Consider the following 54364-nt stretch of genomic DNA (forward strand, 5'->3'; position numbering starts at 1 on the left):
CAGGACATGACGCGCTACGACGCCGTCAACTACATCAGCCACGGCATCGCGAAGCGACCGGGCGTCTCCGAGGCACGCCCCGTGCGCGGCGTCGACGAAGAGACCGAGACCAAGGGCAGCGACGACGCCAAGAAGAAGGGCGAGGCGCTCGAGACCTATTGCGTCAACCTCAACAAGAAGGCGCGCGACGGCAAGATCGATCCGGTGATCGGACGCAATTCCGAGATCAACCGCGCGATCCAGGTGCTGTGCCGCCGGCAGAAGAACAATCCGCTGTTCGTGGGCGAGGCCGGCGTCGGCAAGACCGCGATCGCGGAGGGCCTGGCCAAGCGCATCGTCGACAGTGAAGTGCCGGAGGTGCTGGCGGCTGCGACCGTGTTCTCGCTCGACATGGGCACGCTGCTCGCCGGTACGCGCTATCGCGGCGACTTCGAGGAACGCCTGAAGCAGGTGCTGAAGGAACTCGAGGCGCATCCCAACGCCATCCTGTTCATCGATGAGATCCACACCGTGATCGGTGCGGGCGCGACGTCGGGCGGGGCGATGGATGCCTCGAACCTGCTCAAGCCCGCGCTCGCTTCCGGCACCATCCGCTGCATGGGCTCGACCACTTACAAGGAATACCGCCAGCACTTCGAGAAGGACCGCGCGCTGGTGCGGCGCTTCCAGAAGATCGACGTCAACGAGCCGACGGTCGAGGACGCGATCGCAATCCTCAAGGGACTCAAGCCGTACTTCGAAGACTACCACCGGCTGAAATACACCAATGAGGCGATCGAGGCTGCGGTGCAGCTCTCTTCGCGCTACATCCACGACCGCAAGCTGCCGGACAAGGCGATCGACGTGATCGACGAATCCGGCGCGGCGCAGATGCTGGTCGCCGAGAACAAGCGCAAGAAGACCATCGGCATCAAGGAGATCGAGACCACGATCGCTTCGATGGCGCGGATCCCGCCGAAGAGCGTGTCGAAGGACGATGCCGAGGTGCTCAAGCATCTCGAGCAGACCCTGAAGCGCACCGTGTTCGGTCAGGACAAGGCGATCGAATCGCTCGCCGCTTCGATCAAGCTGGCGCGAGCCGGCCTGCGCGAGCCGGAGAAGCCGATCGGCTGCTATCTGTTCTCGGGTCCGACCGGCGTCGGCAAGACCGAGGTCGCAAAGCAACTCGCGGCGTCGCTCGGCGTCGAGCTGTTGCGCTTCGACATGTCCGAATACATGGAGCGGCACACCGTGTCGCGCCTGATCGGCGCGCCTCCCGGCTATGTCGGCTTCGATCAGGGCGGCCTGCTCACCGACGGCGTCGACCAGCATCCGCATTGCGTGGTGCTGCTCGACGAGATCGAGAAGGCGCATCCCGATCTCTATAACGTGCTGCTCCAGATCATGGATCACGGCCGGCTCACCGACCACAACGGCAAGCAGGTCAACTTCCGCAACGTGATCCTGATCATGACCACGAATGCGGGCGCGTCCGATCTCGCCAAGCAGGCGTTCGGCTTCACGCGTTCGAAGCGGGAAGGCGACGACCACGAGGCGATCAACCGGCAGTTTGCTCCGGAATTCCGCAACCGTCTTGATGCCGTCGTGTCGTTCGGCCATCTCAGCGTCGAGGTGATCGGTACGGTGGTCGAGAAGTTCGTGCTTCAGCTCGAAGCGCAACTCGGCGATCGCGACGTCACCATCGAGCTGTCCGAGCCCGCCAAGACCTGGCTGGTGAAGCATGGTTACGACGAGCAGATGGGCGCACGTCCCATGGCTCGCGTGATCCAGGAGCACATCAAGAAGCCGCTGGCCGACGAGGTGCTGTTCGGCAAGCTCAAGGGTGGCGGCCATGTCCGCGTCGTTCTGATCAAGGACGAGGCCGACGAGAGCAAGGACAAGATCGGCTTCGAGTTCGTCGAGGGTCCGGTCACGCCGAAGCAGGAGAAGCTCCCGGGTGCCCGCAAGCGCCCGCCGGGCAAGTCCAAGCCCGGTGGCCCCGGCGGCTCGAAGGGGCCGACCAAGAGCCCGCTGGTCAAGGTTTGATCTGCCACGCGATGAATTGAAAAGGCCGGCTGCAGAGCCGGCCTTTTTGTTTGGCGCTGGATGTTGCCTCGTGGCGGGGCCGGGCAGGAACTAGGCTCAGGTAGCCGATCCCGTCGTGCCGACCTTACGTCCCAGCCTCCGGCGCGCGGGGCGGCCGAGGCTTTTTCGGAGCGCGCGGCGCTGCGTGCGGGACAGAGGGCTGCATGGTTACGATAACCGGATTCGGCTTGTGATCGGTTGCCGCCCCGGTCGCTGCATCGACGCCCATGCCGACGACGCCGCCGAGCAAGAGATTGCCCGCAAAGCCGGCGGCTCCGCCGGTCTGTATGTCTCGGCTGAGCGGAACGACCTGCGGTTCATAGCCTTCCTTCTGGAAGGCAATCGAGATGTCGGCGCTGCGTTTGACGACCACTGAGCAGGGCGTGGTGCAGGTGGTTGGAACTTCCATTCCGCTGACAATTGCTTCCACGCCTGACGGTGTTGATGAGATGCTGATATTTTCGGTCGTGCCGCGCGTGACAGACGCGCAGCCGCCCAGCATGACGCTGAGCGCCACAATTCCAAATGATCGCATGAAGTGCCCCTTATTCCCCGACGCCATTGAAGCGCAACCACAGCGGGAGGGCAATACGTCATTGGTTCAGATAGTTAAGCTACGCACCGGTTGTGTATAGGAAGGGTGGTAGCGTGCGCGTGGGCTCGGCTAGTCACCGCGCAGGCGCTGGTCGTCCTGCACACGAACATGCTCGGCGCCGCGCGCGCCCGCGGGCGACAGCCGCAACATGCTCAGCGCCGCGCCGCAGAGCGCGAAGCCGACGCCGGTCAGCAACGCGATCCTGGTTCCCTCGATCGGATAGCGGCCGAGGAACAGCGCGACCAGCGCTGCGCCGGTGGTCTGCCCAAGCAGCCGCGCCGTCCCCAGCATGCCGCTGGCGCCGCCGGCACGCTCGCGCGGGGCGGCTGCGATCATGGTGCGGTTGTTGGGGGTCTGGAACAGGCCGAAGCCGGCGCCGGCCAGCGCCATCCGCCAGATCACGTCGAGCGGCGTGGGCGCCGCCGGCAGCAAGGCGAGCGCAGCGAGGCCGCAGGCGAACAGCGTGAGGCCGATGCCGCCGAGCAGGCCTGCCGGATAATGCTCGACCAGGCGACCGGCGAGGGGTGCTGCGAACGCGACCGCGATCGGCCAAGGCGTGATCAGGAGCCCCATATGCACCGCCGAATAGCCGAAGCGGCTTTGGAGGTAGAAGGGGATCGCGACGAAGGCCAGCATTTGCCCGCAGAACGAGGCGATCGAGGTTGCAATCGACAGCGCGAACACCGGGATGCGCAACAGGTCGATCGGCAGCAGCGGCGAGGCCATGTGGGTCTCGCGGTAGATCAGCAGTGCGCCGGCGACGAGCGCGATGGCGAACTGCACGAGGCAGGTGATCGCCGCTTCGCCATGACCGACGCTATCGACGGCCGCGATGCCGACGCCGAAAGTGATCGCGGACAACCCCGCGCTCTGCCAGTCGAAGGAATGGCTCGCAGGCCTGGTGTGCGGCAGGCTGCGCAGGCCAAGCACCAATGTCACCACGCCGAGCGGGACGTTGATGGCGAACAGCCAGGGCCAGCTGCCGAACGCGAGGATGCCGGCGGCGAGCGTCGGGCCGACCGCGGCCGAGAAGGCGACGACGAGGGCGTTGAGCCCGATGCCGCGGCCGAGTTGGCTGCGGGGGTAAGTGAAGCGCACCAGCGCCGCGTTGACGCTCATGATGCCGGCCGCGCCGAACCCCTGCACGATGCGTGCAATCGTGAGGAGCGGCAGCGTGTGCGCCAGCGCGCAGAATGCGGAGGCAAGCGTGAACAGCACCAGCCCGACCAGATAGACGCGGCGATAGCCGACGATCTCGCCGAGCGAAGCCAGCGGCAGCAGCGAGATCGTGATCGCGAGCTGGTAGCCGTTGACGATCCAGATCGAGAACGCCGGGCTTGCATCGAGGTCGGCCGCGATCGTCGGCAGCGCGACGTTGGCGATGGCGCTGTCGACCACTGCCATGATGATGCCGAGCGCAATCGTCAGGACCGCCTGGCCACGCTGCGGCTGCGGCAGGCCGTCGGCGTGCTCCATGGGGGCTGGCGACATGATGGCGGCGGGCTTGATTCGAGCCGTGGTTCGTCTCCGGATTAGGAAATTGCGAGATGCATCGCAACCCGGCAGGATAAGGGCGGTTCCTGCGCCGGGCGCGGGTCTCCCGGCACCGCGGGCATGGGTCCGCACAGCCCTCGCGGCTCACCAGCGCGAGATCGACTTCCCGAAAACATAGAGCGCGACGAGCCCAACCGTCACCGCGGTCGAGACGATCCGGATGGTGCGGTCCCAATCGATCCCGCTCCGCTCGGCGCGGTTGAGATTGAGAGCGGTGAACAGAGCCTTCATCGCAAATCGGCGCATCGGGAGCGAACGATGCCACTGTCGGCGCAGTCCGGCTTGATGCAGCTCAAGCCGGACTGCGCCGCGCGCGGTCGCTACACCGGCGGCGGGTTGCGGTCGGTGAAGGCCGTGCGCTGGTGCCAGTAAGGATAGGGCAGCGTCACCTTGCTCGCCGTATCGAGCTTGGCGATCTGGTCCTTGGTCAACGACCAGCCGACCGCGCCGAGATTTTCGCGCAGCTGCGTCTCGTTGCGCGCGCCGATAATCAGCGTCGAGACGGTCGGACGCTGTAGCAGCCAGTTCAGCGCGATCTGCGAGACGCTCTTGCCCGTTTCCTTGGCGACCTCGTCGATCGCATCGACGACGCGGTAGACGTGCTCGTCCGGCACGGGTGGGCCGAACGCGGCCGTTTTGGGCAAGCGGCTTACGTCAGGCTTTGGCTGCCCGCGGCGGATCTTTCCGGTGAGGCGTCCCCATCCGAGCGGCGACCAGACCACCGCGCCGAGGCCCTGGTCGAGGCCGAGCGGCATCAGCTCCCATTCGTAGTCGCGCCCGATCAGTGAATAATAGGTCTGGTTGGCGACGTAGCGCGGGAAGCCATGTTTGTCGGCAACGCCAAGCGATTTCATCAGGTGCCAGCCCGAAAAGTTCGACACGCCGACGTAGCGGATCTTGCCGGCGCGCACGAGCACGTCGAGCGTGCTAAGCACCTCCTCAGGAGGGGTTAAGGCGTCGAAGCCGTGAAGCTGGAACAGGTCGATGTAATCGGTGCCGAGCCGGCTCAGCGAAGCATCGATGGCTGTGAGCAGATGCTGCCGCGACGACCCGATGTCGTTGGGGCCGTCGCCGAAGCGGAACGTCGCCTTGGTCGAGACCAAAACCTTGTCGCGGCGGCCCTTGATGGCTTCGCCGAGAACGCGCTCGGATTCGCCGAGCGAATAGACGTTCGCGGTGTCGAACATCGACACGCCGGCATCGAGACAGATATCCAGAAGGCGCCGCGCTTCGGTCGCGTCAGTCGTGCCCCATGCAGCGAGGCGGCCAACGCCGCCGAAGGTACCGGTCCCAAGACTCAAGGCGGGTACCATCAGGCCCGAGCGGCCCAAGCGTCGGTATTCCATCGATTTGCTCCTCGGCTGGCCGCTGATTGATCCCCGCGGCCTGGTGCCGATGGTAGAGCAAGCACGCGCAGTGTCCTATTGCGTGCTCACATAGCGGCTCTGCTGGGGCCGCACGCGTTACGCCACGATTGTCCCCTTCAAATTCGCAGCCGTGATCTTCGCGCGCAGCCAGGCTTCGAACGCGTCGACATGGCTGCGGCCTTTGGCCTCGGAGGACCGCACCAGATAATAAGACACGGTCTCGACCTCGAATTGGGGCTGATGGAACGGCGCGACTAGGGTGCCCTTTTCCAGCTCGTCGGCGGCGAGAATCTCGCTCTCCAGGACGACGCCGAGACCTTCGACAGCGGCGTCGATGGCCATGGTGGATCGATCGAACCACAATTCGTGGCGTGCCTTGATCGTCGTGCCGACGACCTTTCGCAGATAGTCGGTCCAGGTCAGCGCGTTCGACGAATGAATCAAGGTGGCCCGGGCAAGATCGCCGGGCTCGTGAAGTCCGAGTTGCTCGATCAGAAGCGGGCTACAGAGCGGACGCAGACGCTCAGCCAGGAGCGGCTCGATCTGCCGGTCGTTGAGGACGGGCGGGCGTCCATAGGCGATGGCGAGATCGAAGCGAATGGTATCGAGCTCGCGCAAGTCGGCGATAGTTGACAGCCTGATCCCGATCTCCGGATGCTCGCCGATGAAATTCCCGATCCGCGGCTGAAGCCATTTGGCGGCAAAGCTCGGGCCGCTCGCGATGAACAGATGATTGCGCTGCGACTGCGGCGCGACCAGCCGCGTCGCGCCCATGATCATTCCAAATGCGCGCTCAATCTCGGCGGCATAGACGCGACCGGCATTGGTGAGCACCGCGCGGCCGGCGTGCCGCGAAAAAACACGAACGCCGAGGAAGTCCTCGAGCTTCTGGATGTGGTGGCTGATCGCGGAGGGCGTAACCCCGAGCTCCTCTGCGGCGCGGCTGAAGCTGCCGTGGCGCGAAGCGGCTTCGAATGCCGACAGTGCCTTGAGCGGCGGCATTCTCGACCGCGGTGTTGACTCCGCCTCAACGGCTGCTGAGTTTTTTGAACTGGCGCCCATCATGTCTGCCCCGTACGAATTTATCTGTTGCTCAGGCAATTCTTGTACCGCAAACGCCCTGAAGCAACAGCTTCGTGCCCCAAAAGACCGACCCGACAACGGCGAGTGCATCGCCACACCGCACGGCTGTGCGGCGGATGCCGCTTGCCCGAGGAGAACCCATGACTTCAGCGCTGAAACAGGCCGCCGACGAATTCCTCGTCCGCTATGGCGGAGACGCATTTCCGAACCTCTTCACTTCGGCGAAGGGGACGATCGTGACCGACAGCGACGGGCGCGACTATCTCGATTTCACCTCGGGCCAGATGTGCGCCACCATCGGCCACAACCATCCAGCCATCGTCGCGGCGGTGGAGAAGGCGGGAAAGAAGGCCTTCCATCTCTTCAGCGGGATGATCCCCGAAGTGGTCGCCGAGCTCGCCCAGGTGCTGGCGAGGGATTGGCTGCCCGGCGATCTCAAACGCTCGATCTTCATCAATACCGGTTCGGAAGCAACCGAAGTCGCGCTCCGGATGGCCAAGATGTACACGGGCGGCTACGAGGTGCTCGTTCTCGGCGGCTCGTGGCACGGCATCACCGGCGGAGCGGCCTCGGTCTCGATGGCGAGCGACCGCAAGGGATATGGCGTGCCGCCGCCCGGCGTGTTCGTCATCCCGGAGCCGAACGCCTACCGGCCCTACATCTCGAAGGGCAGCGATGACGAGTCTGCGCTCGCCAATCTCGAACTCGCCCTGAAAATGTTCGACATGCAGTCGAGCGGGAGGGGTGCTGCGATCATCGCGGAGCCCGTGATCAGCGCCGGCGGCGTGCTGGTGCCGCCGAAGGCGTTCATGGAGGCCCTGCGAAAGGCGGCTGATGAGCGCGGCATGCTGCTGATCTTCGACGAGGCCCAGACTGCTTTCGGGCGTATCGGAAAGAAGACCGGATCCGAATATTTCGGGGTCGTTCCGGACATCATGACTATGTCGAAGACGCTCGGCGGTGGGCTTCCGCTTGCGGCGGTGTCGACCACCGAGGCGATCGAGAGCAAGCTCCACGAGGATCACTTTACCTATTACACCAGCCACGTGTCCGATCCCTTGCTTGCCGAGGTCGGGCTCGCGGTGCTGCGCGTGATCACTGAGGAGAAACTTGTCGCACGCGCCAACGAGATGGGAGCCTACCTGCGAGGCCGGTTCGAAGGGCTCCAGCAGAAATACGAGCAGATCGGCGACATCAGAGGCATGGGCCTTCTGCTTGGCGTCGAGCTGGTCAGCGATCGCAACAGCCGACGCCCAGCCCACCAGCTTGGCGGCCTCACCACGAAGAAGTGCTTCGAGTACGGGCTGAGCATGAACATCCGCCGCCGCCCCGAGCGCGGATCGGTGTGGCGTATCGCGCCGCCGTTGACCGTCTCGACCGAGGAGATCGACCGCGCTGTTGAGATCCTTGATCGGGCTTTGAGAGAAAGTCTCGACGAGCTGTCGCGAAATCCCACTGCTTAGCAACTGGTTGGAGGCTGACATGATCCGCGTACACGCGCCGAAGCTCGCCATTGCCGCCGCATCACTGGCGCTGCTCGAGATGGGGGCCGCGCAAGCGGCGAGTCAGACTTTGGAAAAGATCAGGGAGGTCGGCAAGATCAGCTTCGGCTACCGCGAGGCGTCGATTCCGTTCGCCTATCTCGGAGCAGATCAGAAACCGACCGGGCTCTCGCTCGACCTCTGTGCCGCAGTGGCCGACAAGGTCAAGGTCATGTTGCAGCGGCTTGAGCTGGAGGTCGAATACGTTCCGGTGAATGCGTCCAATCGCATCCCGCTGCTCCAGAACAGTACCATCGACGTCGAGTGCGGCAGCACGACCAATACGGCCGAACGGCAAAAGCAGGTGGCGTTCTCCGTTGCGACCTATGTGGCATCGCCGCGCTGGCTGGTGTCGGCCTCGTCGCAGCTGATGGAGCCGAAAGGACTTGACGGGCAGACGGTCGTCATCACGCAGGGCTCGCTGAATTTCGGCGTCGCCAAGAAGCTCCTCGATGACCAGAAGCTGAATGTGACGATCGTGCAGGCCAAGGACCACGCCGAGTCGCTCCTCATGCTGGGAACGGGTCGCGCCACGGCGTGGTTCGAGGACGATATCCTGGTTGCCGGTCTCGTCGCGAACGCCTTGGATCCCAGGGCTTTCCGGATGTTGGCGGCCACCTATGCGCCTTCTTACTATGGGCTAGTGACCCGCAGGGAAGATCCCGAGTTCAAGGCCGTCGTCGATGCCGCGATCAAGGAGAAGATGGCGTCCGGTGAATTCGGGAGGCTCTACGCGAAGTGGTTCGAGTCGCCGATTCCGCCGAAAGGGGAGAACCTCCAGCTTCCCATGAGCGAAGCGATGAAGGCCCGCGTCGCATCTCCCAGCGATGCGCTTGTGCCGTAGGCGACGCTCTCGGCAGACCTTGCGTCAATGCCGCGACTGGCTCTGCCGGTAGTCGCGCGGTGACATCCCGAAATGCTCGCGGAAGACGCGGCCGAAATGCGAGAGGTCGTTGAAGCCCCAGGCGAAGGCGATCTCGCTGATGTGGCGGTGAGCGAGCACGGGGGAGACGAGATCGCGTCTGCATTGAGCGAGGCGCTCACCGAGGACGTAGCGCTGGAACGAGGTTTCCTCGTCGGCGAGGAGATCGTTGACATAGCGGGACGAAATGCCGAGCGCCGCTGCGGTCTCGGACAGCGAGAGGTCGGGATCGGCAAGATGAGCCCGGATATTTGCCTTCAATCGGTAGAGCAGGGCGGAGCGATGGGTCGAGGACGGCAGCGGCGTCTTGCCTAGCCGCTCGCCCAGCGCCATCGCCAGGACATCGACGGCCTGTTCCGACAGCGCGGCGGCGTGGTGCGGATCGATCTGATCCGCGCTCTGGCAAAGCCGGTAGATGAAATCGTAGGCGATCCTCTGCAGTGCCGAGTCTGGTCCGAAAGCGCTGGCGGTTAGGGTTTCGGTCGCGCCGAGCCGGCGCTGCAGCATCTCGCGCGGCACCTTGAAGATGGTCTGCGTGAAGATGCCGTCGAATTTCAGCTCGTAGGGCCGGGTGGTGTCATAGAGCGCAAACTCTCCCGGGTGCACCACGGCCTCGCGGCCGTCCTGCACCACGCCGCCGGCGCCGCGATTGCCGAGCGCGATCAGGATGAAATCCTGATCCGAGCGAGCGATGCGCGAGGGCGTGCGCAAGACGTGCTGACGGTCGGAGCAGACCTCGGAGCATTCCACCTTGCCCAGTGGCGCCCGGGTGACGGAGCCGCGAAAGGCGCTGCCAAGATCGGACCTGCAGTCGAGCCCGACGAAGACGTCGCAGACGATATCCTGCCAGAGCGCAAGCCGACGGTGGCCGGGGCTGTCGTCCGTGGTGAACTGGATTGGCATCTGCAGAGCCTCCCTTTCACATCCCGCAACATCGCGCGTTGGCGCAGGTCCCGCCTGGCCGGAGGCAAATCCCGTACCGGGTCGGCGAATCCCGTCCGGTCGAGTTTTTGTTCCGCCGCGGTCGAGCGCCCGCCGCCCCGGCTTGGTCAAATAGACTGCATCGGACCTGGCTTCCGATCAACCGGCAAGGGAGGTGGGAATGGGCATCGAACATCCGAAATACAAGGTCGCGGTGGTGCAGGCGGCGCCTGCCTGGCTCGATCTCGACGCCTCGATCGACAAGTCGATCGCCCTGATCAGGGACGCCGCCGAGAAGGGCGCAAAGCTGATCGCCTTTCCGGAAGCCTTCATCCCCGGCTACCCCTGGCACATCTGGATGGATTCCCCGGCCTGGGCGATCGGCCGCGGCTTCGTGCAGCGCTATTTCGACAATTCGTTGTCTTATGACAGTCCGCAGGCCGAGCGGCTGCGCGACGCCGTGCACAAGGCCAAGCTCACTGCCGTGCTCGGCCTGTCCGAGCGCGACGGCGGCAGTCTTTATCTGGCGCAATGGCTGATCGGGCCGGATGGCGCGACCATCGCAAAGCGCCGCAAGCTGCGGCCGACCCATGCCGAGCGCACGGTCTATGGCGAGGGCGACGGCAGCGATCTCGCCGTGCACGCGCGGCCCGACATCGGCCGCATCGGCGCCCTGTGCTGCTGGGAGCATCTCCAGCCGCTGTCGAAATACGCGATGTATGCCCAGAACGAGCAGGTCCATGTCGCGGCCTGGCCGAGCTTTTCGCTCTACGATCCGTTCGCGCCGGCGCTCGGCGCCGAGGTGAATAACGCCGCCTCGCGCGTCTATGCCGTGGAGGGCTCCTGCTTCGTGCTTGCCCCTTGCGCGACGGTCTCGCAAGCGATGATCGACGAACTCTGTGATCGGCCGGACAAGCACGCGCTGTTGCATGCCGGTGGTGGCTTCGCTGCGATCTACGGTCCGGACGGCAGCCAGATCGGCGATAAGCTCGCGCCGGACCAGGAGGGCCTCTTGATCGCCGAGATCGATCTTGGCGCCATCGGTGTCGCCAAGAACGCCGCTGATCCAGCCGGGCATTATTCGCGCCCCGACGTGACGCGGCTCCTGCTCAACAAGAAGCGCTACCAGCGCGTCGAGCAGTTTGCGCTGCCGGTCGACACCGTCGAGCCCACGGACATCGCCGCGGCGGCGAGCTGATCGCCGGAATCGAGGGAGGCACGCTCATGGAATCCGCAATTCCTCTGCATCTCGAGACCCCGCGCACGCGCCACAAGCGCGTGCCGGACGATTACCAGCCGCCATACCCGTCCTTCGTGGCGCGCTATAAGCCTGCGGTGAACCGGGTCGTGATGGCCTATTTCGGCCTTCAATATCGCGGCACGGCGCCGGCGGCTGCGACCGACGCGCTCGCCGACATCGCGGAACGGTTTGCCGCGGAAGGCAGGCCCTCGCATTGGGACCGCGCGCAATACGTTGATCAGGCCGGTTACGAGAACGTCGTCTCGGTGGCCTATTGGGACGACATTGCGCGGTTCGACAAATGGTTTGCACCGGCGCGCGAGGCCTGGACCGGAACGCAGCGCGAGGGCATCGGCACTTTCATCGAGGTGCTGCGCCCCACGGTGGCGCGGCACGAGACGCTGTTTTCCTCGCTCGGCCGGCCGGAGGGCGTCGCCGCTATCGCCGGCGGCATGAGCGGCGAGGTGCAGGAGCACGCCTATTGGGGCGGCATGCGTGATCGCATCCCGCTGTCGCAGACTGATCCAATGTCGCCGGGCGGCAATCCCGAATTGATCCGCGACGGCGCGCGGCTGCGCGTGCAGGCGCACGACAATCTCTGCCTGATCCGATCAGGCCAGGATTGGAGCGATACCGAGACCTCGGAGCGAAAGCTCTATCTCGACGACGTCGAACCGGTGTTGCGCGAGGGCATGGATTTCCTGCGCGATGAGGGCCTCGGCATCGGCTGCTACGCCAACCGTTACATGGGCGTGCTGGCAGCCGACGGGAGCGCGAGTGAAAAGTCCTATGGTCAAAGCTGGTGGAAGAGCCTGGCGGCGCTGGAGCAGTGGGCGGAATCGCATCCGACCCACGTCAGGATATTCGGCGCCGCGATGAAGTACCTGTCGACGCTCGGCCCTTCAGCAAAACTGCGGCTCTATCACGAGGTCACTGTGGCGGCTGCAGACGAGCAGTTCTTCGAGTATCTGAACTGTCACACCAGGACCGGCATGCTGGCGGCGGTAGAGACCGTCAGCCCTTGATGGACCTAGACCACGCAGTGACCGAGCAGCTCCGAATGCGCGGCGCAGATGTGATGCGCGCCGGCGTCCCGCAGCTCGGCCTCGCTGCCGTAGCCATAGAGCACGCCGATCGCGGTCATGCCGTTGGTGCGGGCGCCGACCACGTCATGGCTGCGGTCGCCGATCATGATCGCGCTGGCGGGATCGACCCTGGCTTCGTCGAGCGCGTAGCGCAGCAGGTCGCGCTTGTCGACGCGCGTGCCGTCGAGCTCGGAACCGAACACGCGCTCGAAATACGGTTTCAGGCCAAAATGCTCGACGATACGGGTGGCGTAGACCGCGGGCTTGCTGGTCGCCACGAACATGCGCGGTGTTGTCGCGGCAAGCGTTGTCAGCGTGTCCACGATGCCGGCATAGGCTTCGTTCTCGAACAGGCCGACATCGCTGAAGCGCTCGCGATAGAGCAGCAGCGCCCGGTCGGCGAGTTCCGCGCTGCCCGTGAGCTTTTGCAGGCTGGCATGCAGCGGCGGGCCGATGCACCAGGTCAGCTCGTCCGCGCTCGGCACCGCGACGTTGAGCCGCTCCAGGGCGTACTGGATCGAGCGCGTGATCCCGGGCTTCGGGTCGGTCAGCGTGCCGTCGAGATCGAAATAGATTGTCACCATGTCGCCACGCCTGTGTTGATACCGCCGCCTATTGCTTGACCTAAACGAGGCCACGGACCAAGGCAAACGCGCAACCATTGTCAGGCCGAAAATCGCCTTCTTGATACCGCGTATCCCTTAAAGCTCGCTATTCGCGGGAGGGAAGCGTAAAGTCACGCCATCACCGCCTTCCATTGGCATCGACCGGTGACTGAGGGTCACCAGCGCTCCCGCCGACTAAGCAGGAGCGTGTATGACTCGATTTCGTCTGGTCGACTGGATCCGCCGGAGAGCGCTTCTCGTCGCATTGATGCTTGCCATATTGATACTTGGCACACTTTCGCAAGGCGCTGTCGCGGCAGGGCCGGACTGCCGGGCGATCGAAAGCACGAGCGGACGTCTCGCCTGCTACGATGCTGCGTTTCCTCCAAAGGAAAGAAAGCCCGCTGCTGCGGAGAACGATGGGTCCCGTGGTGCCTACAAGGACCCGTTCGTGGCGGAAGAGGCCAGAACCGCAGCGAAGCTGAAGAACATCTGCCGCGGCTGTTGAGGGTTGCTCGTTCGCCGCGTCTTGTTAATGGCGAATCCGGACGAGAGATCGGGACGATTTTTTTCAGGAGAGGCCGGATGAGCGAGCGACTTGAAACTCTGAAGAAGGCCCGTGATCGCATGATCGAGGACAGGGATGCGCATGCGAAAGTGCTGGCCGCTCCGTTTGTGCGCGACACGGCCGAGCGAGCGCGCAACAAGTTCATCGAGATCCAGGCGCTGATCGATGCCCTCGACCGCGCCATCCGGGGCGAAATCCCGGGTCCGGTCAAGAACTAGGGCGGTAGGCAGCGACACCGGCAGGACGTCGATCGTAGATGCCGCTAACGCTCCCTCATTGCTGTCTCGCCCATTCGACGATGGCGGTTGCCTCCGCGCCTGCGCGGGTTTCCCAGGCGGCGATCGCGTTCGTTGCTGCCTTCCGCAGCTCCGTGACAAGGGACGCAGGCGCCGGCTCGGCGATATGGACGCCATTGTCGCGCATCCGCGCATAGTTCTCGATGGTGCGGTGGGTCAGTAGCGCGAGCTGGCTCTGTTCTGTCTCGGCCGCCGCGGCCAGCACCTCGCGCTGCATCGGTTCGGACAGTTCGGCAAAGGCGTCGCTGCGGACGAAGGCGATCGAGATCGGCATCGCGTAGTTGATGGCCGTGAAATGCGGCAGAAAGTCCCACAATTTGCGCCCCGCACCGCCGTCGCCGGAGGTGAGGAAGGCATTCAGCCGGTGTTCCCTCAGTCCGGCGAGCGCCGCGTCCATCGGCAGGAATTGCGCGTTCGCGCCGGCCGCGCGCATGACCTCGGTGGAATTGGCATCATAGGTTCGCAAGTTCAGTTTCGGCAGGTCGTCGGCACCTTCGAGCGACCGCTCCGACCACAGGCCCGTGGCCGGCCAGATCGTCACATAGAGCAGCTTGAGGCCGCGCGCAGCGAGTGCTTTTTCGTAGAGCGGGCGCGCCCGCAGATTGGTGGCGCGGGCGATGTCGACCGATTGCACGAGAAAGGGCAGGGTGGACAATCCGAACACAGGGTCGAGGCCCGAGAGCGCGCCCGCGAAGGCATCGCCGCCCGCGATCCGGCCGTCCAGCGCCGCGCGCGGCATCTCGCCCGAGTTGATCTTGAGCTGGTTATCGAAGGCGTTCGTCACGGTCACGAAACCGTGGGTACGGTCGGAGACGCGGCTTGCGAAGGTCGCGAGTCCAATCCCGGAGATGTTATTCTCAGGGTATTCCGTGGTCATCCGCCAATTGACTTGAGAGGTGACTTGGGACGTCACCTGCGCGGCGGCTGGCGCGACGCCCAGGATGAATGCGGCGAGGACAAGAATCGCGCGGATCCGTTTGGCGGGGTAACGCATTGGGAGAAGCAGGTCAGGCAGCATATATTGGCAACTCGTCGAACCATGGCACGATGCCACAACATGGCAGATCAAACTGTCGCATGCCGCGCCGAGGCGCGCCACCGTCATGCCTGCACGCGATGGGTGCAGATTGCGATGTGCATCATCCCCGCGCTGCTTGTCTCGGCGACACAGGTTGTTGCGTGGGACAGTTCGCCCGCCGAAACCGACGTCGCCGTCCCCAGCGTCGAAGAACTCGCCGTGCAGCCGGCGAAGCCCGCGGATGCGCGCGAGAGCGACACGCGGGAATCGATCTGCCTGATCGTCGAGGCCGCAGCGCGCGATGCCAATCTGCCGCTGGAGTTCTTCGCCCGCGTGATCTGGCAGGAGAGCCGCTTCCAGGCCGATGCGGTGGGGCCCATGACGCGCAGCGGCGAACACGCGCAGGGGATCGCGCAATTCATGCCGGGCACCGCGAGCGAGCGCGGGCTGCTCAATCCCTTCAATCCCGTGCAGGCGCTGCCGAAGTCGGCGGAATTTCTGAACGAGCTGCGCAACCAGTTCGGCAATCTCGGCCTGGCGGCGGCCGCCTACAATGCCGGGCCGCGCCGGGTGCAGGAATGGCTCGCCGGCACCGGCAGCATGCCGGAGCAGACCCGCAATTACGTTCTTGCCATCACTGGCACCAGCATCGATGCCTGGGCCAAGGCAGGCGCAACGGGCAAGGGTCCGCCGAGCGCGCCACCGACGAGCTGCCGCGATCTGATGGCGCTTTTGAAGCGCGCGCCAAATGCTTTCGTCGCCGAGCTCGAACAGCATGTGGAGCTGGCGGCCGCAAAAATCTGGGGCGTGCAGCTCGCCGCGGGCTTTGACCGCAACCGGGCACTGGCTATGTATTCCCGCGCGGTCACGCGGCTGGGCGCCGTGATCGGCGAACGTGATCCGAGCCTGCTGAGCTCAGTGATGCGCAGCCGAGGCACGCGCGCCTTCTACCAAGTGCGCATCGGCGCCGATACGCGGAGCGAGGCGGATGAACTCTGCGGTCGCATCCGCAAGGCGGGCGGGGCATGCTTCGTGCTGAAGAACCGCGGTGTGAGCGGGTAGGGGACGCGCCCCGAATGGCAACCACGCGTGCATGCCAGCCCCGCCGCGCGCTTTCTTGACGCCCGCCGCCGTATTGCCCGTTATGCAGGCACGATTCCTCACCCGGCCAAGACTCCCGTGGCGCTTCCTCCGCTCGATTCACCTCAATGGCAAAGTCCCTGGCGCGCCTTTGCGTGGGGACTGCGCTCGATCACGCAGACGATCCTCACCCTCGTCCTGTTCGCGACCTATCTCGGCATTGGCGCGCTCGCCCACGACACCCATTTCAGCCTGCTCTGGGCGCTCTGCTCGACGCTGTTCGTCTGGGCAGGTCCGGCGCAGATCATCCTGATCACCACGCTCGGCTCCGGCGCGACGGTCATCCAGTCGGCGATCGCGGTCACCGTCAGCGCCATTCGCCTGTTTCCGATGGTGGTCTCGGTGCTGCCGCTGATGCGCACGCCGACGACGAAACGGCGCGAGCTGTTTTTCGCGGCGCATCTCACTGCAGTGACACTGTGGGTCGAATGCCATCGCTTCCTGCCGCAGGTGCCGCGTGAACGCCGGATCGCCTTCGTCAACGGACTTGGCTTCGGTCTTGTCTCGGTGTGTCTCACCGCCAACACGGTCGGCTATTTCCTTGCCGCGAATCTGACCCAGACGCTTGGGGCGGCGATCCTGTTGCTGACGCCGCTGTCCTTCCTGTTCTCGACCGCACGCAACAGCCGCGAGGTCGCCGATGTCGTCGCACTTGCGCTAGGGGTTCTGCTGTATCCGCTGGCCGCGAAAATGAACTCCGGACTCGACATCCTCGTCAGCGGCCTCGTGGCCGGCACCATCGCCTATGGCGTGCATTGGTGGCGGGAGGTGCGTGCATGAGCTTTGCGCAACTCATTGGCGACTGGCAAGCGCTGGCAGTGCTGTTCGTCGCCGGCGTTGTTCCCAACCAGATATGGCGCATGCTGGGCCTGTGGTTCGGCGGCGGCATCGACGAAGGCTCCGAGCTTCTGGTCTGGGTACGGGCGGTCGCCACCGCGATCCTGGCCGGCGTCATCGCCCAGATCGTGGTCGAGCCGCCCGGTGCGCTTGCGAGCGTGCCGGACGCCTTGCGCTACGGTGCGGTCGGCGCCGGCCTCGTCGTCTTCCTGCTGACCCGCCGCTCGATCTTCGCGGGCGTGGTCGCGGGCGAAGTCTTCATGCTGGCCGGCAAGTGGTGGTTGGGCTAAAACTGCCGGCGAACAGCAGGGAATTGGAAATATGGTTCGCGAAAACGAGCTCCGCGAGGGTGAAGTCTCCATCGAGCTGCCGCCGACGCAGGACGCCGGCCTCGTCTTTATCGGCCGCATCCGCACGCCCTGGAGCTCGCGGCTGGAGACCCCGCGGCAGGGCCGGCATGACGGCCCGATATGCCGGCTCGAGATCTTCGAGCCGTTCGTGCCGGCGATCAAGGGCGTCGATTTCTATAGCAATCTCGAAGTGCTCTACTGGCTCGACAAGTCGCGCCGCGACATCGTCCTGCAAAGCCCGAAGAACAACGAGAAGACCCGCGGCACGTTTTCGCTGCGCTCGCCGGTGCGCCCCAATCCGATCGGCACGTCGATCGTGAAGCTGGTCGGCATCGAGGGCAACGCGATTCTGGTGCGCGGGCTCGATTGCCTCGACAACACGCCGCTGATCGACATCAAGCCGGATCGTTGCGAGTTCACGCCGCTGGCCGCCCCGCAGCCGGGGGATTTCCAGACAGAGTAAGGGGCGGCGATCGTAGCCCGCATGGAGCGAAGCGGAATGCGGGAACGGTCCCGGATTGCGCTTCGCTCCATCCGGGCTACGGGAGCTGAGACTCAAACCGCCTTCAACGCCGCGATCAGCTTGGTCGCGTTCTCTTCCAGCACCTTGACGTCTTCCTTGCGGCTGGCGGGCGGAAGCATCGCCACGCCGTCGTGGCGCGGCATCACGTGCATGTGGAGATGAAACACCACCTGTCCGCCGGCCGCCTCGTTGAACTGCTGCACGGTGATGCCGTCGGCCTTGAACGCCGTCATCGCTGCGGCAGCGATCTTGTGCGCGCCGCGGGCGACATGGGCGTAGTCGTCCGGCTTGATGTCGAGGATGTTGCGGGCAGGTGCTTTTGGAATCACCAGCGTGTGGCCAGGTACCCGCGGCATGATGTCGAGGAACGCGAGCACGTGCTCATCCTCGTAAACCTTGTGGCAGGAGAATTCACCGCGCAGGATCTTTGCGAAAATGTTGTTGGGGTCGTAGGCGGTCATGGCGGCGGCTCCCTGGAATTTTGCGCTTACTGTCACCAGCCGCAACGAACCGTCAAGGCGCCTCGTCGGCGCCTTTGCGGAACGGGCCGAGCTCGGCTAGCTCACGTCCGGCTTCCGCGACATAGGCGCGCTCGCGCTTGAGGTAATCGTCGATGGCGCGGCGCAAGCCGGGATCGGCGATGAAGTGCGCGGAGTGGGTGGTCCGCGGCAGGTAGCCGCGTGCGATCTTGTGCTCGCCCTGCGCGCCGGCCTCGACATTCCCCAGGCCGCGTTTGATGGCGAAGTCGATCGCCTGATAATAGCAGACCTCGAAATGCAGGAAGGGATGATGCTCGACCGCACCCCAGTTGCGGCCGAACAGCGTGTCCGAACCGATGAAGTTGATCGCACCCGCGATCCAGCGATCGTTGCGACGGGCCATGACCAGCAGCACGTCATCGCTCATGGTCTCGCCGATCAGCGAGAAGAATTCCCGTGTCAGATAAGGCCGGCCCCATTTGCGCGAGCCAGTCTCCATGTAGAACATGAAAAACGCATCCCATGCGTCTTCCGTAATGTCTTTGCCCGTAAGGCAGTGGATGGTGATTCCGGCGGCGAGCGCATCGCGCCGCTCGCGCTTGATCGATTTGCGGTGGCGTGAGTTCAGCGTCGCCAGGAAATCGTCGAAACTCGCAAAACCCTCGTTGTGCCAATGGAACTGTTGGTCGGTGCGCTGGAGGAAGCCGTGCTTGGCGAGCAGCTTCCACTCCGCTTCGCGGGCGAAAGTGACGTGCACCGAGGAAGCCTTGCTGACGCCGCACAGCGCCACCAGCCCGCTCGCCAGTGCCTCCGTGATGCGCTCGTGGTCGACGCCTTCGCGAACCAGCAGCCGCGGTCCCGTGGCCGGCGTGAAGGGAACCGAAACCTGCAGCTTCGGATAGTACCGCCCGCCGGCGCGCTCATAGGCATCGGCCCAGCCGCGGTCGAAGACATATTCGCCTTGCGAGTGCGATTTCAGGTAGCAGGGCACGACGCCGGCGACGCGACCGTCGATCTTGGCCACGAGATGCCGCGGCCCCCAGCCGGTGCGGATCGTGGCCGAACCCGATTTCTCAACGGCCGATAAAAACGCGTGGGAGACGAAGGGGTTATAGGCAGGCTTTGAGAGGCCGAGAGAATCGCCTGGAAGCCCGGATGAGGTTCCCTTGCCATGCCCATTACAAGACTTGCCGGGACTAGCGCAGGCGTCCCAGTCGTCTGGCGATACTTCGCCAATGGAAGGTACGGCCTCAAGGGTGATTTCGGATGGTGCCATCATGCCCAAGATCGTGCATTGCAGCAGCGACTTCAAGAGTGGGAAACATCAAGCCTACGGTACGAAGCCCTCGAAGATCATCTGATCCGCATGTTGTGCGACCCGCGTCCGCTGCTCGGTCGTACGCACGGTCCAGCCGAGCAGGGCGCAGCCGAACACATTGCGGGCGATCCAGGGGGCGGGGGCGGGCAGGTCGTCGACCCTGAAGGCGACGAAATGCGGCTGGGTCTGGAAGCCGTGGCGCAGGTACAGCATGCTGTCGCGCTGCTCCCGGGTCAGGTAAGCCCAGTATTCGTCCTGATAGCTCCGCTGCGCGACGATGCCGCGGGGGCGGGAGGGCAACAGCTCGCGCAGCGCCAGCACCTGGTCCGGGTCGAAGGACATGCCGACGGCGGGGCCGTCATAGGATGCCAGCACCTCGGCCATCCGCTTCACCAGCTTGCGGTCGCCGTCAAAATGGCTCTTGACCTCGATCACCAGCGGCACGCGGCCGGCGACCAGGCCGCAGAGGTCGCTGAGCGACATCATCCGCTCGGCCGTGTCCTTGAACGTGAGCGCCTTCAGTTCAGTGGCGGTTTTCTCGACCAGCGGGCCGGTGGCCTCGGTAAGGCGGCCGAGCGCATGGTCGTGATGCACCATGGCCTCGCCGTCGGCGGAGAGCTGGATGTCGACCTCGATCGAGAAATTGCCCGCAATCGCAGCCTGCACCGCGCCCGGCATGTTCTCGACGATGCGGCGGGAAATGTCGTGCAGGCCGCGATGGGCGACCGGGCGGGCTGTCAACCAATCAGGAGCGCGCATTCGCCTCAGGCGACCTCGAACACGCCTTCGACCTCGACCGCCGCATCCGCGGGCAGGGAGGCGACGCCGACGGTGGTGCGGGCATGACGGCCCTTGTCACCGAAGGCGGCGACCATCAGATCGGAGGCGCCGTTGAGGACCTTCGGCCCGTCCAGGAAGTCCGGCGCCGAGTTGATGAAGCCGCCGAGGCGCACCACGCGAACGACCTTGTCGAGGTCGCCGAGCGCCGCCTTGACCTGGGCCAGCAGGTTGACGGCGCAGCCGCGGGCGGCCGCCGCGCCCTCTTCGATGGTCACGCCGGCGCCGAGCTTGCCCTTGGCGATCAGCTTGCCGGCGGGATCGAAGCAAACCTGGCCCGAGACGAACAGCAGATTACCGGTGCGCACGAACGGCACGTAATTGGCCACGGGGGTGGGAGCCTCGTGCAGCTTGATACCCTGTTCCGCCAGCTTCTGCTCGACCGTGCCCGCCATGTCCGACCTCGTTGTCCAAAAATCCATCCGCCGGGCAGATCCGTCGCAGCCCGGCGGGCCCTGTTTCGCCCATCGTGCCGCCACATGCAAGCAACCCTCGGGGGTGGCATTTTGTTGAGGCAGGGCAGGAGGTTCAACGCAAAGGCCGCAACTTTACGTGAAACGGCCTCAGTTGCGACGCAATGGAACGTTCATTAAAATGTCGAATCTGCGCTTTCCCCAAGGACCAGACATGCTGCACCTTTTCCGGACTTCGCTCGGTGTGACTGCGCTCGCGGCGGCCGCTCTCGGCTCCGGAGGCGGGGCGCTGGCCGCGAACGGTCCGTTCCTCGCGCATCAGGCGCTCTATGATTTGAGCCTGGTGAAATCGCGCTCCAATTCGATCAACAGCGCGCGCGGCCGCATCCTCTACAATTTCACCGGAAGTTCGTGCGAGGGCTACACCTCCGAATTCCGCCAGGTCTCCGAGCTCGACAGTGGCGAGGGCAAGGTCACGCTCAGCGACCTCCGCTCCAATTCCTGGGAGGACGCCGGCGGCAAAAGCTACCGCTTTAAGATCGAGACGCGGATGAACGAGGCGGATGCCGGCCGGGTCGACGGCTCGGCGGAGCGCGACGGCGACCACATCAACGTCAAGCTGAAGCTGCCGGCGCCGAAGAACTTTACGCTCGACGGCAAGATCGTGTTTCCGACCGAACAGATCCAGCGCATCATTGCCGCCGCAAAGGAGGGCAAGTCGCTGCTCGAGCTCTCCGTCTATGACGGCTCCGACGATGGCCAGAAGGTCTACAACACGCTGACCGTGATCGGCCAGCCGATCCCGGCCGAGCGCGAAGGTTCGCCCGATCCGTCGACGTCAGATGAGCACATGAAGTCGCTCAAGCGCTGGCCCGTCACCGTCAGCTATTTCGACCGCGAGGCCCAGCAGAAGGAAGGCGAGCAGACGCCGGTCTATGCGATGGCGTTCGAGCTCTACGAGAACGGCGTCTCGCGCCAGCTCGTGCTCGATTACAACGATTTTGTGATTTCGGGCGCGATGGGCAAGTTCGACGCGAAGGACAGCAAGCCCTGCAATTGAGGGCTGGCCTGCAACGCAGTCTCTGGCTAGGCTCCCTCCCAACCACAAACATCCGGGAGGCATCATGCCCAAGCTCGATCATCTCCGCCCCAGCGGCCTGCATCACAATCCCGCTTATTCGCATGTCGTCACTGCCACGGGGGCGCGGACGATCTACATCTCCGGCCAGGTATCGGTGGACGAGGAAGGGCGGATCGTCGGCGAGGGCGATCTCGCCGCGCAGACCACGCAGGTGATGCAGAATCTCGGACACGCGCTGAAAGCAGCCGGCGCGAGCTACGCCAACATCGTGAAGATCACGACCTTCGTCGTGAACTACAAGCCGGAGCTGCGCCCGATCATCGGCAAGGCTCGCTCGGCCTTCTTCGAAGGCATGGAGCCGCCGGCGAGCACGCTGGTCGGCGTCTCGGCGCTCGCCGCGCCGGAATGGATGATCGAGATCGAGGCGGTGGCGGTCGCGGATTGAGATCTTTCCCGTAGCCCGGATTGCGCTGCGCTTGATCCGGGCTACGAGTGCGTAGCCTTGGACATCTCTTGCAGAAGAACCATCGCGTCGTCCGCCCTGTCAGCCGGCACAAATAGATGATCGTGGTGAAACGCCGAAACGGCGTTCACGCTGATGCCGGCTGCGGCGAGGCGTGCCGTGATTGCCGCCAGGAAGCCCACCACATCGAGTGCGGAGTGAACCGTCAGGGTGATCAGGCACGATGCGAATGCGTACCGCAGTCCCGCCGCTTCGGCCTGTTCGCGTGGGATCACGAGCGTCGTTCCTTCCTGCTCGCGGAACGTCAGCAAAGGGCTGAGCGCTGCGGGAATCGACTGGCCTGTCGGGATCGTGCAGAACACGAAAATGCCTGGCCGCATCTCCGGCTTCACGTGTCTCAGCAGCGCGTCGAGGTCGCGTTCGCCTGTCATCACTCCTGCGCCTTTTCCGGCCCCTCATACGCGATGCCGCGGATCACTGCGGCGCTGCCGAATTTCTTGCGCAAGCTGTCCACCGCGCGCTCGGCGTGGGCGGCGCGGCGGTCGAGCATGTCGGTGTCGTCGGCGACTGAACCCTCGCGCAACGCGCTGACGCCGGCGCCCATCAGACGGAAGGCGGTGCCGTCGATCTCTTTCGCCAGCATCTCGCGGCAGATCGAAAAGATCTTCGCGGCAAGCTGCGTCGGGGCCGTGATCGACTGCGAGCGGGTCCGCTGGCGGAAATCCGCGGTCTTCAGCTTCAGCGTGACGGTCAGGCCGGCGAGCTCGCTGCTCTTGAGGCGAGACGACGTCTTCTCGCAGAGGCGCCACAGGATCTTCTCCAGCGTCGCGAAATCGCGGATGTCGGTCTCGAACGTCGTCTCGCTCGAAATCGTCTTGGCGCCCCGATCGGGCTCGACGCGGCGGTCGTCGATGCCGCGCGCGAGCCGCCACAGCCTGCGGCCGTCGCTCGGAAACTGCCGCATCATCTCGATCTCGTCGGCCTTCTGCAGGTCGGCGATGATGCGGAAGCCGCGTTGCACCAGACGCTCCTGCGTCGCGGGTCCAACGCCGAAGATGAAACCGACGGGCTTCTCCGCAAGCATCAAGCGCGCTTCCTCCTGGTCGAGCGCGGCAAACCCGCGCGGCTTGTCGAGGTCGGAGGCGATCTTGGCCAGGAACTTGTTGCAGGAGAGGCCGACCGAGACGCTGATGCCGATGTCGCGCTCGATGTTGCGTGCGAACCGCGCCAGCACCTTGGCGGGGATCATGCCGTGCACCCGCTCGGTGCCGGAGAGATCGAGGAACGCCTCGTCGATCGAGAGCGGCTCGACCAGCGGCGTCAGGGCCTGCATGGCCTGGCGCACCTCGCGCCCGACCCGGACATATTTCGCCATGTCCGGCGGGATCACGGCGGCATGCGGGCAGGCTTCCAACGCCTTGTACATCGGCATGGCCGAGCGCACGCCGTAGGTGCGCGCGATATAGCAGGCGGCCGACACCACGCCGCGCTTGCCCCCGCCGATGATGACGGGTCTGTCGGCGATGTCGGGGTTGTCGCGCTTCTCGACGGTCGCGTAGAAGGCGTCGCAGTCGATATGGGCGATGGTCAGGCTTGCGAGTGCGCGGTGGCGGGCGAGGCGGGGGGAACCGCAGGCGGAACAACGCCGAACGCCGATATCCAGATCGGCCGAACAATCCCGGCAGAAGCAGCGGGGCCCGGCCGTCTCCAGGGAGGTCACGGCACGTCGCGCTCCCAATTGCGGTCGCCGAGCGCGTCGCCGAGAACCTGCCGCGCTGCGGCAACGTTGGTCGGATGCAGTTCCGCAGCGCTGGCAAAGGCCTTCACGGTGGCGTCATCCCGCATCACGAAATCGAGCACGCTGAGCAGGAAATTGGGGTCCGAGGCGGCATTGCGCAGCGTCTCCGGGCCGACCCCTGTCTCGGCCAGGAACAGGCCCAGCCGCTCGGGTTCGCCCGCGACGAAAGACAGCGCCTGAAGCGCAACGATTTCAGCGACTTCGCGCGGGTTGTGAACAGGCTTTTTCACGTGGCCGGTTTGCCTTTCCGTTAACTTTCGGTGTCTACTTTGGGGTCACCATGCCCGAGTCTCGTTCCTGAGTCTTGTGACCCCCGACAAGCAACTGAAAACCACATCGCAGAAAGTCGGCCCTCGGGTTTAACTAAACTCAAGCGAATTCGAGGCTAGTTTGAATCCAGTTTTCGAAGCGCCGGCGACCGGCGCCTGAGGCGTCACATGCATCGGTCTGCGGACCAATCAGGAGGGCGGGATGGCTAAGACCGTCCTGATCGTGGAAGACAACGAGCTCAACATGAAGCTCTTCCGCGACCTGTTGGAGGCGCACGGCTACCAGACCACCGGTACCAGCAACGGCTACGAGGCGCTCGACCTCGTTCGCAAGATGCGGCCCGACCTCGTGCTGATGGATATCCAATTGCCGCAGGTCTCGGGCCTGGAGGTGACGCGCTGGATCAAGGACGATCCGGAGCTGCGCAGCATTCCCGTCGTCGCCGTCACGGCGTTCGCGATGAAGGGCGACGAAGAGCGCATCCGCGAGGGCGGCTGCGAAGCCTATTTGTCCAAGCCGATCTCGGTCGGCAAATTCATTGAGACGGTCCGACGTTTCATCGGATAGGAAGTGAGTTCACAGTGTCCGCGCGTATTCTCGTCGTCGATGACGTCCCTGCCAACGTCAAGCTGCTCGAAGCTCGCCTATCCGCCGAATATTTCGACGTCATGACCGCCGCGAACGGCACCGAGGCGCTGGCGATCTGCGCCCGCGCCGAATGCGACATCATCCTGCTCGACGTCATGATGCCGGACATGGACGGTTTCGAGGTCTGCCGCCGCCTCAAGACCGATCCGGCCACGCACCACATTCCCGTCGTGATGGTCACCGCGCTCGACAGCCCGGCCGACCGCAACCGCGGGCTGGAAGCCGGCGCCGACGATTTCCTGACAAAACCCGTCTCCGATGTCGTGCTGATCGCGCGCGTCCGTTCGCTGACCCGGCTGAAGATGATGACCGACGAGCTGCGCATGCGCGCCATCACTTCGCTCGAGATCGGCATGCAGGCGCCCGAGCGCAGTGCAATCTCCGACACCGGCAAGGGCGGCCGCATCCTGCTGGTCGACGATCGCCAGTCCTCCTATGAGCGGCTGGCGACGATCCTCGCCGCCGAGCACACCATCGACGTCGAGCCGAACCCGACGGAAGCGCTGTTCCACGCCGCCGAGGGCAATTACGATCTGCTGATCGTCTCGCTCGACCTCAACAATTTCGACGGCCTTCGGCTGTGCAGCCAGGCGCGCTCGCTGGAGCGCACGCGGCATGTGCCGATCCTGGCGATCGCCGACCCCGAGAACGCCACGCGGCTGCTGCGTGGGCTCGAGATCGGGGTCAACGACTATCTGCTGCGTCCGATCGACAAGATCGAGCTGCTGGCGCGTGCCCGCACCCAGATCCGCCGCCGCCGTTACACCGACCATCTGCGCGACAACGTGCAGAACTCGATCGAGATGGCGATCACCGATGCGCTCACCGGGCTGCACAATCGCCGCTACATGGAGAGCCATCTCGCGACGCTGGCCGAACAGGCCGCGACCCGCGGCAAGCCGCTGGCGCTGATGATCCTGGACATCGACTACTTCAAGTCGATCAACGACAATTACGGCCACGATGCAGGCGACGACGTGCTGCGCGAATTCGCCGTGCGGGTGCGCAAGTCGATCCGCGGCATCGACCTTGCCTGTCGCTACGGCGGCGAGGAATTCGTCATCGTGATGCCGGAGACCGATCTCCACGTCGCCGGCATGGTCGCCGAGCGCCTGCGCCGCTCGATCGCCGGCGAGCCCTTTGCGATCCACAAGGGCACCAAGCGCATCGAGGTCACGATCTCGATCGGCCTGACCACGCTGGAGCAGAAGGGCGAGGCGGTTGGCGACGTCCTCAAGCGCGCCGACACTGCGCTGTACCGCGCCAAGCACGACGGCCGCAATCGCGTGGTGTCGCACGCGGCGTGAGGCCGCTCGCACAGGCCGGCGCAAAAAAAAACGCGAAAACAACCCCATGCACAGTAGCCGACGCTAGTCGGATCAATGGCTTACGTCGGCCGCAAAACGGCTGATGCTGGACCGCAATGCCGTTTGACTCGTCGGGCAAAACAGGAGCATGCTGCTAGCATTCCGAAAATCCCACGAACTCTGCTGTCGTTCCCCGCGCAGGCGGGGAATCCAGTACGCCGCGGCGTCTCGGCTCAAGCGATGGAATCCATGTGGACCGAAAGTCCGGGTTACTTCTGATCGACGTTGCTGGTCCCCGAACCTGGCGTACCGATCGGCAAGCCGTTCGCCGCATGACCGACGCCAACGCCCGGCGCACTGACGGCTCCTGGAGTTTGATCTTGCGGAAGCGTCTTGATCCCCGTCCTTGCTTGCTCAGCGGGGCTCATCTGGTCCCTGTTATCGCTGTTGGCACCATTGGTCGCCGTGATGCCGGACCCGTCGCTCCCGTTTGGCGTGCCGGTCTGTGTCGATCCGGTCGCGGTGCTGCCCGCGCCCGAGCTGCCCGGTGCGGCCGGTGTGCTCGCGGTGTTGCCGTTCGGCGTCGGGGGCTGAACGTTCGGGTTGGTTGGAGAGTTATTGGTGTGAGCGCCGGTTGAGGTTGCGTTTGTGCCCATGCCGGATGGGGCCGAGGGACCTCCATTGGCGGCGCCAGACGTGCCAGTGCCTGCACCTGAGCTCGCGGATGATCCGGACGCGCCGCCGCTCGCGGCCGCGCCACCCGCGCCACCACCACCTCCGCCGCCTTGTGCGAGGACCGGTGCGGCAACAGCGAAGGACAGTGCGGCTGTAAGAAGAAGCGATTTTCGATTCATGACCTTCTCCGGTGTAAAGAAGGTCAACTACGCCGAAATGGCGATTGTTCCTTTCAGTTCGGTCATTCAGGTGACCGCTCCCGGATTTCCGAGAGAGGCTGTTTCATATGGCGCGTCAGGCAGCCTTTTCCTTGAGTTCGAAGTCCATGGTCCAAGTCGATTTTCCCGGCCGCGTGCGGAATATCCATATCGTCACGCTCGAACCGGGCGGGATGACGATGCTGTCCCCTTAGTGCATCGTGAACTGCCGGATGTTGCTTTCGGTCGGCCCAGATCGAATGAGAATAAACATCCTTGTCGCTGGTCTTTGTGCAGCTCAGAACTCCTCCGTTCATAACGGCGCGGGTGGCGGTCTGGCTGACGGACGAGTCCATGTGGATGGTAGTCATCGTGGCAATCTCCAAAAGAATGAAAAAAAAGCCAGATGCTCCCTTGGGTTGTCGTGACGTGTCAAGCATGCCGCAAAACGCTCGCACCACTCCTCTTGTGCTGCATCCACTCCCTTCAGGGCAGCTAGTTAGAGCAGCCCGTGCCGTTCTCTTGAACCGGCGGACAGGGAACGGTGCCGAAGGAACAGAACACGCAGCAGTCGCCGGGGAGCGGCTTCAGACGCTCGCCGCAGCGTTTGCAGTCATAAAAGAACTGGCAAGCGTCGGTCGGCATGACCTCGGCAGCAGCGTGACCGCACTTGGGACACGTGATCGTGGAGTTCAGGATCATTTACCAGGCGCGTGGCAGACACCGAGCAAGGATTGCCGGCGAGCCTTCTTCTGATCGGTCACCAGTTTTATCTTCTCTCTCAAAACGAGGATTTCGGAATATTCCTTTTGGATCTCTCGGGGGCTGCGAAGTGCTTCAAGCTGCTGGGCGGTCAGTTTTAATATCGCGGCAATATGCGTACTCTGGATGTGGTGCATAGGATCAAATCCCTTCGTCGGGTCAGCGCTTGGAGAGGCTTTAGGGGGAAGCCCACCATCCGTCGGGGAATGGCTCCAGCAAAGTCTGATCGACTTGGTTGTCGTTGTCAGGGTGGCTGATAGCTCCTGCATTCCAGCTTGGTGGCGCGAGGCGACGGCGGCGGACAGACAGGGCGCCTGGTTTACGACTTCGAAGGCGGCGCGAAGCAGGATGTGTCAAGCGTAATGGAGGCACAGCGTGGGCGCTTCGCTCTGCTTCTTCGACCAGACCTCGAAGATATTCCAATTCTGAGAGCTGAGAAGTGAGTTCGCTAAGTTGTTGGGCATAAAGGATTGCGCGAGAGCTTCGCATGGATGTTCTCCCCAGCACAAAAAGAATTATCGGGAAAAAATGGCAATCTACCATAGGTAAACATCGGATTTCAATACGTCAGGCTCACTGCTTCAGGATCGCGGCTTCGGCCAGCGCGTCCATGACGCGATGAAGAAGATGCGGCCAGGCGGGAGGCAATTGAGACAGCAAAAGGAACCCCAGCTTCAGGGCGGTGAAGCTGGGGCTGTTGAGCTGCCTTGGCGAAGCAGCTGCCCCCTTGGGGAGGGCCACGGGAAAACTTGGCAATCGGTAAGTCGTTCCTAGCCGAACAAAAATGAACCCCAGCTCCGGGGGCAATGGGAAGAGCTGGGGCCCGACTGGACTGCATTACCGATATAGGAATGGGCGTCGGAAAAATTGGTGACCGGCGAGCCGTTTCAACTGCGGTGCTGCCGAAAAATGTTTAGCGGCCTCTGTCGTCCTTGCCGTTGGGGCTGCCATCGCCGCCGCCGTTACCCCAGCCATTGTTGCCGTGGTGGTGATGGACCGCGCTCGCACCCGATTTAGCAATTGCATCGGACGTGAGGGAGGTGGAGAGCAGCAGCGTTATAGTTGGAGGTGTCACGGCTGCGAACTTTCCGCAGGTCTTTAGAAATTCGCGGCGGTCGTCCTGGTCAGGCATGGGTTCTCTCCGGGGCTGGCGGAAAGATTAAATACGTTAAATCAAATTAAATCAATTTAACTATGTTAATAGGCTCGGTCACGAAGTGCGGCCATAAGTTGCGGCACCAGCTGTTCGCTCTTCGCTACTCCCTCAGGGATACCGGCGCGCTCCCTTCAAGAGATCGAAATGAAGCTTGGCCAACGGGTTGGCCGCTGGAGTGCGTGCTGGCCTGCCCGGCCTTCTTGCGGCGGGCGGATCGGGTTCTGATCTCGTAGCTACTTCAGGGATGCCGGGCCGGCCGTTTGCCTCGCTTCACCGCAGTCTCATCTCCCACATCCACCCCCGCATTTCGCAATAACACCGTCGCCGCCTCCTTCGCGGCACGCGCCATTGCGGGGTCGTCGCGGACGAGGTCCTGCGCGATGGAGCCGTCGACCAGCAGCACGAGCTGCGTTGCAAGCGCCTCCGCGTTCGTCACGCCGAGCTCGTTGAGGCGGTCGCGAAACCAGACGCGGCGGCTTTCCTTGAAGGCGATTGCGATCTTCTTCACGGTGCGGTCCGCCGGGCCAAGCTCGGCGACCGCATTCACGAACGGGCAGCCGCGAAAGTCCTTTGCGGCGAAACGGCGCTCCAGCGAATCGAAGGTGGCGAGGATCTGCTCGGCCGGGGGCTTGTCCGAGGGGCGGGGCTGCACGAAGCGGCGCTCCAGATAGGCCGCGATCAGCGCGTCCTTGGAGGGGAAGTGGTTGTAGAGCGTGCGCTTGGAGATGCCGATCTCGGCCGCGATGGTGTCGACGCCGATGGCGCGAATGCCTTGCAGATAGAACAGCTTGTCGGCGGTCTCGAGGATCCGCTCTTTCATCGTCTGTGGGGCGGGCGGGGGAGCCATGCGGCGGTGAATGTCCTGTTCGCTTGACAGCGCACGCTATCCATAGCCTAAGTACACAGGTCTGTGTAACCAAAATCAACTGATATTGCAGACGACGGCGCTCGCGCCGCGCCGATGAGGGAGACGAAAATGCCCCTGTTGCAGGTCCTGCGCCCGACATTGCCCATCCTGATCGGCGCCTCGATCATGCTGACGCTGAGCATGGGGCTGCGGCAGAGCCTCGGCATCTTCATGCAGCCGCTGACCCACGACATCCATCTGTCGATCTCCGACTTCACGCTGGCGCTGGCGGTGCAGAACCTCGCCTGGGGCTTTCTCCAGCCGCTCGCCGGCGCGATGACCACGCGCTACGGCTTCCGTCCCATCATGATCGCAGGCTCGTTCATGTACATCGCGGGCCTGGTGCTGATGGCAACCGCGAACGGTCTCGTCGCCATCATGATCGGCGCCGGCGTGCTGATCGGCACCTCGCTCGCCTGCACCGCGGCGGCGATCGCGATGTCGGTGGCGGCTCGCGCGGTGCCCGCGACGGTGCGTTCCACCGTGCTCGGCATCGTCTCCGGCGCGGGCTCGCTCGGCGCGCTGCTGTCGGCGCCAATCGGGCAGATGCTCAACGAGGGATTCGGGTGGCGCGTCGGGCTCGCCGGCTTCGTGGTGATGTCGGTGCTGATGATCCCCGCGGCCTGGTATGCCGGGCGTGTCGACGCGGTCCCGCTGCCCAAGCCCGCGACTGACGAGATCGTCGATGCCACGGCCATGATCGCGGCGAAGACCGCTTTCGGCAACGCGTCCTTCGTGGTGATGACCTGCGCCTATCTCGTCTGCGGCATGCAGCTCGTGTTCCTCACCACGCACCTGCCGTCCTATCTCGCGATCTGCGGCCTCGATCCGATGCTGAGCGCGCAGACGCTGGGCATGATCGGCGGCTTCAACGTGCTTGGCTCGCTGTTCTTCGGCTGGGCCGGCCAGCGCTGGAACAAGCTCGCACTGCTCGGCGGCATCTACGTCTTCCGCTCGCTCGCGCTCGCCTGGTACTTTACGCTGCCGGCGACGCCTGCCTCGACCTTGCTGTTCGGCGCGATCATGGGCTTCCTGTGGATGGGTGTCGGCCCGCTGGTGGCGGGCGCGGTCGCCGAGATGTTCGGCTTGCGCTGGCAGGCGATGATCCAGGGCCTCGCCTTCATGAGCCACCAGATCGGCAGCTTTCTCGGCGCGTATGGGGGAGGGGTGATCTACGATGCGCTCGGCTCGTATACGATGGCCTGGCGCATCGGCGTCGCGCTGGGGCTGGCCGGCGGCATCATCCAGGTGGCGTTCGCGCTGATCCGGCCGTCACAGCCGCCGGCGCCGGTGTTGCGGACGGCGTAGGGGGGCGTGTCCTCGTGAGCGTCCGCTTGGGAGTTTCTAGCGGACGCCGCGCGTCTTGGTCGTGATCGGCCGCTTGTGACCCTGAGCGGACAGTGGGTATCGCCTACGTGCCGCTCCCGAAATGGGCTGCTGCAGCACCGACGCAGAGAGCAAAGATGGTCCACAAAATGATTGCAGCCATTCCGTAGTTAATCTGGGTTCTCGCGCGAGTGACCGTCGTCTTCAGGTCATAAGGAAGCCCATTAGCAATATCGTCCTGTCCCCAAAATTGCTTCGCGTACCAAGGGCTTTGCAACACGGTGTAGAACCATGGAAAGTTCGCGCCGTCGAAGCGGGCTCCGATCAACTTGTATGTCGAATAGGCCGTTCGCATGCTCAGCAGCCCGGATAGAGTTCCGACTATCGGAATAGAAATGAACGACGCTTTTGAGATTTCTGCCCACACGCCTTGCCTCACGATCATCAAACGATGAACTATGTCGCCCTCAATTGTCATCGTAGCAGGCAACACTCAATACGTCAGCTTCTGGCCCTCAGCGGACCAATCGGCAGCGTTGGCGCCAAGGCTGCTTTTGACCCAAAGCGGGCGACCAACATTACCGCTCGCGGCTCGCACGCCAGCTGGCCGCTCTTGCTTTTAGTCGCAGTGATCTGCGAACAGGCTCTGAACGCGGCTCTACTTCGGGATCGTGCCCATCTACGGTCTCTCGCTCATTGTGCGGTCGGTTTGACGCGATGATCATCCCGACGATTGCACCAATTCCGAAACCGCCGAGACCGACAAATACACTTAGTGCCAAAGCAATGAAGACGTACAAGTCGCCGTGCTTTTCAAGTAGATAGGCAAGGAACATTAGACCCGGGATGTTAGCCAAGGCAGCCAATCCCCAGCCCCACGCGATACGACGCGGGGAGAAGTACGCAAAACACAAAACAGCGACAACAAAGCCTGCGGCATTACAGAGTAGAATTGTAGCAATCATTGCGACTCTCTACCGGATCAGATCCTTCGCGTGTCTAAACGGATCGAGATAGCACGCTTTAGTAGAAACAGACGGAAGTCTTAACCTGACGTAAATTCGCGTGTCGACAGCTTCGACAGTCGGCTTGTGGCCCATCGTTGACCTAGAGCGATACGGCTTCAACATCGTCTTCTGAGCGCATAGCGGACGCGACAGCTTCAGGGGCCGCCGAGCCCACCCCTCGCGCCCCGGACGCAGCGCAGCGCTTCTTCAGCGGTGCGCTGCGTCCGGGGCCCACGTCTCTGCAGCGTGTTGTGTTGCTTTCCGGGTCCCCGCTCTGCGCAGCGGCGTTTCACGCTGCAGCGCGTCCGGGAGACGACAGGGAACGTGCGGGGCGCAGTCGCAGCCCCCGGGCCAATGCCGGGCGCCTCGACGCCGGCTGCCTTTCCGGAAGCTTTCCGCAATGCGAAAGAGTCTGCATCAGCGCGCCTCTGACGATCGGTTCGATCTTCGCGCAAATGAACCAGCAGACCAGAACAAGCATGCCCAGCGCGATCCAGACGGCCGAGGTGGCATCGAGGCCTGCATCGACCAGGGCACGGATGAGCGCCGTGCCAATGACGTTGTGCGTGAGATAGAGCGGATAGGTGATCAGTCCGAGCGTTCTCAAATAGGCCGGTGCCTTGGGGGACGCGATGCCCGCAGAGCGCCTGTGCCGGTTCGCGGCGATTGCAATGAGAAGCACCGCGGCTGCCCAAACCATAATCGGCACGAGAGCCGATTGATCCGAGATGGCGGGGATGGACGTCAAGAAGAACGAGGCAAAAAAGTAGATCTCCGCGGCGCCCGAAAGACACGCGACGGCAATTGCGACCTGTTCGAGCGCAGTCAATTCTCTGTTCGCGGAAATGAACAGCCAGATCCCCAGCGCAAAGAAGCATCCATGCGTCAGCAGGAATGCCGCGCACGGCACGCGAAACATCAAAATGACGAGATAGGGCAAGTCGGACGGCGTCGTGCATGACAGCACGAGCAGCGCGACGGCATTGAATATTGCGCTGTAGATGGTGAGACCCCAGGCCAGGTGCCGCAGGGTGATCTTCTTCGTGAGCATCGCGCAGAACACGAGGCCATAAAATGCCGTCTCGGCTGCCAGCGTCCAATAGACCTCGTCAAGCCACTGACCTGTGACTCCCTTGGGAACCATCAGCATGGCGTGGATGTAGGGCAGAATGAATTCGGAGGCCGGTCCGCTCCCGAAGAGAAGCAGAACGAGGAAGGTCGCGGTGGCGCAAACCCAGACCGCCGGATAGATCCTGAGGGCGCGACCAAGAAGAAACTCGCCCGGCGACGATGTGCTCGCGGAATTCGCGATGACGAAACCGGAAATGACAAAGAAGATTTCAACGCCGACCCAGCCGAACCATGTGAAGGGCGCGGCGGACGGGTAGAGGACATCCGCTGCGACGCTGCGCTCGAAACCCGGGACGCCAATCGACACCCAGGCCCAGGACCAGAACATCTGGTGAAACATGGCGACGCCAAGGGCAGCGGCGAAGCGCAACGGATCCAGCAACGGCAAATGGCTCTTCACGGGAATGGACCAAGGTCATGCAACGATCCCGCTGGAGATATTGAAACTGGTCACGGCGCTCTGCGAGGTGGGTCACACTTGCTTTGCTCCGGGCCAATGCATCAATTCCGCTCATTGATCGAAATCGGTCAGTCTTGCTCGATCTCGCAATACGATTTGTCGCTGCGACTGCCCGATGAAGCTGAGAATGTCACGGTCCCTGAGTTGCGACAGGGCACGCGAGACCGTCTCCAGCGTCAGGCCCAGATAGTCGGCGATATCGCGACGGTTCATGGGAAGGCTCATGACTCCGGCCGCAGTCAAGCGGACGTCCATTTCGATCAAGAAAGCGGCGACTTTCTCGATTGCCGTTTTCCTCCCGAGCAACAGCATGTGAGTTTCGGCATGTTGAAGGCTGCCCGTGACGAGTCTGAGCACATTGTTCGTCGCGGTCGCGCCGCCGCACTCTTGCTCGACGACGTTCTGGCGATCGGTCAGACGGACAATCGTTTCGACAATCGCCTCGGCGGTAAATCTATGAACTGCACCGTTCTCGACGCCGAAGATGTCACCCGGCAGATGAAAGGCCATGATCTGCCTGCGACCGTCAGCCAATAATTTATAGCTTCGAACCGCTCCGCTCTTGACCTGGTAAAGATATTGGATCGGCTCCGCCTCTCCGAAGATCTCGGTGCCACGCCGATACTTGAATTCACTGCAAAACACGGCGTGACCGGCGAGCGCATTCAATTCGCTCGAGCTTGGCCGTTGAGGCGGAATTTGTTGCTTCCTTACGAGCATTCGTGGCCCCCCGCGTTGCCTGGAACCCGACCGAGGCTATGGGAAAAACCGGCAAGCAAAGTTGAGGGGGATCAATTTTGATGTGATGAGCGCAGCGTTACGGGCGCGAGGCGAAAGGAAAAGCCGCCGGCGCTTGGCGGCACTGGCGGCTCATTGGGGAAGTAGCAGTGTTCGCTACCCAGGCGGTATGGACTAACGCGTGCGTCCTGATCGCTTGAGATCGGCGACCTTAAACCTGTTGCCGGCGGCCAGGCTGCTGCACAACCAGTGTGCCTTGTTTCGGTTGTCGCCCAGGAACGTCCTGGTTTCGACGCAATCCAGGTAGGATTTGTGGGTGATGGTGTCTCGGCAGGTTGGCGAGAAAGGTCCGTAGTCGATGTTGCCGCCCGACAGGCTGCATCCCACCCAGGGATCCTTGCCGCTTGGGAAGCTTGATGCACAGCCTCCGTTGCAGCTGCTGGCGACTTTCTCCAGGCTGGCAATCCTCCCCATCACAGAACCTGGCGCGTACGAAGGCGTTCGCGCGGTTGACGTTGGAGCTGTTGACGCAGTCCGACGCGGCGCAATTGTGTTTGCTCCCCGCTCCGACACGTGCGGCCTTGCCACCTGTTTCGCCGCGTCGACCGTGACGGGAGGGAGTGTGGCGGCGGAGCCGGTTGGGATTTGCGACGCTGCCGGCGCGCACAGCAAGGCAGTTGACAAGACGGCGACGGCTGAAGGCACGACAAGGCTTGATGACAATCTCATGACCATCTCCTTCCAAATCCGGACGGAAATGCCGTTCCGGTAAGTGCACGGTAACATGCATTGGGGGGCGGGCAACCGGGGGTTGTTAAAATATCTGCTGATGACTCACCGCGCCGAGTTCAGCTCTCGTGCCCGGACGCAGCGCAGCGCTTCTTCAGCGGTGCGCTGCAGAGCCGGGGCCCATGTCTCCGCGGCGTGCCGTGTTGCATTCTGGGTCCCGTCTCTGCGCAGCAGCGTTGCACGCTGCAGCGCGTCCGGGACACGAGAGAGGAGGGTACAAAATGAAACGGGGCCCGAAAGGGCCCCGCAAAAGTCTTCAGCGTTCCGCGATCTTGCTTGATGATCTTACTTGATCTTGGCTTCGCGGAATTCGACGTGCTTGCGCGCGACGGGATCGTACTTCTTCTTGACCAGCTTGTCGGTCATGGTGCGCGAATTCTTCTTGGCGACGTAGTAGAAGCCGGTGTCGGCCGAGGACACGAGCTTGACCTTGATGGTGACCGCTTTGGCCATGTTCAGAACCTCAGGAATGAAGGGAATCTGGAGCCGGCCAAATGGCCCGCGTTGGCCGGCAACCTAGCCAGAAACGGCTTGATGTCAAGATTTTAGGGCTCGAAAAGCACTCAAATCGGGCCAATCAGGCCTCGAAGAACCGGTTTTTAGGCCGCGGCAGGCCCAGATTCTCCCTCAAAGTGGGCCCTTCATACTCTTTGCGGAAAATCCCGCGCCGCTGCAGCTCCGGCACGACCTTGTCGACGAAATCGTCGAGGCCGGCGGGCAGGAACGGGAACATGATGTTGAAGCCGTCGGAGCCGCGTCCGACCAGCCATTCCTCCATCTGGTCGGCGATGGTTTTGGCGGTGCCGACGAAGGATAGCCCGCCATAGCCGCCGACGCGTTGGGCGAGCTGGCGCACGGTGAGCTTGTCGCGGGCGGCGAGATCGACCATGCGCTGGCGGCCGCTCTTGCTGGCATTGGTCTCGGGGATTTCGGGAAGCGGTCCATCGGGATCGAAGCCGGAGGCATCGGTGCCGAGGATGACCGAGAGCGAGGCGATGGCGCTGTCGTAATGCACGCGGCTGTCGAGCAGCGCGCGCTTCTCCTTGGCCTCGTCGACGCTGTCGCCGACCACGACGAAGGCGCCGGGCAGGATCTTGAGGTGTTCGGGATCGCGGCCGACCTTCTCCATGCGGCCCTTGATGTCGGCATAGAGTTTCTGGCTGTCGGCAAGACTGCCGCCGCCGGTGAAGACGGCTTCCGCGGTCTCGGCGGCGAGCTGCCTGCCGTCGTCGGAGGCGCCGGCCTGCACGATTACCGGCCAGCCCTGGACGGGGCGGGCGATGTTGAGGGGACCGCGCACTTTCAGATATTTGCCGTGATGGTCGAGCACATGCATCTTGGCGGGATCGACGAACACGCCGCTTTCGACATCGCGCACGAAGGCGTCATCGGCAAAGGAATCCCACAGGCCGGTGACGACGTCGTAGAACTCGCGGGCACGCTTGTAGCGCTCGGCGTGCTCCATGTGGTCGTCGAGGCCGAAATTCAGCGCCGCGTCCGGGTTCGAGGTGGTGACGATGTTCCAGCCCGCACGGCCGCCGCTGAGATGGTCGAGCGAGGCGAAGCGCCGTGCGACGTGATAGGGCTCGTCGAACGTGGTCGAGCCCGTCGCAATCAGGCCGATCCGTTCGGTGACGGCCGAGAGCGCCGACAACAGCGTGAATGGTTCGAACGAGGTGACCGTGTGGCTGCGCTTCAGCGCATTGACCGGCATGTTCAAGACGGCGAGGTGATCGGCCATGAAGAAGGCGTCGAACTTGCCGGCCTCGAGCTTCTGGATCAGCGTCTTGATGTGGCCGAAGTTGAAATTGGCGTCCGGCCAGGCCCCGGGATAGCGCCAGGCGCCGGTGTGGATGCTGATCGGGCGCATGAACGCGCCAAGCTTGAGTTGCCGTTGTGCCATCGCCCGGTGTCCGTTCTTGGTGTCGTTCCGGAAGACATAGGCATGCCCAGGAACTCCGCCATCGGGGGAGGCGGGAAGATTATTTTGTTTTTCGATGCGCGCTCAGCACATTCGCGTCATTCCGGGGCGCCGCGTAGCGGCGAACCCGGAATCCATCGAGCAGCAAGGACGGTGATGAATGGATTCCGGGTTCGCGCTTCGCGCGTCCCGGAATGACGGAGGAGAGACGTGGGCCCGCGCGGCCAGTCAGCTCAAAATATCCTTCTGCATCTTGCCGCCATAGAAATGGAAGAACGGCACCGGCGCGTCATGGCGGAGCGGGCCGGCGGCAAGGCGCGCGTCGAGCTCGTTGAGCACGTTGCGCGTCATGGGATGCAGATCGGCGAGCGGCTTCGAGCCGAGCTCGACCCAGACCAATTCGACAAGCTCGGCATCGGCATGGATCACGCCGTCGACGCGATGGGCGATCGCGGAGGCGTCCGCCGTGAAGAAGCGCGTGTCGAACCGCTTGACGCGGCCGGGCGGGGTGATCGCGCGCGCGATCAGGAACAGGCTGGAGGGATCGGGCAGCAGGCCCGCATCCGCGAACGGCTTCCAGGGGCCTTCCAGTTTCGCTTTGCCTTCGGCCTTGCGCCCGAGGCAGAGGCCGGTCTCCTCGCAGGCCTCGCGGATCGCGGCAATCGCCAGCGACTTCGCGCGCGAGGCCGGAGTCTTCGGACTGCCCTTGGCGAGATTGGCTTCCAGCTCGGCGGTTACAGGCGCCGCGCACGGCACGCGAAAATCGTCCTTGTCGACGCGGCCGCCGGGGAAGACGAATTTTCCGGGCATGAACACCACCTTGTCGTGGCGCTTGCCGACAAGGACTTTTGGAATGGCTCCGCTGCGGTCGACCAGGATCAGTGTCGCGGCATCCTTCGGGCGGAAATAGGGATAATGGTCGGCTTCCTTGCCCTCGTGGATCTTCGCCTTTTCTGCCTGCGCAATATCCGTCATGTCCTCACCCAAACCACTTTTGCTTATTTTGCTTACACCGGCGGAATACCATCCGTCGGGTTCTCGTCAAACCCATGCATGCGCAGAGCCCATTGCAATCCGACCACGGCTCCCTTCACCGGCTGCAGCAGTGCGAGCGAGGCGACAAAGGTGAAGGGCAGATAGGCCGCGAAGCTGATCCAGACCGGTGTGGTGTAATTGGTCTCGATCCAGAGGATGCTGGGCACCACGATGTGACCAACGATGACGATGACGAGATAGGCGGGCAGATCGTCGGCCCGATGCGGCGTGAAATCGAGGCCGCAGACCGCGCAATTATCCGCCGTCTTCAGGAAGGCGCGGAACAGCTTTCCCTCACCGCAGCGCGGGCAGCGGCCGCGAAAGCCGCGCCTTATCGCAGCAAAGACGTCGCGCTTCTCGACGAGGCCGGTCTCGCGGGTCCAGATCTTCGGGGCTGTGCTCACCATGCCTTACCCTTCTGACCCTTGCCCTTGCTTTGTCCTTTGGCTTTTTTCCCCTTGCCGGGCTTCTTCGGCTTGTCCGGCTTGCGCTTCTTGTCGGGACTGCGCCCCGGATGCGCCTTGAACGAGGGGCGGCGTTGCGGACCGGAGGACCTGCGGTGCCGCGGCGCGGTCTCACCCGTCGATGACAGCAGCTCGAAGCGCAGGGCGCCTGCGATGGGAGCTGCTTCGATCAGGCGGACGTCGACGACGTCACCGAGCTGATGCATGGTGCCGCTGCGGGTGCCGACGAGGGCGTGGCGGCCCTCGTCATAGTTGAAATATTCCGTGCCGAGGGATCGGATCGGGATCAGGCCGTCGGCGCCGGTCTCGGCGAGCTTGACGAACAGGCCGGCGCGCGTGACGCCGGAGACGCGGCCCTGGAAGCTCGAACCGATGCGGTCGGCGAGGTGATGGGCGATCAGGCGGTCGACGGTCTCGCGCTCCGCCTTCATCGCCCGCCGCTCGGTCACCGAGATGTGGGCTGCGACCTCGCCGAGAGTTTCCGGCGTCTCGGTGTCGGGCAGTGCGCCTTCGCCGAGACCGAGCGCGCGAACCAGCGCACGGTGCACGACGAGGTCGGCATAGCGGCGGATCGGCGAGGTGAAATGCGCATAGCGGCGCAAATTCAGGCCGAAATGACCGTAATTCTCCGAGGAGTATTCGGCCTGTGCCTGGGCGCGCAGCACGACCTCGCTGACCAGCGGAAAGTGGTCGTGGCCTTCGAGCTGCGCCAGCACGCGGTTGAACAGAGCGGGGCGCAACGCGCCTGATTTCGCGAAGGGAACGTCCAGCGTCTCCAGGAATTCCGCGAGCGCGTGGACCTTTTCCAGGGTCGGCTCGTCATGCACGCGGTAGATCAGCGGCAGCGACTTCTTCTCCAGCATTTCGGCTGCCGCGACATTGGCGAGGATCATGAACTCCTCGATCAATTTGTGCGCGTCGAGCCTGTCGGGCACGACGACGCGGTCGACCGTGCCGTCGCTCTTCAACAGGATCTTGCGCTCGGGCAGATCGAGATTGAGCGGATCGCGCTCGTCTCGCGCGCGCTTGACGCAGGCATAGGCGGCATAAAGCGGCCGCAGGATCGGATCGAGCAGGGGGCCGGTGGTGTCGTCCGGCCGGCCGTCGATCGCGGCCTGCGCCTGGGCGTAGCTCAGCTTGGCTGCGGAGTGCATCAGGATACGATGGAAGCTGTGCGAGCGCTTGCGCCCGTCGGGGGCGATGATCATCCGCACCGCGAGCGCGCCGCGCGGCTCGCCCGGCACCAGCGAGCACAGATTGTTGGAGATGCGCTCGGGCAGCATCGGCACGACGCGGTCGGGGAAATAGACCGAGTTGCCGCGGTCGAGCGCGTCGCGGTCGAGCGCGGTGCCCGGCCGTACGTAGAAGCTCACGTCGGCGATGGCGACATCGACGATGAAGCCGCCTCTGTTGTTGGGATCGGGATCCGGCTGCGCGTGCACCGCGTCGTCGTGATCCTTGGCATCCGGCGGATCGATGGTGACCAGCGGGACGTCGCGCCAGTCCTCGCGCCCCTTCAGATTGGCCGGCTCCGCCGCTTCGGCCTCGCGCTCCGCCGCGGGGCGGAATTGCAGCGGGATGTCGTGCGCGTAGATCGCGATCAGGCTGATCGCCTTCTCCGACTTAACCGAGCCGAGCTTCTCCTTGACGCGGCCCGACGCCAGCCCAAAGCCGCGCGAGCGGATGATGTCGACGCTGACGAGATCGCCGTCCTGCGCACCGTGCATCTCGGTCGCGGCGATGTTCAGTTCGCGGTCGGCGGACTTCTTGTCGACGGGGATGATTCGCCCGCCGCCTTCGGGCAGGCTGCGGAAGACGCCGAGGATGCGGCTCTTGGTCTTGTCGAAGACCTTGATGATGTGGCCGCGATAGGCCGGGCCATCGGTCTCATCCGAGCGCTCGACCCGCAGCAGCGCGCGATCGCCGACGCCGGCCGCGGTGCCGGGCTTGGGCCGGCGCGGCATCGTGATGAGGATCTTTGGCGGTTCGCCGCTTTCGACTTCGTCCCATTCAGTGGGGGAGGCGACCAGCTCGCCGTCGGCGTCTCGGCCGGTGATGTCGGCGACCAGCGTCGGCGGCAGGCTGTCCGGCTCTGAAATCGTATGGCGCTTTTTCTTGACGAGCCCGTCGTCGGCGAGCTCGCGCAGCATGCGCTTGAGCTCGATGCGGTCGGCGTTCTTCAGGCCGAACTCGCGCGCAATTTCGCGGGTTCCGACCTTTCCGGGATTTGCCTTGATGAAGGCGACGATGGCTGCCCTGTCGGGAAAGCCACGGTCATTCTTGCGTTTCACTTAACCTCTATTTGGTGCCGGCACTTTTCTTGGCCGGAGCTTTGGCGCCAGCTGCCTTGGTCGGCGACGTTTTGGCCGTCGACGACACGGCGGCGCGCGCCTTGCTGGTGGATTCGGATTTGGGTTTGGCCGCCTTCTTCGCGGCCGGCTTTTTGGTTGGCGCGGCGTCATCGCCGTCGGCGGCCTTCGCCGCAGCCTTCTTGGCCTTGGCGGGCTTGGCCGCCTTCTTCGGCTTCTTGCCGCCGCCCTTGGCCGCGCGCTCGTCGATCAGCGCGATCGCCTGCGGCAGCGTGATGGCATCTTTCTCGATGTCGCTCGGGATCGTGGCATTGACGCCGCCCGCCGTGACATAGGCGCCGTAGCGGCCGCCCTTCACCGTGACGGTGCCGAGGGTGGGATGATCGCCGATCGCCTTGCCGGGATCGGCGCCGAAGCGGCGGCTCGGGCCCTTGGCGATCTTCTCCGCGATCAGCGTCACCGCCCGGTTGATGCCGATGTCGAACACTTCGTCGCCGGCCTCGAGGCTGGCATAGGTCTTCTCGTGCTTCACGAACGGCCCGAAGCGGCCGAGGCCCGCGGTGATCGGTTCGCCGGTTTCCGGGTGCTTGCCGATCTCGCGTGGCAGCGACAGCAGCTTGAGCGCAAGGTCGAGCTCGACATCTCCAGGGGAAGTCCCCTTCGGAATGCCCGCGCGCTTCGGCTTCTCGCCCTCCGCATAATCCTTCTGCTCGCCGAGCTGAATGTAGGGCCCGAAACGGCCGGCCTTGACCCAGACATCGCGACCCGTATCAGGGTCCTGGCCGAGCGAACGATCGGCGCTGGCCTCGCCATCGGCGGCGAGCTGACGGGTGTAACGGCATTCCGGATAGTTCGAGCAGCCGACGAAGGCGCCGAACTTGCCGGCCTTGAGATTGAGCCGTCCGTTGCCGCAGCTCGGGCATTGCCTGATGTCGCCGCCATCGGTGCGCGCCGGATAGATGTGCTGGCCCAGCATCTCGTCGAGCACGTCGAGCACCTGGGCTACGCGCAGATCCTTGATCTCGTCGACCGCGCCGATGAAGCCGGTCCAGAAATCCTTCAGCACCTGCTGCCAGGAAATCTCGTTGTTGGAGACGCGGTCGAGCTGCTCTTCCAGATTGGCGGTGAAGTCGTATTCGACGTAGCGGGCAAAGAAGCTTTCGAGGAACGCGACCACGACGCGGCCCTTGTCCTCGCCGTGCAGGCGCTTCTTCTCGAGCTTGACGTAGCCGCGGTCCTTGAGCACCTGGAGGATCGAGGCATAGGTGGAGGGCCGGCCGATGCCGAGCTCTTCCATGCGCTTGACCAGCGAGGCCTCGGAGAAGCGCGGCGGCGGCTCGGTGAAGTGCTGGGTGACGGCGAGCGACTGCCGCTTCAGCGCGTCGTTGGGGCTCATCGCGGGCAGGCGGCGGGAGTCCTCGTCCTCCTCGTCGTCGCGGCCTTCCTGATAGAGTGCGAGGAAGCCGTCGAACTTGACGACCTGGCCGGTGGCGCGCAGGTCCAGCGTACGGCCGCCAACCTTCGCCGTGATGTCGACCGTGGTGCGTTCCAGCTCGGCCGATTCCATCTGGCTCGCGATGGTGCGCTTCCAGATCAGTTCATACAGCCTCGCCTGGTCGGACTCGAGCTTGCGGCTCATGCTGTCGGGACGGCGGGACATGTCGGTCGGCCGGATCGCTTCGTGGGCTTCCTGGGCGTTCTTGGCCTTGGCCTGGTACTGGCGCGGCGTGTCCGGCACATAGGCGTTGCCGTAATCCTCACCGATCACCTTGCGTGCCTGGGTGATCGCGGACGGATCGATCTGCACGCCGTCGGTACGCATATAAGTAATGAGTCCGGTGGTCTCGCCGCCGATGTCGATGCCTTCATAGAGCCGCTGCGCGATGCGCATGGTATGCGCCGGCGCAAACCCGTATTTGCGGCTGGCTTCCTGCTGCAGCGTCGAGGTGGTGAAGGGCGCCTGCGGATTGCGCCGCGCCGGCTTGGCATCGACAGAGGTCACGGCGTAGCTGGCGGCTTCCAGCGCCTTCTTGAAGTCTTCGGCTTCCGCGCCGGTGCCGATGTCGAGCCGCTGGATCTTCTTGCCGTCGGCGCCGACGAGACGTGCCTCGAAGGCGTCGCCGCGCGGCGTCAGCAGGGTCGCGATCAGCGACCAGTATTCGCGCGCAACGAACTTTTCGATCTCGAGCTCGCGGTCGCAGACCAGCCGCAGCGCCACCGACTGCACGCGGCCCGCCGAGCGGGCGCCCGGCAGCTTGCGCCACAGAACGGGGGAGAGGGTGAAGCCGACCAGATAGTCCAGCGCGCGGCGCGCCATATAGGCGTCGACCAGCGCACCGTCGATCTGGCGCGGATGCTTCATGGCGTCCGTGACCGCCTGCTTGGTGATGGCGTTGAACACCACGCGCTCGATCTTGTGGTCCTTGAGCGCGCGCTTCTCTTTCAGGACCTCCAGCACGTGCCAGGAGATGGCCTCGCCCTCGCGATCAGGGTCGGTGGCGAGAATCAGGCGATCGGCGTTCTTGAGGGACTTGGCAATGTCGTTGAGCCGGCCGGCCGCCTTGGGATCGATCTCCCAGATCATCTTGAAATTGGCGTCGGGATCGACGGAGCCGTTCTTCGCCGGCAAGTCCCGGACATGGCCGAACGAGGCCAGAACCTCGTAGGACGAGCCCAAATACTTGTTGATCGTCTTGGCTTTCGCCGGCGACTCCACAATGACGATATTCATGTAGTTCCAGTAACTTATGGGGAAAATTGGGGCCGAATTCGATGAGATTCGGGTCGGCCCTTTCGTCCCGAACATGGGTGGTGAGGCCCTCGCTGTCAAATCGAGGGGTGTTGAAAGCCACCCAGATGGGGAAAGTTTCATATCGAGAAAGTTGCAAAATACCACCTTTGAGTTGCGGCCGATGTCGGCGTAATGTTTCTACGGGGCATGGATTCGGGTGGGGGCTGGTGACTAAGCCAGGAAAGAAACGGGCCGGCGCCGCATCGCGCGCGGCGGGAGGCTCGCGTCACGAGGAACCGGGGGAGGGCGGCGTCGAGGAGGCGGTCGCCTTCATCGCCGAGCAGGTCGGGGCGCTGCGCAAGCTGGCCGAGCGGCACAAGCTCGACGTGCTGCATTATCTCCTGGGAATGACCAAGCTGGAGGCCGACGAGCATCTGCGGCTGCGGAGCAAGCGCAAGCTGTCGTGAGGGGGGAGTTGGACCCGTCATCCTGAGGCGCGAGTGGCGCGATGCGAAGCATCGCGCCGGGAGCCCCGAAGGATGAGCGACCCCGCTGAACGCAGGCTGGTCTCTACATCGCGTGCGCCACGCAACCGTCTTACGGAGTGCCCATTGTCCTGCTCGACGAGCCACGTCCGCGCGAGCGGGCGCAACCTATTTCGCGGGCTCGTCCGGCTTGGGCCGGCGAGCCAGGACCAGGGCTGGAAGCGAGAACAGGTAGCGCATCACCATCTCGGTGATGTTGCGCAGGTCGGTCAACTCCTTGCGGGTGGGCGGCTCGTCCTCATGTGCAGCTTCGTTGCCGAGATCGCGGACGTGATCCGCCCATTCGGCGATATCGGCCGTGAGCTTGCCTGCGGCCGCGAGCTTCTTGATGCGCACGGCGAGAACTCCCTTGGTCTCTGAGTCGATCTTCTTCAAGCCGACGTCGAGTGCCTTCCGGTACATCGTGCCGGCGGGTTCCTCGTTTCCCTGGATCGGGAAATTGCGCTCGGCCTGCAGATAGATGCGCTCTATGTCCGTCGGCAGAGCTTCGGGAATGTTTGGGCCTGGCACAGGCGGCCAAAATTGCTCGACTTGCCAGCCATGATTGGTCAGGTCCACCTGATGGCTGTCCCAATGGGATGGTTCGAGTTTGTTGTGGCCGTTTGGCTTCAGAATGACACAGGACGGCTTGTTGCATTTTGGGCAATCGAGATGCGCGCTGAATTTGCCGCTGTGGGGTGGTGTGGCCATTCCAAGACGCGCGCGCAGCGCAATGTGCTCGGTGAGGCAGTGCGGGCACTTATGGGTGAACGTCGCCATGTCAATCGAATCCAAAATGCAGGGAGCCGAGCGCGACATACGGATTGCGCTGCGCTCGAAGGACGCAATGGCGGCGAGGATATCCTTTTACGAGATGCGACCGGAAGCGGAAAAGCTAGACTTCGTGGCCGCCCTGATCAGTCGAGTCGTCGACTCGGATGCGGTCCGGTGCATTATTGTGCTTGCCAGCTGGTCGCATAGGGGTACGGGGTGGTTCCGATACCGCCGGCGTACATCAGGCCCTAAGTCAAGCGGGGCAAGAATGACGCGATCGACGCAGCGGCGATCTGCGAAGCGATGTCGCGACCGAATATGCACTTCGTGCCGATCAAGAGTGCCGACCAGCAAGCCATTCTGATGCTGCACAAGATCCGCGAACTGCTGGTGCAGGCGAAGGCGAATGCTGTCGTGAGGGGGCCCTATCGGTTCCGTCATCCTGAGGTGCGAGTGGCGCGATGCCAAGCGTCGCGCCGGGAACCTCGAAGGATGAGCGGCCCCGGGCTGTCGCCCTTCGAGGGCCGCTGAAGAAGCGTCCACCTCAGGGTGACGGTGAGAGATTGGAGCTCGCTGCACCAAAGTCGTCATTGCGAGCGCAGCGAAGCAATCCAGAATTCTACCGCGGAAAGACTCTGGATTGCTTCCGCCTTCGCTAAAGCTTCGGCGGGCAAGTCGCTACGCTCGCAATGACGGGTGAGGTTAGCCGTTGCGGCTTGCCATTTTGGCCAATCGCTGACCCAGATATTCGGCCGTGCTGAGGTCGGTCTGAGGCAAGGCGCTGTCGACCAGATGTGTCGCAAGGCCAAGCTGGCTGCCCAAACGATTGCGGCCACTCGGATCCTCCCCACCCGGAATATCCAGTCCGCACCAGAGCATGCCGTGCTGCGCGGCCAGAATGGAAAAGTAGGTCAGTGTGTGGAGTTGATCGCCGCCAGCGCATGCGCCCGTCGTGAATCCGGCTGCGAACTTGTTGGCCCATTGTTGCCGGCTCCATCGATCACTTGAAGCATCGGCAAACGCTTTGAATTGAGCGGCTGGTCCGCCCATATAGGTCGGGCTGCCAAATGCAACTGCGTCGGCGCGGTCGATCGTCTCCAGTAAGCTCTCATTCTGGAAGCGGCCTGACACGATGTCGCCGCCGGTGATGCGACAGAGCGTGACCCGCGCCCTGCCATCCGCTCCGCGCGCAACCGCATGCGCCAGCTTCTCGGTGGTGCCGGAGATGGAAAAATAGACAATGGCGAGCAGGGGCATGGTGGTGCCACTTTGGTGGACCTCGCCATCCTTCACGCTGGCGATGTCTTGTACAAGTCCCGCCGCGCCACACTCGCTCTCCCTCCGGAGTCGTCCTGGCGAAGGCCAGGACCCATACCGCGAGGTCTATTGACCTGAGCGCGGTGGGAATTCCGGGTGACACGTCTTCGCCAAACCCTCCTTGGGGTAATGGGTCCTGGCTTTCGCCAGGACGACGTTGGAGAGACAGCGCGCCTCTATCCCGCCGACCGCCGTCGCGGCGCCGGCCGCGGCTTCAGCGTGGTATCGGCTTGCGCAAGCAGTCGCCCGTCCTCTGCGCGCAGTTCGAGCTTCTTCACCGGGCGGCCTTTCTCGCGATCGACCAGGATGGTCGCGATCTCCGACGGGCGATCGTCGAATTCCTCGCTCCATTGGCGCAGCGCTACCAACACCGGGAAGGCGCCGCGGCCCTTCGGCGTCAGCACATATTCCTCGTAAGGGCTGCCGTCGGAGGCGGGGGCGGTCGCCAGAATACCGTGATCGACCAGCGAACGCAGTCGCGCCGAGAGAATGTTCTTGGCCATGCCGAGCTTGCTCTGAAACTCGCCGAAGCGGCGCAGGCCGAACAGCGCCTCGCGGATGATCAGCAGGGACCACCGGTCGCCGATCGCTTCCAGCGAGCGTGCAATCGGGCAGGCGTCGCCCTCGAAGCTCGTTCGTTTCACCATGGTCGGGTCCTTTCGCGATCGCACGGTCCAGTCGCCGTTCACGCGCTCGTGTGGTTGCATATTAAAACCAGATAGCCTAGATGGCAATCATAGTTTTATGATGCAACCACTGGAGGCGAACGTGAGACTGAAGAACAAGACGGCCCTGATCACCGGCGGCAATAGCGGCATTGGACTGGCAACGGCAAAGCTGTTCGTGGCCGAGGGCGCCAAAGTGGTGATCACCGGGCGCAACAAGGAGACGCTCGAGGCGGCCGCGAACGAGCTCGGGCCGAACGCGCTCGCGCTGACCGCCGACGCCACCGACATTGCCGCGACCGAAGCTGCGATCAAGAAGGGCGCCGGAAAGTTCGGCAAGTTCGACGTCGTGTTCGCCAATGCCGGCATCGCCGGCGGTACGCCGCTGGGGTCGGCCACGCTGGAGGTCTTCGAGAAGGTCATCAGCACCAATCTGACCGGCGTGTTCTTCACCGTGCAGTCCGCGCTGCCTTATCTCAACGACAACGCTTCGATCATCCTCAGCGGGTCGGTGATCTCCGTGCTCGGCATTCCCGGCTATTCGGCGTATGGCGCCGCCAAGGCCGGCGTGCGGGCGATGGCGCGGATCATGGCATCTGAACTGTCGCCGCGCGGCATTCGTGTCAACGTGGTCGCGCCGGGTGCGATCCGCACACCGATCTGGGGACCTGCGACCGCAACACCGGAAGCCGAGAAGGCGTTCGAGAAGCGGATCGCGCTGACGACGCCGCTGGGGCGCATTGGTGAAACAGATCACGTCGCGAAGACCGTGCTGTTCCTCGCCTCCGACGATTCCGCCCATGTGCAGGGCGAGGAAATCTTCGTCGACGGCGGCGCGGTTGCCTCGCCGAGCGGCGCGCCGATCTATCGCGGCTGATCAATCTTGGTGCAAATTGAATCGGTCGGCGCAGCGGCGAGTGGTTGCGCCGGCCGGTTCCCACGTCTCGCGAGCTGTATTTTCTGAACCTTGCGTGAGGCGTTGAACCTTCGCTTGCGCTGCCAAGACACTTTTACGGGCAGGGGGTCACGAAGACTCATTTTCAAGGGAGCCCGATATGCCAAAGGCAGCTCGTATTACTTCCCCGATTTCAGCACCGCGTATTTACACCGAAAACTCCACCATTCCCGCCAAGCGTTCCGACACCTCCGAGTTCATCGGGGTCGCTCTTTTCTCAGGCATCGGCCTGTTCGTTTCCCTCGTCGCCGTCATCCTCGGCATTCAGGGCTCCTGGTTTTAGCTTCGCCGATCGCGCACCGGTCGATCAGCCGCCGCAGGCAATGTTGCGGCGGCTGATGATGTGGGCGTTGCCTCAGGCCGCGCGCAGGCTGGTTGCCGCCTCAAGCGCGCTTGCGAGCGACTTCTCGCGATGCTCCGGCCCGACCTGGATGCCGTCGGCGGTGATGAATTCGGGATCATGGATGCCCATGAAACCGAACACGCCGCGCAGATAGCTTTCGAGGTGCTCCAGCGATGCGGCGGGCGTGCCCGCGCCGTAATAGCCCCCGCGCGAGATCGCGAAGATCACGCGCTTGCCGCCGGCAAGGCCCTGTGGGCCATTGGCGCCGTAGCTGAACGTCTTCCCCGCCACCAGGACGCGGTCGATCCAGGCCTTGAGCTGGCTCGGAATGGTGAAATTGTACATGGGCGCGCCGATCACGACGATGTCCGCCGCAAGAAACTCGTCCAGCGCGGCCTTGCTGGCGGCGAGGTCGGGGCCGAGTTCCGCCGGCGCAGGCGCGCCTTGCGCGGCCGCCAGATGCGAGCCGGAGAGATGGGCGAGCGGGCTCTGCGTCAGGTCGCGATACACGAGGTCGAGCGATGGCGTCGCCTTCCGCAGACGGTCGACGATGGCGGCGGAGACCTGCCGGGAAACGGAGTGGGGGCCGAGCACGCTGGAGTCGAGATGGAGGAGTTTCATTCGGGATCACCCTGGTATAAGTTTGTAACCAGAGCTACATGAGTGACTATCGAAATCCCCGCAAGAACGCACCTTTTTGAGCCATGGGCACATCCCTGAAACCTGCGCACATCGATTTGCCTGCCACACCGATGCCGGATCGCGACCACGCCGACTGCCGTGGCGTCGCCTCGATCCTCGCGCGCGTCGGCGACAAATGGAGCGTGTTCGTCATCATGATGCTGAGCGATGGGCCCAAGCGCTTCAACGAGCTCAAGCGCATGATCAACGGCATCTCGCAGCGGATGCTGACCCTGACGCTGCGCGGGCTCGAGCGTGACGGCCTGGTCACGCGCACGATCTTCCCGACCATTCCGCCGCGCGTGGATTACGAGCTGACCGATCTTGGCCGCGGATTGCAACAGCCGGTGAAGGCACTCGGCGAATGGGCGATCACGCATCAGGAGCAGATCGCCTCGGCGCGCACGCGCTTCGACAAGCGGAATACTTCTTAAAGCAGCGAGACCAAGCCACCGCCGTGGCGTTCGAGCCGGCCGGCGAGCTCGAGTTCCAAGAGCACGGTGCGCACGATGGCAGGCGAGGCGCCGGACATCCGCACGAGATCGTCGATCGTGACAGGGGCAGGGCCGAGCAGGCCGGTGATCTGGTCGCGGTCGTGTCCTTGCGGATCGCTTTCGAACGGCTCGCTGTCGGGCTCGCTCGCGCTGCGCATCAGCGGCCGCTCCATGATCGGCGCGACCGCGTTGACGACGTCGGCGGCTTCGGTGACGAGCGTCGCACCCTGCTTGATCAGATCGTTGGTGCCGGCGGCGCGCGGATCGAGCGGCGAGCCCGGCACCGCGAACACTTCGCGCCCTTGTTCGGCCGCCATGCGCGCGGTGATCAGCGAGCCCGAGCGGTGCGCCGCCTCCACCACGACCACACCAAGCGCGGCGCCCGAGATCAGCCGGTTGCGGCGGGGGAAGTCGCGGGCGCGCGGCTCGTGGCCGAGCGGCATCTCGGAGATCGCAGCACCCTTGCGGTCGAGGATCGCTGCGAGCAAATCGCCATGCTCCGGCGGATAGATGCAGTCATGTCCGCCGGCGAGCACGGCGATGGTGCCGCTCTCGACGCTGGCGCGGTGCGCGGCCTGGTCGACGCCGCGGGCGAGGCCGGAGATGACGACAAAGCCGGCCTCGCCGAGCTCGCGGGCGAGCTGACCGGCGAATTTCAAGCCTGCACCAGAGGCGTTGCGCGAGCCGACGATCGCGATCATCGGCCGCATCAGCGTGGCATTGTCGCCGCGCACGGCGAGCAGCGGCGGCGCATCGTCGAGCGTTGCCAGCCGCGCCGGATAGCCGTCCTCGCCGGGCGCGAGCCAGGCAATTCCAAACTTGCGGCTCGCGGCGAGCTCGGCCTTCGCCTCCTCGGCGCTACAGATGCGCGCAGATCGCTGCGCACCGCCGCGGCGTGCGAGATCCGGCAGCCGCTCCAGCGCCGCGCGCGCCGTGCCGAAATGATCGACCAGCGAGCGGAAAGTGCGCGGCCCGACATTGTCGGACCGGATCAGCCGCAGGCGGTCGATCCTGTCGGCCTCGGTCAGCTCTACGCTGGGATTGATGGCGTCCCGGCAGCTCCTTGCAGGCGCAGCATGGAACAACCTGAGGGCGTGGGCAACAGCTGCGCACGCTTGCGCGGCCTTGCCCCGATGCTAAAAGCGATCCCAATAAGAAGGGTATTGCCATGATCTCACTCGCCGACGTCCAGCGCCGCATCGAAGCGGGCGAGCTTTCGCCCGAGGCCGCCATCGCGCAATCGCATGCGGCCATCGAGGCCAGGGAGCAGGAGGTCCACGCGTTCGTCCGTCACGACAAGTTGGCGAAGGCGCAAGGCGCCGGGCCGCTGCGCGGCATCGCGGTCGGGATCAAGGACATCATCGACACCGCCGATTTTCCGACCGAGATGGGATCATCGATGTATCGCGGCTGGCAGCCGCGCGCGGACGCGCCTGTGGTGATGATGCTGAAGCGGGCAGGCGCCACAATCATCGGCAAGACCACGACCACGGCGTTCGCCTCGCGCGATCCGACCCCGACGCTCAATCCGCACAATCTCGGCCATACGCCAGGCGGCTCGTCCTCGGGCTCGGCCGCGGCCGTCGGTGCGGGCATGATCCCGCTGGCACTGGGCACCCAGACCGGCGGCTCGGTGATCCGGCCTGCGGCCTATTGCGGCACCGCCGCGATCAAGCCGTCGTTCCGGATGCTGCCGACGGTCGGCGTCAAATGCTATTCGTGGGCGCTCGACACGGTCGGCCTGTTCGGCGCGCGCGCGGAAGATCTCGCGCGCGGACTGCTGGCGATGACCGGCCGCACCGAATTCGCCGGCATCGTCCCGGCGAAGGCGCCGCGCATCGGCGTTATCAGGCAGGAGTTCGCTGGCGACGTGGAGCCGGCCGCCGAGGAGGGGCTGCAAGCCGCGATCAAGGCGGCGACGCGGGCCGGCGCCAGCGTGCAGACTATCGATCTGCCGGAAGCGGTGCAGGAGGCCTGGCGCATCCATCCGATTATTCAGGACTTCGAGGCGCATCGCGCGCTCGCCTGGGAATTTTCCGAACGGCACGACGAGATCGCGCCGATGCTGCGCGCCAGTCTCGATGCGACGGTCGGTCTCACACCCAAGGACTATGACGACGCACGCCGGGTCAGCCGCCGCGGTCGCCGCGAGCTTGGCGAGTTGTTCGAGGGGTTCGACGTGCTGCTGACCTATTCGGCGCCGGGCACGCCGCCGGCCAAGGAGCTCGCGAGCACCGGCGACCCCCGCTACAACCGGCTCTGGACGCTGATGGGCAACCCTTGCGTCAACGTGCCGGTGCTCAAGGCCAATGGCCTGCCGATCGGCGTGCAGGTGATCGCGCGCTTCGGCAACGACGCGCATGCGCTGGCGACGGCGTGGTTCCTGGAGCAGGCGCTGGCGAGATCAGGCTAGGTAGGTTCGAGGGCAACGATGCGCTGGCCGGATGCGGCCGGCGCTGCGCTGTGGTCGGTACCTTGCTTGAGCCAGCGCCCGGCGGCCTCGCGGCCGCTGCGGTGAAGCGCGCGAATGAAACCGCGGCCGAGATCGGTGGACGAGCGCTGCGCCAGGCCGTCGACGAAATCTTCCGCGGCGATCCTGGAGAGCCGCAGCGACGATGCGGCCTGCGATTGCGCCCATTCCATCGCCGCGATCTCGGCATTGAGGGCGGCGTTGGCCGCGATCTGGTCCAGCCTGCGGTCGATCGCGGCGAGCGTGATCGGCACGTAGCTGTCACGCGCTGGCGTGACCTGGACCAGCAGGATTTCGGTGCTCGTCGTGTCCTGCACGAGCCGCAGCAGGGGCGGATTGCCGCCGAGGCCGCCGTCCCAATAAGCCTCGCCGTCGATCTCCACCGCGCAATGAACCAAGGGTGGGCAGGTCGAGGCCAGCGCGACGTCGGCCGTGATGGCGTCATTGCGGAAGATCTGCTGCTGCCCATCGCGGATCCGGGTCGCCGCGATCAGAAGCTTAGGGCAGCTGGGGTCGCGCAAGGCGGAAAAGTTGATGTCGCGCGACAGCGCCTGCCGCAGCGGATCGAGATCGAACGGATCGAACTGGCCGGAGCGTAGCGTCGGGCCGAACGCGACCGAGCTTCCCGCCGGCGAGAAACCGCCGATCAGCATCAGCGATCGGAACGAGGCCTCGTGCATCAGCCGGATCCAGAATCGGTTCAGCCGCGCGCGCGCGCCTTCGCGGCCGCCCTCGGCGAAACCGGAAGCGAGCAGCAGCGCGTTGATCGCGCCGGCACTGGCGCCGCTGATGGTGTCGATCGCGATCGGTGGCTCTTCCAGCAGCCGCTCTAGCACGCCCCAAGTGAAAGCGGCGAAGGTGCCGCCGCCCTGGAGCGCTAGCGACAATTTTTGCGGCGGCCATGGGTTGGCGCGGGGCCGCGCGGACGCAACTGGCGCCGCTGCGGTCACGGCCTCGACAGTCAGAGGAGCTTGCGCGATGCGAGCAGGCTGCGGCGTCGGTGGCGAAACGGGCACAGGCTTGGGAGCAGGAACCGGCGAGGGCGCACTAGACCAGATATTCGTCGTCGAGAGCAGCCGGCTTGCCGCGGTGCAGGTAGCACCTCGCAAATCGCCATCCTCTTGCGCGCTGACAATCTTCTCGCTCATTCTGAGCAACCGCGTAGAGCCATGCCCACGATCAGGGCCAAGGCCTGGAACCCGTTCGTCCATACAGCCGTGATTCGGCTGCAAGTTGCGAACACCATTTGCGATATAATGCAGAAGGGGTGCCGCGGTATCCGTGGTTTCCCGGCTTATGCCTTCTCGCCGATCCGGCTTTCCTTGCCCGATTGCAGCCGCTTGATGTTCTCGCGATGAGCGTAGAACAGCAGCAGCGTCAGCACCGCCGCCAGTGCGGCGAGTGCGGGCTGGCCGAACCACAACAGGAACAGCGGGGTGATGAACGAGGCCACCAGGGCCGAGAGCGAGGAATAGCGGGCGGTAAAGGCGGTCGCCAACCAGAGCAGGCAGAACACCAGTGCGGCCGGCCAGAACAGCCCGAGCATGATGCCGATATAGACGGCGACACCCTTGCCGCCGCGGAATTTGAGCCAGACCGGGAAGAGATGGCCGAGGAAGGCACCGAGCCCGGCCAGCATCGCGGCATTGGGACCGGCGATGTAGCCGGCGATTACCACCGCCACGGTGCCCTTGAGCGCATCGAACAGCAGGGTCGCGGCGGCAAGGCCCTTGCGCCCCGTGCGCAGCACGTTGGTGGCGCCGATGCTGCCGGAGCCGATCGAGCGGATATCCTGTGTGCCGCCGAGTTTCGTCAGGATCAACCCGAACGGAATCGAGCCGAGCAGGTAGCCAATGACGAAAGCCACCGGCAGGAACAATTCAAGCGTCATGTCTGCAAATTCCCTGGCTGCAGCTCCGCACGTCAGACATGCTCGTACACGGTCCGTCCGCCGACAATGGTGCGCACCACGCGGCCTGTAAAGCGGGCCTCGTCGAAAGGCGTGTTCTTGCAGGGCGATTTGAGATCGGCGGGATCGACCACCCAGGGCACATCGGGGTCGATCACGATGACGTCGGCGGGGCTGCCTGTGCGCAGGGTTCCGCCAGGCAATCCCAAAATCTCGGCCGGCCGGGTCGACATCGCCCGGATCAGCGTCTTGAGGTCCAACTCGTCATTGTGCACGAGGCGCAGGCCCGCCGGGAGCATGG

General features: G+C 64.1%; 61 protein-coding genes (2 of these 61 only partly in view). 22 read left to right on the plus strand and 39 right to left on the minus strand.

Features of this window, described 5'->3' with window-relative positions; genetic code table 11:
* Positions 1-2025: the 3' portion of an ATP-dependent Clp protease ATP-binding subunit ClpA gene (gene clpA, locus ABIB91_RS02890; protein ID WP_007603241.1), read on the plus strand. 381 nt of this gene lie to the left of the window's left edge; the window shows 2025 of its 2406 coding nt (coding positions 382-2406); the start codon falls outside the window, past its left edge; its stop codon occupies positions 2023-2025.
* A gap of 124 nt (positions 2026-2149) precedes the next feature.
* Here the strand turns inward: clpA and ABIB91_RS02895 are convergent, their stop codons facing one another.
* The 5 genes from ABIB91_RS02895 to ABIB91_RS02915 all read right to left on the minus strand — a co-directional run bounded on the left by ABIB91_RS02895 (position 2150) and on the right by ABIB91_RS02915 (position 6582).
* Positions 2150-2599, minus strand: coding sequence for a PEGA domain-containing protein (locus ABIB91_RS02895; RefSeq protein ID WP_219684912.1), 450 nt, complete (start codon positions 2597-2599; stop codon positions 2150-2152).
* A 129-nt stretch (positions 2600-2728) separates the two neighbouring features.
* Complete coding sequence (locus ABIB91_RS02900; RefSeq protein WP_051058504.1) at positions 2729-4150, minus strand: MFS transporter; 1422 nt, start codon at positions 4148-4150, stop codon at positions 2729-2731.
* Positions 4151-4297: 147 nt separating this feature from the next.
* A complete protein-coding gene (locus ABIB91_RS02905; RefSeq protein ID WP_354158423.1) occupies positions 4298-4444 on the minus strand; it encodes a hypothetical protein in 147 nt (48 codons plus the stop codon).
* 89 nt (positions 4445-4533) lie between these two features.
* Positions 4534-5559 carry an aldo/keto reductase gene (locus ABIB91_RS02910; protein ID WP_354158421.1) on the minus strand — a complete coding sequence of 342 codons (1026 nt, stop codon included), beginning with the start codon at positions 5557-5559 and terminating at the stop codon, positions 4534-4536.
* Between the two features lie 117 nt (positions 5560-5676).
* Positions 5677-6582 carry a LysR substrate-binding domain-containing protein gene (locus ABIB91_RS02915; RefSeq protein WP_219684915.1) on the minus strand — a complete coding sequence of 302 codons (906 nt, stop codon included), beginning with the start codon at positions 6580-6582 and terminating at the stop codon, positions 5677-5679.
* A gap of 221 nt (positions 6583-6803) precedes the next feature.
* Here ABIB91_RS02915 and ABIB91_RS02920 point away from each other — a divergent pair, with 221 nt between their 5' ends.
* Both ABIB91_RS02920 and ABIB91_RS02925 read left to right on the plus strand, forming a co-directional pair.
* Positions 6804-8126: an aspartate aminotransferase family protein gene (locus ABIB91_RS02920; protein ID WP_354158419.1), complete on the plus strand. Its 1323-nt coding sequence runs from the start codon at positions 6804-6806 to the stop codon at positions 8124-8126.
* Positions 8127-8145: 19 nt separating this feature from the next.
* A complete protein-coding gene (locus ABIB91_RS02925) occupies positions 8146-9048 on the plus strand; it encodes an amino acid ABC transporter substrate-binding protein (protein WP_354158417.1) in 903 nt (300 codons plus the stop codon).
* Between the two features lie 24 nt (positions 9049-9072).
* On the opposite strand, the gene ABIB91_RS02930 is transcribed toward ABIB91_RS02925, so the two are convergent.
* Positions 9073-10029: an AraC-like ligand-binding domain-containing protein gene (locus tag ABIB91_RS02930; protein WP_354158415.1), complete on the minus strand. Its 957-nt coding sequence runs from the start codon at positions 10027-10029 to the stop codon at positions 9073-9075.
* 199 nt (positions 10030-10228) lie between these two features.
* On the opposite strand from ABIB91_RS02930, the gene ABIB91_RS02935 reads away from it, so the two are divergent.
* Together ABIB91_RS02935 and ABIB91_RS02940 are read left to right on the plus strand one after the other, a co-directional pair.
* The gene (locus ABIB91_RS02935; protein ID WP_354158413.1) at positions 10229-11245 is read left to right on the plus strand and encodes a carbon-nitrogen hydrolase family protein; all 1017 of its coding nucleotides are present in this window, start codon (positions 10229-10231) and stop codon (positions 11243-11245) included.
* 26 nt (positions 11246-11271) lie between these two features.
* Positions 11272-12312, plus strand: coding sequence for a phenylacetaldoxime dehydratase family protein (locus ABIB91_RS02940; RefSeq protein ID WP_354158411.1), 1041 nt, complete (start codon positions 11272-11274; stop codon positions 12310-12312).
* Positions 12313-12317: 5 nt separating this feature from the next.
* On the opposite strand, the gene ABIB91_RS02945 is transcribed toward ABIB91_RS02940, so the two are convergent.
* Complete coding sequence (locus ABIB91_RS02945; protein WP_354158409.1) at positions 12318-12956, minus strand: HAD family hydrolase; 639 nt, start codon at positions 12954-12956, stop codon at positions 12318-12320.
* 606 nt (positions 12957-13562) lie between these two features.
* Between ABIB91_RS02945 and ABIB91_RS02950 the strand changes: the two genes are divergently transcribed.
* Positions 13563-13763: a hypothetical protein gene (locus ABIB91_RS02950; RefSeq protein WP_007603252.1), complete on the plus strand. Its 201-nt coding sequence runs from the start codon at positions 13563-13565 to the stop codon at positions 13761-13763.
* A gap of 55 nt (positions 13764-13818) precedes the next feature.
* Here the strand turns inward: ABIB91_RS02950 and ABIB91_RS02955 are convergent, their stop codons facing one another.
* Positions 13819-14859, minus strand: a complete 1041-nt coding sequence (locus ABIB91_RS02955; protein WP_354158406.1) for a TRAP transporter substrate-binding protein — start codon at positions 14857-14859, stop codon at positions 13819-13821.
* 114 nt (positions 14860-14973) lie between these two features.
* Between ABIB91_RS02955 and ABIB91_RS02960 the strand changes: the two genes are divergently transcribed.
* From ABIB91_RS02960 to tsaA, 4 genes are all read left to right on the plus strand, one after another.
* A complete protein-coding gene (locus tag ABIB91_RS02960) occupies positions 14974-15921 on the plus strand; it encodes a transglycosylase SLT domain-containing protein (protein ID WP_354159274.1) in 948 nt (315 codons plus the stop codon).
* A gap of 117 nt (positions 15922-16038) precedes the next feature.
* A complete protein-coding gene (locus ABIB91_RS02965; RefSeq protein WP_035994751.1) occupies positions 16039-16779 on the plus strand; it encodes an AzlC family ABC transporter permease in 741 nt (246 codons plus the stop codon).
* The gene (locus tag ABIB91_RS02970) at positions 16776-17126 is read left to right on the plus strand and encodes an AzlD domain-containing protein (protein ID WP_354158404.1); all 351 of its coding nucleotides are present in this window, start codon (positions 16776-16778) and stop codon (positions 17124-17126) included. Before ABIB91_RS02965 ends, ABIB91_RS02970 begins: the two co-directional genes overlap by 4 nt.
* A 31-nt stretch (positions 17127-17157) precedes the next feature.
* Positions 17158-17649: a tRNA (N6-threonylcarbamoyladenosine(37)-N6)-methyltransferase TrmO gene (gene tsaA / locus ABIB91_RS02975; protein WP_354158402.1), complete on the plus strand. Its 492-nt coding sequence runs from the start codon at positions 17158-17160 to the stop codon at positions 17647-17649.
* Positions 17650-17741: 92 nt separating this feature from the next.
* On the opposite strand, the gene ABIB91_RS02980 is transcribed toward tsaA, so the two are convergent.
* The 4 genes from ABIB91_RS02980 to ABIB91_RS02995 are packed head-to-tail and all read right to left on the minus strand — an operon-like array spanning position 17742 to position 20738.
* Positions 17742-18170 (minus strand): HIT family protein, encoded by a 429-nt coding sequence (locus ABIB91_RS02980; RefSeq protein WP_007603258.1) that lies wholly within the window; start codon positions 18168-18170, stop codon positions 17742-17744.
* A 52-nt stretch (positions 18171-18222) separates the two neighbouring features.
* Complete coding sequence (locus ABIB91_RS02985; protein ID WP_354159272.1) at positions 18223-19464, minus strand: GNAT family N-acetyltransferase; 1242 nt, start codon at positions 19462-19464, stop codon at positions 18223-18225.
* A gap of 54 nt (positions 19465-19518) precedes the next feature.
* Positions 19519-20265, minus strand: a complete 747-nt coding sequence (locus ABIB91_RS02990) for a glycerophosphodiester phosphodiesterase (protein WP_354128549.1) — start codon at positions 20263-20265, stop codon at positions 19519-19521.
* Between the two features lie 5 nt (positions 20266-20270).
* Positions 20271-20738, minus strand: coding sequence for a RidA family protein (locus ABIB91_RS02995; RefSeq protein WP_007603263.1), 468 nt, complete (start codon positions 20736-20738; stop codon positions 20271-20273).
* 232 nt (positions 20739-20970) lie between these two features.
* Between ABIB91_RS02995 and ABIB91_RS03000 the strand changes: the two genes are divergently transcribed.
* Together ABIB91_RS03000 and ABIB91_RS03005 are read left to right on the plus strand one after the other, a co-directional pair.
* The gene (locus tag ABIB91_RS03000) at positions 20971-21816 is read left to right on the plus strand and encodes a cell envelope integrity EipB family protein (RefSeq protein ID WP_354158399.1); all 846 of its coding nucleotides are present in this window, start codon (positions 20971-20973) and stop codon (positions 21814-21816) included.
* A 64-nt stretch (positions 21817-21880) separates the two neighbouring features.
* Positions 21881-22282, plus strand: coding sequence for a RidA family protein (locus ABIB91_RS03005; protein ID WP_007603265.1), 402 nt, complete (start codon positions 21881-21883; stop codon positions 22280-22282).
* A 41-nt stretch (positions 22283-22323) separates the two neighbouring features.
* On the opposite strand, the gene ABIB91_RS03010 is transcribed toward ABIB91_RS03005, so the two are convergent.
* Genes ABIB91_RS03010 through ABIB91_RS03020 form a run of 3 tightly spaced genes read right to left on the minus strand, consistent with a single transcriptional unit; the run spans position 22324 to position 24328 of the window.
* Positions 22324-22731, minus strand: coding sequence for an ACT domain-containing protein (locus ABIB91_RS03010; RefSeq protein ID WP_354128551.1), 408 nt, complete (start codon positions 22729-22731; stop codon positions 22324-22326).
* Complete coding sequence (locus ABIB91_RS03015; RefSeq protein ID WP_007603267.1) at positions 22731-24020, minus strand: DNA polymerase IV; 1290 nt, start codon at positions 24018-24020, stop codon at positions 22731-22733. The genes ABIB91_RS03010 and ABIB91_RS03015 overlap by 1 nt, the downstream gene beginning before the upstream one ends.
* Positions 24017-24328 carry a DUF3572 domain-containing protein gene (locus ABIB91_RS03020; protein ID WP_247498652.1) on the minus strand — a complete coding sequence of 104 codons (312 nt, stop codon included), beginning with the start codon at positions 24326-24328 and terminating at the stop codon, positions 24017-24019. The genes ABIB91_RS03015 and ABIB91_RS03020 overlap by 4 nt, the downstream gene beginning before the upstream one ends.
* A 241-nt stretch (positions 24329-24569) precedes the next feature.
* On the opposite strand from ABIB91_RS03020, the gene ABIB91_RS03025 reads away from it, so the two are divergent.
* From ABIB91_RS03025 to ABIB91_RS03035, 3 genes are all read left to right on the plus strand, one after another.
* Positions 24570-24935 carry a response regulator gene (locus tag ABIB91_RS03025; protein ID WP_007603272.1) on the plus strand — a complete coding sequence of 122 codons (366 nt, stop codon included), beginning with the start codon at positions 24570-24572 and terminating at the stop codon, positions 24933-24935.
* Positions 24936-24949: 14 nt separating this feature from the next.
* The gene (locus ABIB91_RS03030) at positions 24950-26323 is read left to right on the plus strand and encodes a PleD family two-component system response regulator (RefSeq protein WP_007603275.1); all 1374 of its coding nucleotides are present in this window, start codon (positions 24950-24952) and stop codon (positions 26321-26323) included.
* Positions 26324-26770: 447 nt separating this feature from the next.
* A complete protein-coding gene (locus ABIB91_RS03035) occupies positions 26771-26917 on the plus strand; it encodes a hypothetical protein (protein ID WP_157158686.1) in 147 nt (48 codons plus the stop codon).
* A 322-nt stretch (positions 26918-27239) separates the two neighbouring features.
* On the opposite strand, the gene ABIB91_RS03040 is transcribed toward ABIB91_RS03035, so the two are convergent.
* The 6 genes from ABIB91_RS03040 to ABIB91_RS03065 form a co-directional block, all read right to left on the minus strand.
* Positions 27240-27566 (minus strand): hypothetical protein, encoded by a 327-nt coding sequence (locus tag ABIB91_RS03040; RefSeq protein ID WP_354158394.1) that lies wholly within the window; start codon positions 27564-27566, stop codon positions 27240-27242.
* Positions 27567-27690: 124 nt separating this feature from the next.
* Positions 27691-27897 carry a GDCCVxC domain-containing (seleno)protein gene (locus tag ABIB91_RS03045; RefSeq protein ID WP_007603282.1) on the minus strand — a complete coding sequence of 69 codons (207 nt, stop codon included), beginning with the start codon at positions 27895-27897 and terminating at the stop codon, positions 27691-27693.
* Positions 27894-28094: a hypothetical protein gene (locus tag ABIB91_RS03050; RefSeq protein WP_354158391.1), complete on the minus strand. Its 201-nt coding sequence runs from the start codon at positions 28092-28094 to the stop codon at positions 27894-27896. The genes ABIB91_RS03045 and ABIB91_RS03050 overlap by 4 nt, the downstream gene beginning before the upstream one ends.
* A 436-nt stretch (positions 28095-28530) precedes the next feature.
* Complete coding sequence (locus tag ABIB91_RS03055; protein WP_354158389.1) at positions 28531-28698, minus strand: hypothetical protein; 168 nt, start codon at positions 28696-28698, stop codon at positions 28531-28533.
* Positions 28699-28870: 172 nt separating this feature from the next.
* Entirely contained in the window at positions 28871-29089 is a 219-nt protein-coding gene (locus ABIB91_RS03060) for a hypothetical protein (RefSeq protein ID WP_007603284.1), read from the minus strand.
* Between the two features lie 262 nt (positions 29090-29351).
* On the minus strand, positions 29352-29960 hold the full coding sequence (locus ABIB91_RS03065; RefSeq protein WP_354158387.1) for a TetR/AcrR family transcriptional regulator: 609 nt from the start codon (positions 29958-29960) through the stop codon (positions 29352-29354).
* Positions 29961-30089: 129 nt separating this feature from the next.
* Here ABIB91_RS03065 and ABIB91_RS03070 point away from each other — a divergent pair, with 129 nt between their 5' ends.
* Positions 30090-31328 carry an MFS transporter gene (locus tag ABIB91_RS03070; protein ID WP_354158385.1) on the plus strand — a complete coding sequence of 413 codons (1239 nt, stop codon included), beginning with the start codon at positions 30090-30092 and terminating at the stop codon, positions 31326-31328.
* A 103-nt stretch (positions 31329-31431) separates the two neighbouring features.
* Here ABIB91_RS03070 and ABIB91_RS03075 read toward each other — a convergent pair whose 3' ends face one another.
* The 10 genes from ABIB91_RS03075 to topA all read right to left on the minus strand — a co-directional run bounded on the left by ABIB91_RS03075 (position 31432) and on the right by topA (position 43931).
* Positions 31432-31773 (minus strand): hypothetical protein, encoded by a 342-nt coding sequence (locus ABIB91_RS03075; protein WP_354158383.1) that lies wholly within the window; start codon positions 31771-31773, stop codon positions 31432-31434.
* Positions 31774-31924: 151 nt separating this feature from the next.
* Positions 31925-32311, minus strand: a complete 387-nt coding sequence (locus ABIB91_RS03080) for a hypothetical protein (RefSeq protein WP_354158381.1) — start codon at positions 32309-32311, stop codon at positions 31925-31927.
* A gap of 331 nt (positions 32312-32642) precedes the next feature.
* A complete protein-coding gene (locus ABIB91_RS03085) occupies positions 32643-33884 on the minus strand; it encodes an acyltransferase family protein (RefSeq protein ID WP_354158379.1) in 1242 nt (413 codons plus the stop codon).
* Between the two features lie 111 nt (positions 33885-33995).
* Entirely contained in the window at positions 33996-34664 is a 669-nt protein-coding gene (locus tag ABIB91_RS03090) for a helix-turn-helix domain-containing protein (RefSeq protein WP_354158377.1), read from the minus strand.
* A 1092-nt stretch (positions 34665-35756) separates the two neighbouring features.
* Complete coding sequence (rpmG, locus tag ABIB91_RS03095; protein WP_007603295.1) at positions 35757-35924, minus strand: 50S ribosomal protein L33; 168 nt, start codon at positions 35922-35924, stop codon at positions 35757-35759.
* A gap of 124 nt (positions 35925-36048) precedes the next feature.
* A complete protein-coding gene (locus ABIB91_RS03100; protein ID WP_354158374.1) occupies positions 36049-37374 on the minus strand; it encodes an LLM class flavin-dependent oxidoreductase in 1326 nt (441 codons plus the stop codon).
* 246 nt (positions 37375-37620) lie between these two features.
* Complete coding sequence (locus tag ABIB91_RS03105; protein WP_354158372.1) at positions 37621-38367, minus strand: NUDIX hydrolase; 747 nt, start codon at positions 38365-38367, stop codon at positions 37621-37623.
* A 32-nt stretch (positions 38368-38399) separates the two neighbouring features.
* Positions 38400-38834 (minus strand): DUF983 domain-containing protein, encoded by a 435-nt coding sequence (locus tag ABIB91_RS03110; RefSeq protein WP_007603299.1) that lies wholly within the window; start codon positions 38832-38834, stop codon positions 38400-38402.
* A complete protein-coding gene (gene rnr / locus ABIB91_RS03115; RefSeq protein WP_354158370.1) occupies positions 38828-41182 on the minus strand; it encodes a ribonuclease R in 2355 nt (784 codons plus the stop codon). Before rnr ends, ABIB91_RS03110 begins: the two co-directional genes overlap by 7 nt.
* A 7-nt stretch (positions 41183-41189) precedes the next feature.
* A complete protein-coding gene (topA, locus tag ABIB91_RS03120) occupies positions 41190-43931 on the minus strand; it encodes a type I DNA topoisomerase (RefSeq protein WP_354158368.1) in 2742 nt (913 codons plus the stop codon).
* Positions 43932-44158: 227 nt separating this feature from the next.
* Here topA and ABIB91_RS03125 point away from each other — a divergent pair, with 227 nt between their 5' ends.
* The gene (locus tag ABIB91_RS03125) at positions 44159-44398 is read left to right on the plus strand and encodes a hypothetical protein (RefSeq protein WP_007603303.1); all 240 of its coding nucleotides are present in this window, start codon (positions 44159-44161) and stop codon (positions 44396-44398) included.
* Between the two features lie 186 nt (positions 44399-44584).
* Here the strand turns inward: ABIB91_RS03125 and ABIB91_RS03130 are convergent, their stop codons facing one another.
* Positions 44585-45235 carry a DUF4145 domain-containing protein gene (locus ABIB91_RS03130; protein WP_354158367.1) on the minus strand — a complete coding sequence of 217 codons (651 nt, stop codon included), beginning with the start codon at positions 45233-45235 and terminating at the stop codon, positions 44585-44587.
* A gap of 312 nt (positions 45236-45547) precedes the next feature.
* Here ABIB91_RS03130 and ABIB91_RS41690 point away from each other — a divergent pair, with 312 nt between their 5' ends.
* On the plus strand, positions 45548-45760 hold the full coding sequence (locus ABIB91_RS41690) for a hypothetical protein (RefSeq protein ID WP_502916939.1): 213 nt from the start codon (positions 45548-45550) through the stop codon (positions 45758-45760).
* 171 nt (positions 45761-45931) lie between these two features.
* Here the strand turns inward: ABIB91_RS41690 and ABIB91_RS03140 are convergent, their stop codons facing one another.
* Both ABIB91_RS03140 and ABIB91_RS03145 read right to left on the minus strand, forming a co-directional pair.
* On the minus strand, positions 45932-46522 hold the full coding sequence (locus tag ABIB91_RS03140; protein WP_502916940.1) for a flavodoxin family protein: 591 nt from the start codon (positions 46520-46522) through the stop codon (positions 45932-45934).
* A gap of 200 nt (positions 46523-46722) precedes the next feature.
* Positions 46723-47193 (minus strand): winged helix-turn-helix transcriptional regulator, encoded by a 471-nt coding sequence (locus ABIB91_RS03145; protein WP_354158365.1) that lies wholly within the window; start codon positions 47191-47193, stop codon positions 46723-46725.
* 121 nt (positions 47194-47314) lie between these two features.
* Between ABIB91_RS03145 and ABIB91_RS03150 the strand changes: the two genes are divergently transcribed.
* Both ABIB91_RS03150 and ABIB91_RS03155 read left to right on the plus strand, forming a co-directional pair.
* Positions 47315-48088, plus strand: a complete 774-nt coding sequence (locus ABIB91_RS03150) for an SDR family oxidoreductase (RefSeq protein WP_219684745.1) — start codon at positions 47315-47317, stop codon at positions 48086-48088.
* 178 nt (positions 48089-48266) lie between these two features.
* Entirely contained in the window at positions 48267-48449 is a 183-nt protein-coding gene (locus ABIB91_RS03155) for a hypothetical protein (RefSeq protein WP_007603307.1), read from the plus strand.
* 72 nt (positions 48450-48521) lie between these two features.
* On the opposite strand, the gene ABIB91_RS03160 is transcribed toward ABIB91_RS03155, so the two are convergent.
* The gene (locus tag ABIB91_RS03160; protein ID WP_354158362.1) at positions 48522-49130 is read right to left on the minus strand and encodes an FMN-dependent NADH-azoreductase; all 609 of its coding nucleotides are present in this window, start codon (positions 49128-49130) and stop codon (positions 48522-48524) included.
* Positions 49131-49213: 83 nt separating this feature from the next.
* Here ABIB91_RS03160 and ABIB91_RS03165 point away from each other — a divergent pair, with 83 nt between their 5' ends.
* A complete protein-coding gene (locus ABIB91_RS03165) occupies positions 49214-49624 on the plus strand; it encodes a winged helix-turn-helix transcriptional regulator (RefSeq protein ID WP_354158360.1) in 411 nt (136 codons plus the stop codon).
* Here ABIB91_RS03165 and dprA read toward each other — a convergent pair.
* Complete coding sequence (gene dprA / locus ABIB91_RS03170; protein WP_354158358.1) at positions 49621-50769, minus strand: DNA-processing protein DprA; 1149 nt, start codon at positions 50767-50769, stop codon at positions 49621-49623. The two genes, ABIB91_RS03165 and dprA, sit on opposite strands and share 4 nt — an antisense overlap.
* Positions 50770-50852: 83 nt before the next feature.
* Between dprA and ABIB91_RS03175 the strand changes: the two genes are divergently transcribed.
* Positions 50853-52097 carry an amidase gene (locus tag ABIB91_RS03175; protein ID WP_354158356.1) on the plus strand — a complete coding sequence of 415 codons (1245 nt, stop codon included), beginning with the start codon at positions 50853-50855 and terminating at the stop codon, positions 52095-52097.
* On the opposite strand, the gene ABIB91_RS03180 is transcribed toward ABIB91_RS03175, so the two are convergent.
* The 3 genes from ABIB91_RS03180 to ABIB91_RS03190 form a co-directional block, all read right to left on the minus strand.
* A complete protein-coding gene (locus tag ABIB91_RS03180) occupies positions 52094-53302 on the minus strand; it encodes a patatin-like phospholipase family protein (protein ID WP_354158354.1) in 1209 nt (402 codons plus the stop codon). The genes ABIB91_RS03175 and ABIB91_RS03180 overlap by 4 nt on opposite strands.
* 146 nt (positions 53303-53448) lie before the next feature.
* Positions 53449-54045, minus strand: a complete 597-nt coding sequence (gene plsY / locus ABIB91_RS03185; RefSeq protein WP_007603313.1) for a glycerol-3-phosphate 1-O-acyltransferase PlsY — start codon at positions 54043-54045, stop codon at positions 53449-53451.
* Between the two features lie 32 nt (positions 54046-54077).
* Positions 54078-54364 carry the end of a dihydroorotase gene (locus tag ABIB91_RS03190; protein WP_007603314.1) on the minus strand. The gene runs 1021 nt beyond the window's last position, so the window shows 287 of its 1308 coding nt (coding positions 1022-1308); its start codon lies off the right edge, out of view; it ends in the stop codon at positions 54078-54080.

This window comes from Bradyrhizobium sp. JR4.3, from assembly GCF_040547695.1.
Classification (GTDB): Bacteria; Pseudomonadota; Alphaproteobacteria; order Rhizobiales; family Xanthobacteraceae; genus Bradyrhizobium; species Bradyrhizobium canariense.

What these genes read in the sequence shown, in the direction of transcription:
- ABIB91_RS02895 (WP_219684912.1), bottom strand. Translation starts at nt 2,599, where the DNA reads ATGCGATCATTTGGAATTGTGGCGCTCAGCGTCATGCTGGGCGGCTGC.
- ABIB91_RS02900 (WP_051058504.1), bottom strand. Translation starts at nt 4,150, where the DNA reads ATGTCGCCAGCCCCCATGGAGCACGCCGACGGCCTGCCGCAGCCGCAG.
- ABIB91_RS02905 (WP_354158423.1), bottom strand. Translation starts at nt 4,444, where the DNA reads ATGAAGGCTCTGTTCACCGCTCTCAATCTCAACCGCGCCGAGCGGAGC.
- ABIB91_RS02910 (WP_354158421.1), bottom strand. Translation starts at nt 5,559, where the DNA reads ATGGAATACCGACGCTTGGGCCGCTCGGGCCTGATGGTACCCGCCTTG.
- ABIB91_RS02915 (WP_219684915.1), bottom strand. Translation starts at nt 6,582, where the DNA reads ATGCCGCCGCTCAAGGCACTGTCGGCATTCGAAGCCGCTTCGCGCCAC.
- ABIB91_RS02920 (WP_354158419.1), top strand. Translation starts at nt 6,804, where the DNA reads ATGACTTCAGCGCTGAAACAGGCCGCCGACGAATTCCTCGTCCGCTAT.
- ABIB91_RS02925 (WP_354158417.1), top strand. Translation starts at nt 8,146, where the DNA reads ATGATCCGCGTACACGCGCCGAAGCTCGCCATTGCCGCCGCATCACTG.
- ABIB91_RS02930 (WP_354158415.1), bottom strand. Translation starts at nt 10,029, where the DNA reads ATGCCAATCCAGTTCACCACGGACGACAGCCCCGGCCACCGTCGGCTT.
- ABIB91_RS02935 (WP_354158413.1), top strand. Translation starts at nt 10,229, where the DNA reads ATGGGCATCGAACATCCGAAATACAAGGTCGCGGTGGTGCAGGCGGCG.
- ABIB91_RS02940 (WP_354158411.1), top strand. Translation starts at nt 11,272, where the DNA reads ATGGAATCCGCAATTCCTCTGCATCTCGAGACCCCGCGCACGCGCCAC.
- ABIB91_RS02945 (WP_354158409.1), bottom strand. Translation starts at nt 12,956, where the DNA reads ATGGTGACAATCTATTTCGATCTCGACGGCACGCTGACCGACCCGAAG.
- ABIB91_RS02950 (WP_007603252.1), top strand. Translation starts at nt 13,563, where the DNA reads ATGAGCGAGCGACTTGAAACTCTGAAGAAGGCCCGTGATCGCATGATC.
- ABIB91_RS02955 (WP_354158406.1), bottom strand. Translation starts at nt 14,859, where the DNA reads ATGCTGCCTGACCTGCTTCTCCCAATGCGTTACCCCGCCAAACGGATC.
- ABIB91_RS02960 (WP_354159274.1), top strand. Translation starts at nt 14,974, where the DNA reads ATGTGCATCATCCCCGCGCTGCTTGTCTCGGCGACACAGGTTGTTGCG.
- ABIB91_RS02970 (WP_354158404.1), top strand. Translation starts at nt 16,776, where the DNA reads ATGAGCTTTGCGCAACTCATTGGCGACTGGCAAGCGCTGGCAGTGCTG.
- tsaA (WP_354158402.1), top strand. Translation starts at nt 17,158, where the DNA reads ATGGTTCGCGAAAACGAGCTCCGCGAGGGTGAAGTCTCCATCGAGCTG.
- ABIB91_RS02980 (WP_007603258.1), bottom strand. Translation starts at nt 18,170, where the DNA reads ATGACCGCCTACGACCCCAACAACATTTTCGCAAAGATCCTGCGCGGT.
- ABIB91_RS02985 (WP_354159272.1), bottom strand. Translation starts at nt 19,464, where the DNA reads ATGGCACCATCCGAAATCACCCTTGAGGCCGTACCTTCCATTGGCGAA.
- ABIB91_RS02990 (WP_354128549.1), bottom strand. Translation starts at nt 20,265, where the DNA reads ATGCGCGCTCCTGATTGGTTGACAGCCCGCCCGGTCGCCCATCGCGGC.
- ABIB91_RS02995 (WP_007603263.1), bottom strand. Translation starts at nt 20,738, where the DNA reads ATGGCGGGCACGGTCGAGCAGAAGCTGGCGGAACAGGGTATCAAGCTG.
- ABIB91_RS03000 (WP_354158399.1), top strand. Translation starts at nt 20,971, where the DNA reads ATGCTGCACCTTTTCCGGACTTCGCTCGGTGTGACTGCGCTCGCGGCG.
- ABIB91_RS03005 (WP_007603265.1), top strand. Translation starts at nt 21,881, where the DNA reads ATGCCCAAGCTCGATCATCTCCGCCCCAGCGGCCTGCATCACAATCCC.
- ABIB91_RS03010 (WP_354128551.1), bottom strand. Translation starts at nt 22,731, where the DNA reads ATGACAGGCGAACGCGACCTCGACGCGCTGCTGAGACACGTGAAGCCG.
- ABIB91_RS03025 (WP_007603272.1), top strand. Translation starts at nt 24,570, where the DNA reads ATGGCTAAGACCGTCCTGATCGTGGAAGACAACGAGCTCAACATGAAG.
- ABIB91_RS03040 (WP_354158394.1), bottom strand. Translation starts at nt 27,566, where the DNA reads ATGACTACCATCCACATGGACTCGTCCGTCAGCCAGACCGCCACCCGC.
- ABIB91_RS03045 (WP_007603282.1), bottom strand. Translation starts at nt 27,897, where the DNA reads ATGATCCTGAACTCCACGATCACGTGTCCCAAGTGCGGTCACGCTGCT.
- ABIB91_RS03050 (WP_354158391.1), bottom strand. Translation starts at nt 28,094, where the DNA reads ATGCACCACATCCAGAGTACGCATATTGCCGCGATATTAAAACTGACC.
- ABIB91_RS03060 (WP_007603284.1), bottom strand. Translation starts at nt 29,089, where the DNA reads ATGCCTGACCAGGACGACCGCCGCGAATTTCTAAAGACCTGCGGAAAG.
- ABIB91_RS03065 (WP_354158387.1), bottom strand. Translation starts at nt 29,960, where the DNA reads ATGGCTCCCCCGCCCGCCCCACAGACGATGAAAGAGCGGATCCTCGAG.
- ABIB91_RS03070 (WP_354158385.1), top strand. Translation starts at nt 30,090, where the DNA reads ATGCCCCTGTTGCAGGTCCTGCGCCCGACATTGCCCATCCTGATCGGC.
- ABIB91_RS03080 (WP_354158381.1), bottom strand. Translation starts at nt 32,311, where the DNA reads ATGATTGCTACAATTCTACTCTGTAATGCCGCAGGCTTTGTTGTCGCT.
- ABIB91_RS03090 (WP_354158377.1), bottom strand. Translation starts at nt 34,664, where the DNA reads ATGCTCGTAAGGAAGCAACAAATTCCGCCTCAACGGCCAAGCTCGAGC.
- rpmG (WP_007603295.1), bottom strand. Translation starts at nt 35,924, where the DNA reads ATGGCCAAAGCGGTCACCATCAAGGTCAAGCTCGTGTCCTCGGCCGAC.
- ABIB91_RS03100 (WP_354158374.1), bottom strand. Translation starts at nt 37,374, where the DNA reads ATGGCACAACGGCAACTCAAGCTTGGCGCGTTCATGCGCCCGATCAGC.
- ABIB91_RS03105 (WP_354158372.1), bottom strand. Translation starts at nt 38,367, where the DNA reads ATGACGGATATTGCGCAGGCAGAAAAGGCGAAGATCCACGAGGGCAAG.
- ABIB91_RS03110 (WP_007603299.1), bottom strand. Translation starts at nt 38,834, where the DNA reads ATGGTGAGCACAGCCCCGAAGATCTGGACCCGCGAGACCGGCCTCGTC.
- topA (WP_354158368.1), bottom strand. Translation starts at nt 43,931, where the DNA reads ATGAATATCGTCATTGTGGAGTCGCCGGCGAAAGCCAAGACGATCAAC.
- ABIB91_RS03130 (WP_354158367.1), bottom strand. Translation starts at nt 45,235, where the DNA reads ATGGCGACGTTCACCCATAAGTGCCCGCACTGCCTCACCGAGCACATT.
- ABIB91_RS41690 (WP_502916939.1), top strand. Translation starts at nt 45,548, where the DNA reads ATGCACTTCGTGCCGATCAAGAGTGCCGACCAGCAAGCCATTCTGATG.
- ABIB91_RS03145 (WP_354158365.1), bottom strand. Translation starts at nt 47,193, where the DNA reads ATGGTGAAACGAACGAGCTTCGAGGGCGACGCCTGCCCGATTGCACGC.
- ABIB91_RS03155 (WP_007603307.1), top strand. Translation starts at nt 48,267, where the DNA reads ATGCCAAAGGCAGCTCGTATTACTTCCCCGATTTCAGCACCGCGTATT.
- ABIB91_RS03160 (WP_354158362.1), bottom strand. Translation starts at nt 49,130, where the DNA reads ATGAAACTCCTCCATCTCGACTCCAGCGTGCTCGGCCCCCACTCCGTT.
- ABIB91_RS03165 (WP_354158360.1), top strand. Translation starts at nt 49,214, where the DNA reads ATGGGCACATCCCTGAAACCTGCGCACATCGATTTGCCTGCCACACCG.
- ABIB91_RS03175 (WP_354158356.1), top strand. Translation starts at nt 50,853, where the DNA reads ATGATCTCACTCGCCGACGTCCAGCGCCGCATCGAAGCGGGCGAGCTT.
- ABIB91_RS03180 (WP_354158354.1), bottom strand. Translation starts at nt 53,302, where the DNA reads ATGAGCGAGAAGATTGTCAGCGCGCAAGAGGATGGCGATTTGCGAGGT.
- plsY (WP_007603313.1), bottom strand. Translation starts at nt 54,045, where the DNA reads ATGACGCTTGAATTGTTCCTGCCGGTGGCTTTCGTCATTGGCTACCTG.